Source organism: Thermophilibacter gallinarum (genome assembly GCF_014982725.1).
Taxonomy (GTDB): domain Bacteria; phylum Actinomycetota; class Coriobacteriia; order Coriobacteriales; family Atopobiaceae; genus Thermophilibacter; species Thermophilibacter gallinarum.
In genome coordinates this window covers 1-57,671 of the sequence record NZ_JADCJZ010000002.1, presented here as the reverse complement: position 1 = coordinate 57,671, position 57,671 = coordinate 1, and the positions used below count along the sequence as shown (strand labels likewise).

At 68.1% G+C, this 57,671-nt stretch carries 48 protein-coding genes and 2 tRNA genes (1 of these 50 running past the window's edge); 36 read left to right on the top strand and 14 right to left on the bottom strand.

Features of this window, described 5'->3' with window-relative positions; all coding sequences use genetic code 11:
• The 5 genes from INF26_RS04215 to INF26_RS04195 form a co-directional block, all read right to left on the bottom strand.
• Nucleotides 1-689 carry the beginning of an ABC transporter ATP-binding protein gene (locus INF26_RS04215; protein WP_193529491.1) on the bottom strand. The gene continues 1,246 nt to the left of window position 1, outside the view, so only the first 689 of its 1,935 coding nucleotides appear in the window; its start codon is at nt 687-689; the stop codon falls past the left edge of the window.
• Entirely contained in the window at nt 679-2,472 is a 1,794-nt protein-coding gene (locus tag INF26_RS04210; protein WP_226371915.1) for an ABC transporter ATP-binding protein, read from the bottom strand. Before INF26_RS04210 ends, INF26_RS04215 begins: the two co-directional genes overlap by 11 nt.
• A 35-nt stretch (nt 2,473-2,507) precedes the next feature.
• Nucleotides 2,508-2,975 carry a MarR family winged helix-turn-helix transcriptional regulator gene (locus INF26_RS04205; RefSeq protein ID WP_332307305.1) on the bottom strand — a complete coding sequence of 156 codons (468 nt, stop codon included), beginning with the start codon at nt 2,973-2,975 and terminating at the stop codon, nt 2,508-2,510.
• A gap of 427 nt (nt 2,976-3,402) precedes the next feature.
• The gene (locus INF26_RS04200) at nt 3,403-5,427 is read right to left on the bottom strand and encodes an ABC transporter ATP-binding protein (protein ID WP_193529488.1); all 2,025 of its coding nucleotides are present in this window, start codon (nt 5,425-5,427) and stop codon (nt 3,403-3,405) included.
• Nucleotides 5,417-7,258 carry an ABC transporter ATP-binding protein gene (locus tag INF26_RS04195; RefSeq protein WP_226371888.1) on the bottom strand — a complete coding sequence of 614 codons (1,842 nt, stop codon included), beginning with the start codon at nt 7,256-7,258 and terminating at the stop codon, nt 5,417-5,419. Before INF26_RS04195 ends, INF26_RS04200 begins: the two co-directional genes overlap by 11 nt.
• 324 nt (nt 7,259-7,582) lie before the next feature.
• Between INF26_RS04195 and INF26_RS04190 the strand changes: the two genes are divergently transcribed.
• The 8 genes from INF26_RS04190 to INF26_RS08615 all read left to right on the top strand — a co-directional run bounded on the left by INF26_RS04190 (nt 7,583) and on the right by INF26_RS08615 (nt 14,890).
• Nucleotides 7,583-8,539, top strand: coding sequence for a phosphate ABC transporter substrate-binding protein (locus INF26_RS04190; RefSeq protein WP_193529487.1), 957 nt, complete (start codon nt 7,583-7,585; stop codon nt 8,537-8,539).
• Nucleotides 8,540-8,617: 78 nt separating this feature from the next.
• Nucleotides 8,618-9,517, top strand: a complete 900-nt coding sequence (pstC, locus tag INF26_RS04185; RefSeq protein ID WP_193529486.1) for a phosphate ABC transporter permease subunit PstC — start codon at nt 8,618-8,620, stop codon at nt 9,515-9,517.
• On the top strand, nt 9,510-10,445 hold the full coding sequence (pstA, locus tag INF26_RS04180; protein WP_193529485.1) for a phosphate ABC transporter permease PstA: 936 nt from the start codon (nt 9,510-9,512) through the stop codon (nt 10,443-10,445). The genes pstC and pstA overlap by 8 nt, the downstream gene beginning before the upstream one ends.
• Complete coding sequence (locus INF26_RS04175; protein ID WP_193529484.1) at nt 10,442-11,251, top strand: phosphate ABC transporter ATP-binding protein; 810 nt, start codon at nt 10,442-10,444, stop codon at nt 11,249-11,251. The genes pstA and INF26_RS04175 overlap by 4 nt, the downstream gene beginning before the upstream one ends.
• Before the next feature lie 9 nt (nt 11,252-11,260).
• Nucleotides 11,261-12,055 (top strand): phosphate ABC transporter ATP-binding protein PstB, encoded by a 795-nt coding sequence (gene pstB / locus INF26_RS04170; RefSeq protein WP_193529483.1) that lies wholly within the window; start codon nt 11,261-11,263, stop codon nt 12,053-12,055.
• Entirely contained in the window at nt 12,055-12,750 is a 696-nt protein-coding gene (locus tag INF26_RS04165; RefSeq protein WP_193529482.1) for a phosphate signaling complex PhoU family protein, read from the top strand. Before pstB ends, INF26_RS04165 begins: the two co-directional genes overlap by 1 nt.
• Nucleotides 12,751-12,793: 43 nt before the next feature.
• A complete protein-coding gene (locus tag INF26_RS04160) occupies nt 12,794-13,474 on the top strand; it encodes a response regulator transcription factor (protein ID WP_193529481.1) in 681 nt (226 codons plus the stop codon).
• A 12-nt stretch (nt 13,475-13,486) separates the two neighbouring features.
• Nucleotides 13,487-14,890: a sensor histidine kinase gene (locus INF26_RS08615; RefSeq protein ID WP_193529480.1), complete on the top strand. Its 1,404-nt coding sequence runs from the start codon at nt 13,487-13,489 to the stop codon at nt 14,888-14,890.
• Between the two features lie 86 nt (nt 14,891-14,976).
• On the opposite strand, the gene INF26_RS04150 is transcribed toward INF26_RS08615, so the two are convergent.
• Together INF26_RS04150 and INF26_RS04145 are read right to left on the bottom strand one after the other, a co-directional pair.
• Nucleotides 14,977-16,470, bottom strand: a complete 1,494-nt coding sequence (locus INF26_RS04150; protein ID WP_193529479.1) for a bifunctional alpha/beta hydrolase/GNAT family N-acetyltransferase — start codon at nt 16,468-16,470, stop codon at nt 14,977-14,979.
• 129 nt (nt 16,471-16,599) lie between these two features.
• Entirely contained in the window at nt 16,600-18,627 is a 2,028-nt protein-coding gene (locus tag INF26_RS04145; protein WP_193529478.1) for a class I tRNA ligase family protein, read from the bottom strand.
• A 205-nt stretch (nt 18,628-18,832) separates the two neighbouring features.
• Here INF26_RS04145 and INF26_RS04140 point away from each other — a divergent pair, with 205 nt between their 5' ends.
• From INF26_RS04140 to queA, 5 genes are all read left to right on the top strand, one after another.
• Complete coding sequence (locus INF26_RS04140; protein ID WP_193529477.1) at nt 18,833-19,375, top strand: DUF3267 domain-containing protein; 543 nt, start codon at nt 18,833-18,835, stop codon at nt 19,373-19,375.
• On the top strand, nt 19,372-20,112 hold the full coding sequence (locus INF26_RS04135) for a nitroreductase family protein (RefSeq protein WP_193529476.1): 741 nt from the start codon (nt 19,372-19,374) through the stop codon (nt 20,110-20,112). Before INF26_RS04140 ends, INF26_RS04135 begins: the two co-directional genes overlap by 4 nt.
• Nucleotides 20,109-20,714, top strand: a complete 606-nt coding sequence (locus INF26_RS04130) for an epoxyqueuosine reductase QueH (protein ID WP_193529475.1) — start codon at nt 20,109-20,111, stop codon at nt 20,712-20,714. Before INF26_RS04135 ends, INF26_RS04130 begins: the two co-directional genes overlap by 4 nt.
• 95 nt (nt 20,715-20,809) lie before the next feature.
• On the top strand, nt 20,810-21,784 hold the full coding sequence (locus INF26_RS04125) for a magnesium transporter CorA family protein (RefSeq protein WP_193529474.1): 975 nt from the start codon (nt 20,810-20,812) through the stop codon (nt 21,782-21,784).
• Nucleotides 21,785-21,966: 182 nt separating this feature from the next.
• Nucleotides 21,967-23,133, top strand: a complete 1,167-nt coding sequence (gene queA / locus INF26_RS04120) for a tRNA preQ1(34) S-adenosylmethionine ribosyltransferase-isomerase QueA (protein WP_193529473.1) — start codon at nt 21,967-21,969, stop codon at nt 23,131-23,133.
• 23 nt (nt 23,134-23,156) lie between these two features.
• Here the strand turns inward: queA and INF26_RS04115 are convergent, their stop codons facing one another.
• Nucleotides 23,157-24,386: a coiled-coil domain-containing protein gene (locus INF26_RS04115; RefSeq protein ID WP_193529472.1), complete on the bottom strand. Its 1,230-nt coding sequence runs from the start codon at nt 24,384-24,386 to the stop codon at nt 23,157-23,159.
• 203 nt (nt 24,387-24,589) lie between these two features.
• Between INF26_RS04115 and INF26_RS04110 the strand changes: the two genes are divergently transcribed.
• The 16 genes from INF26_RS04110 to INF26_RS04040 all read left to right on the top strand — a co-directional run bounded on the left by INF26_RS04110 (nt 24,590) and on the right by INF26_RS04040 (nt 42,715).
• Entirely contained in the window at nt 24,590-24,862 is a 273-nt protein-coding gene (locus INF26_RS04110) for an HPr family phosphocarrier protein (protein WP_193529471.1), read from the top strand.
• A gap of 122 nt (nt 24,863-24,984) precedes the next feature.
• Nucleotides 24,985-26,124, top strand: coding sequence for a tRNA guanosine(34) transglycosylase Tgt (gene tgt, locus INF26_RS04105; protein WP_193529470.1), 1,140 nt, complete (start codon nt 24,985-24,987; stop codon nt 26,122-26,124).
• Between the two features lie 190 nt (nt 26,125-26,314).
• Entirely contained in the window at nt 26,315-29,638 is a 3,324-nt protein-coding gene (gene recJ, locus INF26_RS04100) for a single-stranded-DNA-specific exonuclease RecJ (protein WP_193529469.1), read from the top strand.
• A gap of 7 nt (nt 29,639-29,645) precedes the next feature.
• The gene (locus INF26_RS04095) at nt 29,646-32,054 is read left to right on the top strand and encodes a RelA/SpoT family protein (RefSeq protein WP_408647518.1); all 2,409 of its coding nucleotides are present in this window, start codon (nt 29,646-29,648) and stop codon (nt 32,052-32,054) included.
• Between the two features lie 44 nt (nt 32,055-32,098).
• Nucleotides 32,099-32,734, top strand: coding sequence for an MBL fold metallo-hydrolase (locus INF26_RS04090; protein WP_193529468.1), 636 nt, complete (start codon nt 32,099-32,101; stop codon nt 32,732-32,734).
• A gap of 312 nt (nt 32,735-33,046) precedes the next feature.
• Nucleotides 33,047-33,130 (top strand) — tRNA-Leu (locus INF26_RS04085).
• 62 nt (nt 33,131-33,192) lie between these two features.
• On the top strand, nt 33,193-33,711 hold the full coding sequence (locus INF26_RS04080; RefSeq protein ID WP_193529467.1) for a ferritin: 519 nt from the start codon (nt 33,193-33,195) through the stop codon (nt 33,709-33,711).
• A gap of 284 nt (nt 33,712-33,995) precedes the next feature.
• On the top strand, nt 33,996-34,568 hold the full coding sequence (infC, locus tag INF26_RS04075) for a translation initiation factor IF-3 (protein ID WP_193530089.1): 573 nt from the start codon (nt 33,996-33,998) through the stop codon (nt 34,566-34,568).
• Nucleotide 34,569: 1 nt separating this feature from the next.
• The gene (gene rpmI, locus INF26_RS04070; RefSeq protein WP_087350845.1) at nt 34,570-34,767 is read left to right on the top strand and encodes a 50S ribosomal protein L35; all 198 of its coding nucleotides are present in this window, start codon (nt 34,570-34,572) and stop codon (nt 34,765-34,767) included.
• A gap of 49 nt (nt 34,768-34,816) precedes the next feature.
• Nucleotides 34,817-35,182 carry a 50S ribosomal protein L20 gene (gene rplT / locus INF26_RS04065; protein WP_193529466.1) on the top strand — a complete coding sequence of 122 codons (366 nt, stop codon included), beginning with the start codon at nt 34,817-34,819 and terminating at the stop codon, nt 35,180-35,182.
• A gap of 668 nt (nt 35,183-35,850) precedes the next feature.
• Nucleotides 35,851-37,191: an ABC transporter substrate-binding protein gene (locus INF26_RS04060; RefSeq protein ID WP_332307324.1), complete on the top strand. Its 1,341-nt coding sequence runs from the start codon at nt 35,851-35,853 to the stop codon at nt 37,189-37,191.
• 82 nt (nt 37,192-37,273) lie between these two features.
• Nucleotides 37,274-38,116 carry a carbohydrate ABC transporter permease gene (locus INF26_RS04055; protein ID WP_193529465.1) on the top strand — a complete coding sequence of 281 codons (843 nt, stop codon included), beginning with the start codon at nt 37,274-37,276 and terminating at the stop codon, nt 38,114-38,116.
• Nucleotides 38,116-38,961: a carbohydrate ABC transporter permease gene (locus INF26_RS04050; RefSeq protein WP_193529464.1), complete on the top strand. Its 846-nt coding sequence runs from the start codon at nt 38,116-38,118 to the stop codon at nt 38,959-38,961. The genes INF26_RS04055 and INF26_RS04050 overlap by 1 nt, the downstream gene beginning before the upstream one ends.
• A gap of 16 nt (nt 38,962-38,977) precedes the next feature.
• The gene (locus INF26_RS08470; protein WP_332307304.1) at nt 38,978-40,027 is read left to right on the top strand and encodes a LacI family DNA-binding transcriptional regulator; all 1,050 of its coding nucleotides are present in this window, start codon (nt 38,978-38,980) and stop codon (nt 40,025-40,027) included.
• Complete coding sequence (gene malQ, locus INF26_RS04045; RefSeq protein WP_226371885.1) at nt 40,024-41,523, top strand: 4-alpha-glucanotransferase; 1,500 nt, start codon at nt 40,024-40,026, stop codon at nt 41,521-41,523. Before INF26_RS08470 ends, malQ begins: the two co-directional genes overlap by 4 nt.
• Nucleotides 41,524-41,536: 13 nt before the next feature.
• The gene (locus INF26_RS04040; RefSeq protein ID WP_193529462.1) at nt 41,537-42,715 is read left to right on the top strand and encodes an ABC transporter ATP-binding protein; all 1,179 of its coding nucleotides are present in this window, start codon (nt 41,537-41,539) and stop codon (nt 42,713-42,715) included.
• Between the two features lie 81 nt (nt 42,716-42,796).
• On the opposite strand, the gene ilvC is transcribed toward INF26_RS04040, so the two are convergent.
• The 5 genes from ilvC to ilvA form a co-directional block, all read right to left on the bottom strand.
• Entirely contained in the window at nt 42,797-43,795 is a 999-nt protein-coding gene (gene ilvC / locus INF26_RS04035; RefSeq protein WP_193529461.1) for a ketol-acid reductoisomerase, read from the bottom strand.
• A 124-nt stretch (nt 43,796-43,919) separates the two neighbouring features.
• Nucleotides 43,920-44,399, bottom strand: coding sequence for an acetolactate synthase small subunit (ilvN, locus tag INF26_RS04030; protein ID WP_087224979.1), 480 nt, complete (start codon nt 44,397-44,399; stop codon nt 43,920-43,922).
• Nucleotides 44,399-46,279, bottom strand: coding sequence for a biosynthetic-type acetolactate synthase large subunit (gene ilvB / locus INF26_RS04025; protein ID WP_193529460.1), 1,881 nt, complete (start codon nt 46,277-46,279; stop codon nt 44,399-44,401). Before ilvB ends, ilvN begins: the two co-directional genes overlap by 1 nt.
• Nucleotides 46,276-47,940, bottom strand: a complete 1,665-nt coding sequence (ilvD, locus tag INF26_RS04020; RefSeq protein ID WP_332307303.1) for a dihydroxy-acid dehydratase — start codon at nt 47,938-47,940, stop codon at nt 46,276-46,278. The genes ilvB and ilvD overlap by 4 nt, the downstream gene beginning before the upstream one ends.
• A gap of 596 nt (nt 47,941-48,536) precedes the next feature.
• Nucleotides 48,537-49,757, bottom strand: coding sequence for a threonine ammonia-lyase (gene ilvA, locus INF26_RS04015; RefSeq protein ID WP_226371884.1), 1,221 nt, complete (start codon nt 49,755-49,757; stop codon nt 48,537-48,539).
• A gap of 97 nt (nt 49,758-49,854) precedes the next feature.
• Between ilvA and INF26_RS04010 the strand changes: the two genes are divergently transcribed.
• Complete coding sequence (locus INF26_RS04010; protein WP_193529459.1) at nt 49,855-50,661, top strand: ABC transporter ATP-binding protein; 807 nt, start codon at nt 49,855-49,857, stop codon at nt 50,659-50,661.
• Nucleotides 50,662-50,741: 80 nt separating this feature from the next.
• Here the strand turns inward: INF26_RS04010 and INF26_RS04005 are convergent.
• Nucleotides 50,742-50,817, bottom strand: a tRNA-Ala gene (locus INF26_RS04005).
• 352 nt (nt 50,818-51,169) lie between these two features.
• Between INF26_RS04005 and INF26_RS04000 the strand changes: the two genes are divergently transcribed.
• The 6 genes from INF26_RS04000 to INF26_RS03975 form a co-directional block, all read left to right on the top strand.
• Nucleotides 51,170-52,408, top strand: coding sequence for a glycosyltransferase family 4 protein (locus tag INF26_RS04000; RefSeq protein WP_193529458.1), 1,239 nt, complete (start codon nt 51,170-51,172; stop codon nt 52,406-52,408).
• Nucleotides 52,405-53,388, top strand: a complete 984-nt coding sequence (locus INF26_RS03995; RefSeq protein ID WP_193529457.1) for a radical SAM protein — start codon at nt 52,405-52,407, stop codon at nt 53,386-53,388. The genes INF26_RS04000 and INF26_RS03995 overlap by 4 nt, the downstream gene beginning before the upstream one ends.
• A 35-nt stretch (nt 53,389-53,423) precedes the next feature.
• Nucleotides 53,424-53,732 (top strand): hypothetical protein, encoded by a 309-nt coding sequence (locus tag INF26_RS03990; RefSeq protein WP_193529456.1) that lies wholly within the window; start codon nt 53,424-53,426, stop codon nt 53,730-53,732.
• An 8-nt stretch (nt 53,733-53,740) separates the two neighbouring features.
• Complete coding sequence (locus INF26_RS03985; RefSeq protein WP_193529455.1) at nt 53,741-55,231, top strand: nicotinate phosphoribosyltransferase; 1,491 nt, start codon at nt 53,741-53,743, stop codon at nt 55,229-55,231.
• 73 nt (nt 55,232-55,304) lie between these two features.
• A complete protein-coding gene (argS, locus tag INF26_RS03980) occupies nt 55,305-57,149 on the top strand; it encodes an arginine--tRNA ligase (protein WP_193529454.1) in 1,845 nt (614 codons plus the stop codon).
• Nucleotides 57,150-57,335: 186 nt separating this feature from the next.
• A partial coding sequence (locus INF26_RS03975) for a MarR family winged helix-turn-helix transcriptional regulator (RefSeq protein WP_193529453.1) occupies nt 57,336-57,671 on the top strand: 336 nt, incomplete at its 3' end.

Here is a 57,671-nt window from a genome sequence, read left to right as displayed (position 1 = left end):
TTCTCGCCGTTCATGACCTCCTCGACGTGACCCTCGACCGTGGCCACCGCGCGCTGCGTGCGCAGGAAGTTCTTCGCGGAGCGCCCGGCGAGCGTCTTGGCGAGAAGCGCCATGATCGCGGCGCCTCCCACCACGACGAGCGTGAGCGGCAGGCTGTAGTAGATCATGATGGCGCTCACGGAGATAAGCATGAGCGTCGTGAGGAACAGCTGCGGCAGCGACTGCGCGATCATCTGGCGCAGCGCGTCGACGTCGTTGGTGTAGTAGCTCATGACGTCGCCGTGCGGGTGCGTGTCGAAGTAGCGGATCGGCAGGTCCTGCATGTGGTCGAACATGAGGCAGCGGAACTTCTTGAGCGCGCCCTGGGTGAGGATCGCCATGAGCTGCTGCCACACGGCGTTGCAGATCAGGCTCAGGAAGTACATGACGGCGAGGATCGCGGCGTTCTTGAAGACCAGCGGCTGCGCGGTCGCCCAGTCGCCGCTCTCCCAGAACTCACCCACGATGGTGAGGCAGCGCTCCATGAAGATGTTGGGCGTCGCCTGGACGACGCACTGGACGAGGATGCAGACGGCGACGGTCGGCAGCATGACGGGGTAGAACGTACGCAGCATCTTGATGACGCGCAGCGCCGTGCGCCCGATCGACTTGGGCGCACGTCCGCGCGCGGCGGCGGGCTTATCGGCCATTCTCGGTCACCTCCAGCTCGTCGAGGTTCTTCTCGTCGTGGCTCTGCTTGTTCTGCGAGAGGTAGACCTCGCGGTAGATCGCGTTGCGGCGCAGCAGCTCCTCGTGGGTGCCCACGTCGTTGATGCGGCCCGAGTCCATGACCACGATGCGGTCCGCGTCCTCCACGCTCGAGGTGCGCTGGGCGATGATGATCTTGGTCGTCTCGGGCAGGTAGCTCTTGAAGCCCTCGCGGATGAGCTTGTCGGTCTTGGTGTCGACGGCGCTCGTCGAGTCGTCCAGGATGAGGATCTTCGGGCTCTTGAGCAGGGCGCGCGCGATGCACAGGCGCTGCTTCTGGCCGCCGGAGACGTTGGTGCCGCCCTGCTCGATGTGGGTGTCGTACTTGTCGGGGAAGGTCTGGACGAACTCGTCCGCCTGGGCGAGCCTGGCCGCCTCGACGATCTCCTCGTCCGTGGCGTCCTGCTTGCCCCAGCGTAGGTTGTCCTTGATCGTGCCCGAGAAGAGCACGTTCTTCTGCAGCACCATGGCCACGGCGTTGCGCAGCGTGTCGAGGTCGTAGTCGCGCACGTCGACGCCGCCCACGCGCACGGTGCCCTCGGTGACGTCGTAGAGGCGCGGGATGAGCTGGACGAGCGTGGACTTTGCCGAGCCCGTGGAGCCGATCACGCCGATGACCTCGCCGCTCCTGATGTGCAGGTCGATCTCGCGCAGGGCCTCGTGGTTCTTGTCGCCCTTGTAGGAGAAGCCCACGTGGTCGAAGTCTATCGAGCCGTCCGCAACCTCCATGACGGGGTTCTCGGGCTGCTCGATCGTGGTCTTGGCGTCGAGCACCTCGAAGATGCGGCGCGCGTTCTCCTCGCTCATGACGACCATGGCGAAGATCATGGAGAGCATCATGAGGCTCATGAGCATCATGAAGCCGTAGGTGATGAGCGACGAGAACTGGCCCACGTCCAGAAGCTCGCCGCGCGTGGAGACGATCGCGTAGGAGCCCACGTAGATCACGAACACCATGACGGTGTAGACGCAGAAGTTCATGATCGGGGCGTTGAGGGCGAGGATGCGCTCGGCGTGCGTGAAGTCGCGCTGGACCTCGCTGGCGGCGGCGTCGTACTTCTGCTTCTCGTAGTCCTCGCGGACGTAGGACTTGACCACGCGGATGCCGGAGAGGTTCTCCTCGGCGCGCTCGTTCAGGGCGTCGTACTTGCGGAAGATGCGGCGGAAGATCGGCGTGACCTTGCGCACCACGGCGAGAAGCGCCACGGCGAGCACCGGGATGACCACCACGAAGACGACGGCCAGCCAGCCCGCCATCGTGTGGGCGGCGATGAAGGCGCCGACGAGCATGAACGGCGAGCGGATGGCGGTGCGGATGAGCATCATGTAGGCCATCTGCACGTTCATGACGTCGGTGGTGAGGCGCGTCACGAGCGAGGAGCTCGAGAAGCGGTCGATCACCGCGAAGGAGAAGGTCTGGATGTTGTAGAACATGTCCTTGCGGAGGTTCTTGGCAAAGCCGACGGAGGCCTTCGCGCAGGTGAGGCCCGCCGCCGCGCCAAAGGCGAGTGAGACGAGCGCCATGAGGGCGAGAAGCCCGCCGGTGGAGAGGATCTCGGAGAGGTCCGCGCCCGCCTTGATCGCGTCGATGAGGTCAGCGGTGAGCAGCGGGATCAGCACCTCGAAGACGACCTCGCCGAGCACCAGCAGGGGAGTGGCGATGGCGGCGCCCCTGTACTGGCGGATGCTCCCCATGAGGCGGCGCATGATCTGGGGGTAGGTCATATGCGCCGCGGTCTTCTCGAACTGCTGCTCAGCGGCTAGTTCCTGCTGCATGCGGCCTCCTCTCGCCCCTTGGCCTCGATCTTCTCCCAGTGCGCGGACAGGCGGTCGAGAAGGTCGAGCAGACCCTCGGTCTCGTCGGCGTCCAGGCAGCCGAACGCCTCCTTCTCGAACTCCATCCTGCTCTCCACGAAGGCACGGGCACGACGGGTGCCCTCGTCGGTGAGGGTGAGCGTGAGCTGGCGCCGGTCGGTCTCGGAGCGCTCGCGGGAGAGCAGGCCCTCCGCCTCGAGCTTGGTCACGACCTCGGAGAGCGAGGCGGACGTGATGCACGACGCCTCCTGGAGCTCGCGCTGCGTCATGCACCCGTCATGCGCGAGCAGCTCCACGAGTATGTGCTGCTTGCCGTTCCGTCCGCCCCAATGCTGGTGCAGGTAGTAGCCAAAGTACCCGAGCTTGCGAAGAATCCGCAGCTCGATGCTCTGCTGTGTGTCCGCTTCGCACACGGTTCGTCCCTTCCTCGTCCGATTGGCCCCCACAACTCTGCGACGGCCACCCATAGATGTCAAGGTACCTAGCGATATTTCCATGGTACCTAGCTAGCTGCGTCGCACCCGTCCCAGAATCTCCGGGTTTCTCGCCCGCCGGTCGGGCGCCGTCCCGGAATCGGCGACCTTCCGCGTCCCGGCGCCTCCCCCATCCGGGAATCCGGGACCTTCCCCGCGAACCCCGCCGATTCCGGGACGCGTCCCCCTCGCTGGGCGAGAAGGTCGGTGATTCCGGGACGGTTCCTCGCCACGGGCGCGGAAGGCCGCCGATTCCGGGACGGGTGCTCGGCTGAAAAACGAGGCCCGCCCCGGCGTCCCGGAGGGAAGTTCCGCGCAGCGCACTTCCCGGAGGGACGTCGGGGCGGGCCCCAGGTGTCGACGGCCCCTACTCGAGCTCGAAGGCCCCCGTGTAGAGCTGGTAGTACGTGCCCCTCTTGGCGATCAGCTCATCGTGGGTGCCGCGCTCGATGATGCGGCCGTGGTCGAGCACGATGATCGCGTCGGAGTTGCGCACGGTGGAGAGGCGGTGCGCGATGACGAACGTGGTGCGCCCGGTCATGAGCGCGTCCATGCCGCGCTGGACGATCTCCTCGGTGTGGGTGTCGATCGAGGACGTGGCCTCATCGAGGATCATCACCGGCGGGTCCGCGACGGCGCAGCGCGCGATCGAGAGCAGCTGGCGCTGGCCCTGCGACAGGTTGGAGCCGTTGTCCGTGAGCATGGTGTTGTAGCCCTCGGGCAGGCGCTTGATGAAGCCGTCGGCACCCACCAGGCGTGCCGCCGCCATGCACTCCTCGTCGGAGGCGTCGAGGCGTCCGAAGCGGATGTTGTCCATGACGGTGCCCGTGAACAGGTTCACGTCCTGGAGCACCACGCCGAGCGAGCGACGGAGGTCCGGCTTCTTGATCTTGTTGATGTTGATGCCGTCGTAGCGGATCTTGCCGTCGGCGATGTCGTAGAAGCGGTTGATGAGGTTGGTGATCGTGGTCTTGCCCGCGCCGGTGGCGCCCACGAAGGCGACCTTCTGGCCCGGCTTGGCCCAGACGCTCACGTCGTGCAGGACGGTATGGCCCGGGCGGTAGGCAAAGTCGACGTCGAAGAGGCGCACGTCGCCGGCGAGCGGGGTGTAGGTGAGCGAGCCGTCGCCGTGCGGGTGGCGCCACGCCCACTGGCCGGCCCAGTCGCCGGAGCGGCGGTCGCACTCGCGGACGTTGCCGTCGCGGTCGATCGTGCAGGCCACGAGCTCGACGTAGCCCTCGTCGTGCTCGACCGGCTCGTCCATGAGCTCGAAGATGCGCTCGGCGCCCGCGAGGCCCATGACGACGGAGTTGATCTGCTGGGAGATCTGGCCGATCTGGCCGGCGAACTGCTTGGTCATGTTGAGGAACGGCACCGTGACGGCGATCGAGAAGGGCAGGCCCGAGATGGAGAGGTTGGGCAGACCGGTCTCGATGAACACGCCGCCCACGAGCGCCACGATGACGTAGATCAGGTTGCCGAGGTTCATGAGGATCGGGCCGAGCGTGTTGGTGTACATGTTCGCGGCGCGGCTCGCCTCGAAGAGGCGGCGGTTGCGCACGTCGAAGTCCTCCTGGGCGGCCTCCTCGTGGCAGAAGACCTTGACCACGCGCTGGCCGTTCATGACCTCCTCGACGTGGCCCTCGACGATGCCGATCTCCTTCTGCTGCACGACGAAGTTGCGCGCGGAGCGGCCGCCGAGCTGCTTGGTCATGTAGGCCATGAAGAGCACGCCCGCCACGACGACGAGGCACATCCACACGCTGTAGTAGACCATGACGGAGATGACCGAGACGCAGGTGACGAACGTCAGCGTGATGTTGGGCAGCGACTGGCCGATCATCTGGCGCAGGGCGTCGATGTCGTTGGTGTAGTGGCTCATGATGTCGCCGCGCTGGTGCTGGTCGAAGTAGCTGATCGGCAGGTCCTGCATGTGGCCGAAAAGCTGCTCGCGGAACTTCTCGAGCGAGCCCTGCGTGATGATCGCCATCGCGCGGGTCCAGGTGAAGTTGAGGACGAGCGAGACCACGTAGATGCCGACGAGCGTGAGCACGAGCGAGCCCACCTGGCCGGCGACGGACTCCCAGTCGCCGCTCTCCCAGTTGGCGGTCACGATCTCGAGCGTGCGCTGCATGAACGTGGCGGGAAGGGCCGAGAGCACGGCGGAGACCACGATGCAGAGGATGACGAGGGGCAGCATCTTGGGATAGAACGAGAAGAGCGTCCTGATGAGGCGCGAGAGCGTCTTGCCGCGCCCGCCGCGACGCCTCGGCGTCGCGACCTGGCGGCCGGCGACGTTCTGGCGCTCCGGCTCGCGCTCGGGCTCGGTCGGCTGGTTGGAGCCGGTGACGTTCTTGAGGATGCTCTCGGCGGAGTTGTTCCTAGCGGCCATCGGCCTCACCTCCCTCCGCGGACGAGGTGTCCGCGGGCGCGTCATCCTTCTCGGCCCCCTGGCTCGTGCGGCTCTGCGCGAGGTAGGTGTCGCGGTAGAACGGGCAGCTCTCGAGGAGCTCCTCGTGGGTGCCGAGCCCGGCGATGTGGCCGTTGTCGAGCACGAGGATGCGGTCGGCGTCCTGCACCGAGCTCACGCGCTGGGCGATGATGATCTTGGTGGCCTCGGGCAGGTAGGTCTTGAGGCCCTCGCGGATGAGCGCGTCGGTCTTGGTGTCGACGGCGGAGGTCGAGTCGTCCAGGATCAGGACCTTGGGGTGCTTGAGCAGGGCTCGCGCGATGCACAGGCGCTGCTTCTGGCCTCCGGAGACGTTGGTGCCGCCCTGCTCGATGTAGTAGTCGTACTGCTTGGGCAGGCCCTGGATGAACTCGTCGGCCTGGGCGAGCTTGCAGACCTCCACGAGCTCGTCGTAGGTGGCGTCAGGGTTGCCCCAGCGCAGGTTCTCCTTGATGGTGCCCGAGAAGAGCACGTTCTTCTGGAGCACCACGGCGACGTTGTTGCGCAGGAACTCGAGGTCGTAGTCGCGCACGTCCACGCCGCCGACCTTGACGGATCCCTCGGTGACGTCGTAGAGGCGGCTGATGAGGTTCACGAGCGAGGTCTTGGCGGAACCCGTGCCGCCCATGATGCCGATCGTCTCGCCGCTCTTGATGTGCAAGTCGATTTCGGCGAGCGCGCGGTGCTCGGCCTTCTCGGAGTACTTGAACGTGACGTTGTCGAAGTCGATCGAGCCGTCGCGCATCTCGGTCTCGGGGTGGGCGGGGTTCTTGATCGTGGGCTCGGTCGTGAGGACCTCGCAGATGCGCTCGGCACTCTCCTGCGCCATCGTGATCATGGCGAAGACCATCGAGACCATCATGAGCGCCATGAGGATCATGAAGCCGTAGGTGGTGAGTGCCGAGAGCTGGCCCACGTTGAGCAGCGTGCCCTGGCTGGAGATGATGAGGTAGCTGCCGAACTGCAGGGTCACGGCGAAGACCGTGTAGACCGCGAAGTTCATCATCGGGGTGTTGAGCGCGAGGATCTTCTCGGCGCGGGTGAAGTCGGCGCAGACGTCCTGGGCGGCGCGGCCGAACTTCTCCTTCTCGTAGTCCTGGCGCACGTAGCTCTTGACGTCGCGCATGCCGGTGACGTTCTCCTCGATGGACTCGTTGAGGGCGTCGTACTTGTGGAAGACCGAGCGGAAGATCGGGTGCACGGTGCGCACGACCTTGTAGAGGCCAAAGCCCAGGATCGGCACGATGATCACGAAGACCAGCGCCAGCGGGCCGGCCATGATGAATGCCATGACGATGCCCGCGAGCAGAAGGAACGGGCAGCGGATGGCGGTGCGGATGATCATCATGTAGGCGAGCTGCACGTTGGTGATGTCCGTGGTGAGGCGCGTCACGAGCGAGCTCGACGAGAACTGGTCGATGTTGGCGAAGCTGAAGCGCTGCACCGCGGCGAAGACGTCGTGGCGCAGGTTCATGGCCAGGCCGCAGCTCGCCTGGCTGCAGGTCACGCCGGCGCCGATGCCGAAGGCGAGCGACGCGAGCGCCATGAGCACGAGCTGCAGCGCGTAGGGGAGCATGTCGGCGAGCGTGGCACCCGCCTGGATGGCATTGATCAGCTGTGCGGTGACGAAGGGGATCGCAACCTCCATGACCACCTCGCCCGAGACGATGATCGGCGTGGCGATCGAGGCCGCCTTGAACTCGCGGACGCTGGCGCCGATGGTCCGGATCACCTCGCGGCCCGTGAGCCCCTTCTCCTCTTCTCTCTTCTTCATGTGGCTCCTTTCGACAAGGGGCCATTTTGAAACGGGACGAGGGAGATTTCAAGGTACCTAGCGATATTTCCCATGGTACCTGACAAAGCGTCCACAAACCGGCGCGGTCGCGGCGACTGTAAGCCGAAGGCCGAGCATCGCTACCTGCGACCTTACAAAACCGCCGCCTTTTGTAAGGCGCTCTGTAAACCGATTGTAAGGCGCTGTCAGGCTCCCGTAATGCATCGCGGGCGAGCCCCGGGCGGGCGTTCGGGGCGCCCTAGGATTCGTCTCGAGAGCCGGGCCCCGCGGGGCGTCGGCCACATCCACGGGAAAGGATTGTTCATGTCCAAGCTTGATCTCACGCGTCGTCAGTTCATGGGCGTCTTTGGCGCCACCGCCGCCGTCGCCGGCCTCGGCCTCGTCGGCTGCGGCGGCAACAACGCCGCCGACACCACCGAGGAGGGTGGCGACGCCGCCGACGCCGCGCTCGTCGGCTCCATCTCCTGCTCTGGCGCCACCTCCTTCCAGCCGCTCGTCGAGAAGGCCCGCGACGCCTTCCAGGACGCCAACCCCGACGTCTCCGTCGCCATCTCCGGCGGCGGCTCCGGCCAGGGCCTCTCGCAGGTCGCCGAGGGCTCCGTCCAGATCGGCCGCTCCGACGTCTTCGCCGAGGAGAAGCTCGAAGCCGACCAGCTCGAGGGCCTCGTCGACAACCAGGTCTGCATCGTCGGCATGGGCCCGATCGTGAACGCCAACGTCGACGTCACCGACATCACCACCGACCAGCTCAAGGGCATCTTCCTCGGCCAGATCACCGACTGGTCCGAGGTCGGCGGCACCGCCGGTGCCATCCAGGTCATCCAGCGCGAGGCCGGCTCCGGCACCCGCGCCACCTTCGAGGCCGCCGTCCTCGCCGGCGAGACCGCCCCGGACAGCTTCCGCCCGGTCGCCGAGGTCGACTCCTCGGGCACCGTCGTCGAGCAGGTCGCCGCGACCGAGGGCTCCATCTCCTACGTCGCCTTCAACTACATGACCAACGAGGGCATCAAGGCCCTCTCCGTCGACGGCGTCGAGCCCACCCAGGAGAACGTCGAGAACGGCGACTTCCTGATCTGGGCGTACGAGCACATGTACACCCGCTCCGACGAGGACGCCGCCACCGCGCCCGTCACCAAGGCCTTCATCGAGTTCATCATGTCCGAGGACTTCGCCTCCACCGTCGTGGAGGAGGGCTTCATCCCCATGGGCGACATGAAGGTCCAGAAGGACGCCGAGGGCAACATCTCCCAGATCGCCTAGCTTCCGAACGGCTTCCCATCGGCGGCGCCCCCCTCCTCCGGGGGCGCCGCCCCCTCTTGACGAGAAAGGCTCTCCCACATGGCACAACTCATGCCCAAGCGGAGGCTCGAGAACATCGGACTGGGCATCACGGGCTTCTGCGTCGCCCTCGTCGCCCTCGTCGTCGTGACGCTGATCTTCATGGTGGCCCAGCAGGGACTCTCCACCTTCTTCGTCGACGGCATGGATCCGATCGCGTTCTTCACCGGCCAGAACTGGATTCCCGAGCAGGAGCGCTACGGCGCGCTGCCCATGATCGTGGGCTCCTTCGCCGTGACGCTGCTCTCGACGCTCTTCGCCCTGCCCGTCGCCATCGGCTCGGCGATCTTCGTCGTCGAGGTCGCCCCCGGCTTCGGGCGCCGCGTCTTCCAGCCGGTGATCGAGCTTCTGGTGGGCATCCCCTCGGTCGTCTACGGCGTCCTCGGCCTCTACGTGATCAACGCGCTCGTGAAGGCCGTCTTCGGCGACGCTGCCCCCACCGGCGCCGGCATCCTCTCCGGCGCGCTCGTGCTCGCCATCATGATCCTCCCGACGATCACGACGCTCTCGATGGACGCCCTGCGCGCGGTGCCCAACCAGTATCGCGAGGGCTCCTACGCCCTAGGCTGCACCCGCTGGCAGACCACCTGGCACGTGGTGCTCAAGAGCGCCACGCCCTCCCTCATGACCGCGGTCATCCTCGGCATGACGCGCGCCTTCGGCGAGACGCTGGCCGTCCAGATGGTCATCGGCGGCGTCGAGCGCTCCATGCCCACCGGTCTTCTCGACCCCGCCTCCACGCTCACGGCTGCGCTCACGGCCGGCCTCTCCAACGCGGTCTCCGGGTCCGAGTACTACCACGCGCTGTGGACCCTCGGCCTGCTCCTTCTCGTCATGTCGCTGATCTTCATCCTGATCATCCACCTCATCGGCAGGAAGGGGGCGAAGGCCAATGGCTAGCGAGAACACCGCGTCCTCCCGCAACTCCGTCCTCGACGCCCACGTCGCGCGCATCGACCGCCAGGACAAGATCGCCACGGGCGTGCTCACCGTGATCGTGGGACTGGTCATCCTGCTCGTCGTGGCGATCATCGCCTACATCATCGCGCGCGGCGCCGGTCGCGCGCTCACGCCGGGCTTCCTCACCAACGCCTACAACGACGAGGTCCTCCCGGGCATCATCTACCAGCTGTGGGACTCGTTCTACCTGCTTCTGGTGACGCTCGTCATCTCCGTGCCCATCTCGCTCGGCGCGGCAATCTTCCTCGTGGAGTACGCGCCCGACAACTGGGTCACCTCCGCCGCCAAGACGGCCATCGAGACCCTCTCGAGCCTCCCGTCGATCGTCGTCGGCATGTTCGGCTCGCTCTTCTTCGTGGTCACGCTCGGCTGGGGCATCTCGATCATCGCCGGCGCCTGCGCCCTCACGATGTTCAACATCCCCATCCTCGTCCGCACGATCCAGCAGGCGCTCGAGGACGTGCCGCGCAGCCAGCGCGACGCCGCGCTCGCGATGGGCCTCACGCGCTGGGAGACCACGCTCAACGTGCTGCTCCCCGCCGCCATGCCCGCCATCGTCACGGGCGTCGTGCTCTCCGCGGGCCGCGTCTTCGGCGAGGCTGCGGCGCTGATCTTCACCTCGGGGTCCGCCCCGGCGCGCCTGAACTTCGCGTCGCTCAACTTCCTGAGCCCGACCAACCCCTTCAACATCTTCCGCCCGGCCTGCTCGCTCGCCGTCTACATCTGGCGCCTCACCTCCGAGCCCACGGCCGGCTCCACGGAGATCGTCTGGGGCACGGCCACGATCCTGCTCGTCTGCGTGCTCCTGTTCAACGTCCTTGCCCGCCTGCTCGGCAAGTTCCTCTCGAGGAGGCTGACCGCCGAATGACCGATACCACCACCATCCAGGACCAGGCCGCGGGCGAGAAGGCCTCCCCGCTGCTGCGCACCAAGGACGTGACGGTCACCTACGACCTCACGCACGAGGCCCTGCACGGCACCTCGCTCGACTTCGAGGCCGGCCAGGTCACCGCCCTCATCGGACCGTCCGGCTGCGGCAAGTCCACGTTCCTGCGCTGCCTGAACCTCATGAACCGCGAGATCCCGCGGTGCTCCGTGGGAGGCCAGATCCTCTACCACGGCCATGACATCAACACGCCCAAGGAGAATCTCTTTGAGCTGCGCAAGTCGATCGGCATGGTCTTCCAGCAGCCGACGCCGTTCCGCAAGTCCATCCGCGAGAACATCCTCTTCGCCCCCAAGAAGCACGGGCGCGTGAGGACCAAGGACGAGGAGGACGAGCTCGTGGAGACGTCGCTTCGCCAGGCGGCGCTCTGGGACGAGGTCAAGGACAAGCTGCGCCAGTCGGCGCACGCGCTCTCCGGCGGCCAGCAGCAGCGCCTGTGCATCGCACGCACGCTCGCCATGAAGCCGGACGTGGTGCTCTTCGACGAGCCGTGCTCGGCGCTCGACCCGATCTCCACGTTCGCCATCGAGGAGACCATCCGCGACATCGCCTCGAGCGGCATCTGCGAGATCATCGTCACCCACAACATGGAGCAGGCAACGCGCGTCTCCGACCGCACCGCGTTCTTCTACGTCGGTGACATGGTCGAGACGGGCACGACGCAGCAGATCTTCTCGGACCCGCACGACCAGCGCCTCGTCGACTACCTGACGGGCCGCTTCGGCTAGGGGAGGAACATGGACACAGAGCTTAACGAGAGCGTCTACCGTACCCTGGACGGGGCTGAGACCGCCATCAGCGTGCGCGACTTCGACCTGTGGTACGGCGACTTCCAGGCGCTCAAGGGCATCAACCTCGAGATCCCGCGCAACCGCGCCACGGCCTTCATCGGCCCGTCCGGCTGCGGCAAGTCCACGCTGCTGCGCACGTTCAATCGTATGTGCGACTTCGTGGAGAGCGTGCGCACCGAGGGGACGATCGAGTTCGACGGCCGCGACATCTTCTCGATGGACGCCAACGCACTGCGCGTCTACGTCGGGATGGTCTTCCAGCACCCCAACCCGTTCCCGATGAGCATCCGCGAGAACATCCTCTACGGCCCCCGGCGCATGAAGCGCCTGTCCAAGGCGGAGGGCGACGAGATCTGCGAGCGCTGCCTCACGCGCGCCGCGCTCTGGGACGAGGTCAAGGACGACCTGGACAAGAGCGGGCTCGGCCTCTCCGGCGGCCAGCAGCAGCGCCTCTGCATCGCCCGCGCCCTCGCCACCGACCCCGAGATCCTGCTCATGGACGAGCCCACCTCGGCGCTCGACCCCATCTCCACGAGCATGGTCGAGGAGCTCATGTGCGAGCTCTCGGAGGACCACACCGTGGTCGTCGTGACCCACAACATGCAGCAGGCCGCGCGCGTGGCCGACAAGACCGTCTTCTTCTACCTCGGTGAGCTCATCGAGGAGGCGCCGACCCGCGAGTTCTTCGCCAACCCGCGCCAGCAGCGCACGCAGGAATACCTATCAGGGAGGTTCAGCTAATGTCCGCAGCAGCAACCCGTTCGAAGTTCACCAAGCAGCTCGACGACATCGAGGAGTTCCTCAACCGCCTGACCGAGAAGTGTGCCTCCGACGTGCGCGCCGCCGGTCTCGCCGCCACGGGCGACAAGGGCGCCGCCGAGGGCGTCATGGCCGGCCGCAAGAACGAGGACCGCCTCCGCAACGCAATCGAGGAGAACTGCCTCGACGTGATGCTGCTCCAGCAGCCGCTTATCGGTGAGGACCTGCGCTTCGTCTCGGGCGCCTTTCGCATCGTCTCGGACCTCACGCACATCGACGGCATGACGCGCGACATCGCCTTCCTCGTGGAGGAGATCCCCGCCAAGGCGTCAAAGAAGCTCGTCGCCGAGTTCACCGAGATGTCGGAGTGCGCCGCGGCCATGGTCGAGCAGGCCGGCGCCGCCTTCGCGGCCTCCGACGTCGAGGGCGCGCAGCGGGTGGTCGAGGAGGACAACCGCGTCAACGCGCTTTATGATGATGTGGAGAAGAAGCTCGTGGGGCTCATCCGCGACGGGAAGTCCTCCGCTCGCTACCTCCCCGAGCTCCTCATGGTCGCCAAGTACTTCGAGCGCATCGGCGACCTCGCCAAGCGCGTGGCCGCCTGGGCCATCTTCCGCGTCACCGGCGAGCACGTGGTGGCCGAGAAGGCGAGCCAGCAGCGCGCTGGGGAGCAGTAGGGTACGCTTAGGGTCGAGACCGCGGCGAGACGGGAGAGAAGCGTTGGTCTACTACGTCGAGGACGACAAGAACATTCGTGAGCTCACGGTCTACGCGCTCAACCAGGGCGGCATCGATGCCCGGGGCTGCGCCGACGACGCCGAGTTCCGCCGCGCCTGCGCGGAGCGCACGCCCGACGCCGTCCTTCTCGACATCATGCTTCCCGACGCGGACGGCCTGGAGATCCTCGCCCGCCTGCGTCGCACCCCCGGCCTCAAGAACGTGCCCGTCATGATGCTCACCGCCAAGGACACCGAGCTCGACACCGTGCGCGCCCTCGACGGCGGCGCCGACGACTACCTCTCCAAGCCCTTCGGCATGATGGAGGTCGTGAGCCGCACGCGCGCGCTGCTGCGCCGCGCCGGCCGGGAGGCGGCGGTCGCCGAGAAGCCCGCGTCGCTCTCGTGCGGCGACGTCACGCTCTGGCCCGACCGGCGCGAGGTGCAGGTCGCCGGGCGCGAGGTCCAGCTCACCATGCGCGAGTTCGACCTGCTCGAGTTCCTCATGCGCTCGCCGGGCGTGGTCTTCTCGCGCGAGACGCTGCTCCAGCGCGTGTGGGGCTGGGACTTCGACGGCGGCTCGCGCACGGTCGACGTGCACGTGCAGCAGGTCCGGGCCAAGCTCGGAGACTCGTCGGACCTGATCGAGACCGTGCGCGGCGTGGGGTATCGCGTCCGCGGCTAGGGAAGGGGCAGCGTGGTCAGACAGCCCGGGGGCAAGGGCTCCCTCTCGCACCGCATGTTCGTGGCGCTCGTCGTGGCGTGCACGAGCGTCGCCGTGGTCGTGACCGTCGCCGCCTCCCTCATCTACCAGAGCGCCTTTCTCGCCGACGAGCACGAGCAGCTCGCCGGCGAGTGCCGTACGCTCTCCTCGCTGCTCAACGTCTCCGACGACGACGCGGAGGTCCTCGCCGGCCTCGAGCTCGGCGACATCCGCGCCACCCTCATCGACCCGGACGGCACCGTCACCTACGACAGCCTGGCGCCGGCCGACGAGCTTCCCAACCACGGGGACCGCCCCGAGGTGATCGCGGCGTTCGCCGAGGGCTCCGGCTCCTCGGAGCGTGCGAGCGACACCGCAGGCTACATGAGCCTCTACGAGGCGGAGCGGCTGGACTCCGGCCAGGTCGTGCGCCTGTCGGTGGACCGCGCCGGGGTCGTGGCGCTGCTCTTCCAGGACCTCGTCCTTCTCGCCCTGCTGGCGGTGCTCCTGGTGGGGGCGAGCTGGATCGTCTCGCGTCGGCTGTCGTGCCGCTTCGTCCAGCCCATCCTGGAGATCGACCCGTCGTCGGGCGACGGCGTGGCCCCCTACGAGGAGCTCGACCCGCTCGTGAACCGCCTGAACGAGCAGCACGGGCAGCTCATGCACCGCATGTCGCAGATCCAGGACATCGCGGACCTGCGTCGTGAGTTCACCGCCAACGTGACTCACGAGCTCAAGACGCCGATCGCCTCGATCTCGGGCGCCGCCGAGCTCATTCGCGACGGCATCGCGAAGCCCGAGGACGTCCCCGGCTTCGCCGGGCGCATCTACGACGACGCTCGACGGCTCTCGAGCCTGGTGAGCGACATCCTGACCCTCTCCAAGCTGGACGAGGCCGAGCGCGCCGGCGAGGGCGAGGGCTCGCAGGAGCTCTTCGGGCCATCGGAGAGCGTGAACCTGCTCGCCGTGGCGCGCGACGTGGCCGACCGGCTGGCGCCCAAGGCGCGCGAGGCGGGCGTGGACGTCTCGGTCGAGGGCGTCACGATGGTGGTGCGCGGCAACGCGCGCCTGCTCGACGAGCTCGTGAGCAACCTCTGCGACAACGCGATCCGCTACAACCGGCCGGGGGGCAGGGTCTTCGTGTGGGTGCTGCCCGGGGAGGCCGGCGGCGCGCGCCTGCGCGTGTCCGACACCGGCATCGGCATCCCCGAGGCCTCGCGGGACAAGGTCTTCGAGCGCTTCTATCGCGTGGACAAGGGGCGCAGCCGCGACATGGGAGGCACCGGCCTGGGGCTCGCGATCGTCAAGCACGCGGCCGCCTACCACGGCGCGCAGATCTCGCTGGAGAGCCAGGTCGACAAGGGGACCACGATCACCGTGACGTTCCCGCGCGCCTAGCGGGCGCGCCCCGGATACTGACAGGTTTTACTGCTCCCGGCGCTTGTGACGGCCCCGGGCGCGGTAAAAGCTGTCAGCGTCGAGGGCTAGACGTCGAGCCGGAGCTCCCAGAGGTTGGTCCAGCCGGGCATTGGCAGCGTGGGGTAGGGCAGCCAGATCGGGCGGTGGCGGGTGAAGTCGCAGCGCGTGTACATCGCGTTGGCCTCCACGCCCTGGACCGAGGTGTTGAGGCGCACCACGCGTGCGCCCTCGGCGCGCGCCTCGCGGGCCACGGCGTCGAGAAGGGCGACGGATGCGTGGCGCCCGCGCGCGTCGGGGTCGACGGCGAGCAGATGGAGGCCGCGCACCTCACGGGCGGGAAGACCCTCCCAGCCGGGGCCTCCCGTGCCGGAGCCGTGGCCGGGGGCGGTGCCGTCGCCCATGTCGGCGTCGAGGTCCATCGCCACGGCGCCGAGAAGGACGGCGTCCTCGCGGGGCGTGCCGTCGTGGACGGCCGCGGCGTCGAAGGCACCCCAGTAGGAGCCGGCGGCGAGCAGGCCGCGGGCCATGCCGGCCGGCGGCCAGACGCCCGGGACCCAGCCGCAGGTGCCACCGGTGGCGCTCACGTGGGCGTACAGCGCGTCCAGCCTCTCCGCCCAGAGGCCCGAGACGGGCAGGCGCACGACGGCTATGTCGGCCGGTATGCTCGCGCGACCCTCGTGGCGCACGTCGTTTCGGGCGACCGTTGCGAGAAGCTCGCGCGAGACGGCGTCGGGCGCCATCTTGGGGAGGTTGTGGTCGATGCCAGGCTCCACGACCTTGGTCGCGCCGGGGATGGCGGCGACGATGCGGTCGGTCTCCTCGGGAAGGATCTCGTCGAACTCGCCGACCATGACGGTCACGGGACAGGTGATGCGCACCAGCGAGGCGGCGTCGATCTGAGGCTGCTCGACCATGAGCTGCAGGAGCTCGGCGATCCTCGCCGACTCGGCGGGGGAGGGCACCGGCGTTCCGTCCTCCAGCGTGACGCCCTCCTCGCCCTCCTCGGCCCAGCGGCGGTTCTCGGCGGCGGCGTAGGCCATCCAGTCGGTGTCCTCCCTGGGGAGGCCGTCAGGCGTGAGGTTCGCCCCGAGCGCGGTCACGGAGAGGACGTGCTCGCCCCAGTCGCGGGCGAGGAGCAGCCCCAGGATGCCGCCGTCGGAGAAGCCGAGCACGTGGACCTGCGGAACGCCGAGGCGCGAGCAGACCTCGCGGGCGTCGGCGGCCATGAGCTCGTAGGAGAGCGGCGCGGTGCCGCGCGTGCTCTGGCCCTGCGCGCGGGAGTCAACGGCGACGACGGCGCGCCCGCTCGCGCAGACGGCGTCGATGACCGGCCCGAAGATGCCGTGCTCCTCGCCGTTGCCGTGCAGCATGAGGACCGGCGGCACGGCGAGGCCGAGGCCGAAGGGCGTCCCCGGCTCGTCGACGACGCCGGCGGGCGCGTACGTCCAGGCCACGATCGTCGCGCCGTCGGCCGTCGGCACCTCCACGCGCGCCGCGAGCGGAACGGTCGGCAGCGCGTACGGGCGCGGAACGTGCACCGGCGGCGGCGTGACCTTCATGTGAGTCCCTTCGGTAAGATAGGCCGATCAAGTGCGGGCGGGGCGAGAAGGTCCGCCGCGAGTTCCGCAGCCGCGTCCTTTGCGGCGAGGACTGTCTGAGCGCCGGACCTTCTCGCCCCGCCCTTCTCGCTACTTGGAGCGAACCTGCGACGGGTGCTTCTCGAAGAAGTCATAGCGCGGGGGCAGGGGGACGATCCTGTGCTCCGCGGGCGTCTCGCCGCAGGCGGCGGCCAGCTCGGCGGGGCCGTCGAAGGCGTGGTCCCAGGAGAAGAACAGCTCGGGCGAGAAGCCCATGTGCTCGCAGATCTTCTCGCAGCCGAAGGGCACGGCCGGGTGCATGAGCAGGGCCGTCGTGCGCAGCGCGACGAAGGCGTCGGCGAGGGCGGCCTCGTAGGCGGCGTCGTCGCCCTTGGCGGCCTTGGAGGCGTCGTCCCAGCGCTTGTTGGCCGCGCGGGCGAACTCCTCCGCCACGCCGAGCGCACCGTGGGCGTCGAACTCGTAGGCGCGGCGCTCGAAGGCCAGCGTGGCCTCGCGCGCGGCGGCGACGGCCTCCTCGCTCGGGGCAACGGCGGGTAGGTGCGCGTCGCAGACGTTGGCGGCGCCGTAGAAGCAGCTGCGGGCCAGGCGGTTGAAGATGTTGGTGAGGAAGGCGCTCTCCTTGAGGGCGGGGTCGACCACGCGCGGGTCGTCGCGGACGAGCACGTCCTCGCCCGTGGCCTTGTCCTTGTGGGAGACGGAGGTGTCGAAGGCCTTGGGGTTGAAGGAGACAGCCTTCTGGTCCAGGCCAAGGGACAGCCAGTGCGCGCGCAGCTGCTCGGGCGTGTAGGCGTCCAGCAGCTCCGCCGCCATCGGCGGGACGATCTTGCCGGAGCTCGAGGCCTTCTTGTTCATGAACAGGATGTGGTAGTTGGCCACGGGGATGTCCTGCGTGAGGCCCCAGTCGAGCGCCTCCCACATGGCGGGCTGCGCCACGCAGTAGAAGTAGATGTTGTCCTGGCCGATGAACTGGTAGACGCGGGCGTCCTCGCTGCACCACCAGTCGTGCCAGTCGCGGCTGGAGTAGCGGCCCTCCTCGGCGAGCTCCAGCGTCGTCTGCGTGAACGAGATCGGCGCCCACAGGCTCTCGGGCCAGCACCAGACCGTGAGGCCGCTCGTGCCCTCGAGCTCGGGTGCGGCCACGCCCCAGTCGATGTTGCCGGTGATGCGGAACGGGAGCAGGCACTTGCCGGTGCGGAAGCGCACGCCCGCGGCGTCGAGCTTCTCGCGCGCCTCGTCGCGCTCCTCCCAGCCGGCGAAGGTGAGCGAGAAGGACTGCTGGCCCTTCTCGGCCTCCGCGAGCGTATGGGCGGGGAGCTGGTCGGCGACGGCGTCGTAGGCCTCGCGGAACTTGGTCTGGACGTAGATCACCGGGTCGACGAGGCTCTCGCGCACGGTCTTGGTGACGATGGCGCGGACCTGCGGGTCCATGTCCCACTCGTCCATGAGGCGCTCGAGCTCGTCGCGGAAGGCGGGCAGGTCAAAGTACCAGTTGTCAACCGGCCGCAGCTCGGGCGTGGTGCCGGTGACCTGCGAGAGGGGGGCGATCAGCTCCTCGGGGTCAAACTGGTGGCCGAGGTCGCACTCGTCGGCGTAGGCCTTCTCGGACTTGCAGCCGCGCACGGGGCAGCGGCCCTGGACCTGGCGGCCGTTGAGGAAGGTGCCGGCCTCAACGTCAAAGAACTGGCGCGTGGAGCGCTTCTTGAGGTAGCCGCGCTCGTGGAGGCGACGGATGAGCTCGTCGGTCACGCGGGCATGGACGTCGCGCGCGGGGGCGAGGCCGGAGCCGGCGAAGAGGTCGAGCGAGATGCCGTAGGCGTCGAGGGCGGCCTTCTGGCTCTCGTGGTTGGCGCGGACGTAGTCCTCGATCGTGCCCGTGTATCCCTCGTTCTCCACCTTCTTGCGGTAGCCCTCGGCGATGGGCGATCCGTAGCAGTCCGTGCCTGAGACGAAGATCACGTTCTCGGCGCCGATGCGGTCGCGCAGGAAGCGCGCGAAGAAGTCGGCCGGAACGAAGACGCCGCCGATATGGCCGAAGTGCAGGTTCTTGTTGCCGTAGGGCATGCCGCCGGTGATGACCGCGCGGCGCGGGAAGCTCGGGCGAGAGGAGGTCTCGGGCATGGGTGCTCCTTCGTGATTGGGTGCAGCCCTCCCATTCTCGCACTTCTCGGCTGCGCGCGTCTCGCTTTTCCGGGTGTGTACGAAGTTGCAAAATTAATAAGGTACCGAGCAATTACAAACCAGCAGGTAGAACGCTTGGAGAGAAGAACATCAACCTTGTAACTTCGTACACACCCGGAAAGCGGAGGCGCGCTAAGATGGGCGCATGCGCACGATCGCCGACATAGACGTCCTGGGGGACGAGGCCCTGCAGCGGGGGATCGCGCGGCTGTCGCTCGCGCTTCTCGCGGTCACGGCTCTTCTCGCCGCGCTCCTCGCCCTCGCCCTGGGCGGCGAGAGGCTCGACGTGTGGTGGTGGGTCACGCTGGCTGCGGGCACGGTGGTCGCTCTGCCCGTCCACGAGCTCGTGCATGCCGCGGCGTTCAAGCTGCTGTGCCCCGGCTGCCGCGTGTCCTTCGGCTTCAAGGACGCCTTCCTCTACACCAAGACGGACGGGGCCGTGCTGCGTCGCGGCCGCATGGTGGCCGTGCTGCTGGCACCCTCGGTGCTGGTGACGGCCGTGCTGGCCGTCCTGGCGCTCGGCGCGGGCCTCCCCGTGCTCGCGGTCCTTCTCGCTGGCGTCCATCTTTCCGGGTGCGCCGGTGATATCCTCATGGCGGCCGCCACCCTTCGCGAGGGCGCCTGCACCCATGTTCGCGACACCGAGACCGGCATCACCCTGCTCTGCGACCGCGAGGAGGACGCATGAACGAGACCATCGCCCAGCTCCACGAGCGCCGCTCCGCGCGCGCCTACACCGACGAGCCCGTGAGCGCCGCGGACGAGCGCGCCATCCTCGAGGCCGCGTGCCAGGCGCCCACGGCGGGAAACCAGCAGCTCTACTCCATCGTCGTGGTGCGCGACCAGGCCGAGAAGGACGAGCTTGCCGTCACCTGCGACAACCAGCCGTTCATTGCGACGGCTCCGCTCGTGCTGGTGTTCTGCGTCGACGTCCGCCGCTGGCACCAGGCCTTTCTCGCCGCCGACGCCGTGCCGCGCGAGCCGGGCGTGGGCGACTTTCTCCTTGCGCTCGAGGACACCGCCATCGCGGCGCAGAACGCCGTGGTCGCCGCGCACAGCCTGGGGCTCGGCTCGTGCTACATCGGCGATATCCTCGAGCGCCGCGAGGAGCAGGCGAGAATCCTGGGGTGTCCGCGCTACGTGGTGCCCGCGGTGATGCTCGTGATCGGCCATCCCACGGAGGGGCAGCTCAGGCGCGTGAAGCCGGTGCGCCTGCCGCTCGAGGACATCGTCTTCGAGAATCGCTACGAGACGCGCGACGCCGACCGCCTGCTCGAGGACCTGCGTCCCAAGGCGCCGGCCAGCCGCGACCTCGCCGACTGGGCGTGCGCGTTCTGCGAGCGCAAGTGGAACTCGGACTTCTCGCGCGAGATGACGCGCTCCGCCGCCGCGATCCTCGCGGACTTCGCGACGGAGGCCTCATGACGCCGCTTCTGCTCCATGCCTGTTGCGGCCCGTGCTCGCTCGAGCCGGTGAGGCTGCTGCGCGCCGAGGGCTTCGAGCCCACGATCTGCTGGACCAACCCCAACATCCAGCCCGTCTCCGAGTGGCAACGTCGCCTGGACACGCTGCGCGCGTGGGCCGACGAGGTGGCGCACGTCGACGTGATCGTCGCCGGAGACGACCGGGACGCCTGGGAGGCAGCCGCCGCCCCTGCGGGCTTCGACCGCGAGCGGCGCTGCCGGGCGTGCTACGCGCTGCGCCTTGCCGAGGCGTGTCGCGTGGGGCGCGAGCGGGGCTTCGAGTTCGTGTCCACGACGCTCGTGGTCTCGCCGTACCAGCTCTTCGACGCCTGCGGCGAGATCCTCTCCGCGGTCGCGCCCCGCTTTGGCCTCACGCCCGTCTGGCGCGACTTCCGCCCGTTCTACCCCGAGGCCACGCGCGAGTCCCGCGAGCTGGGAATGTATCGCCAGAACTACTGCGGGTGCCGCTTCTCGGCCGCGGAGGCGGCCATCGAGCGCCACGAGGCCCGCGACGCGCGCAAGGCCGCGAAGGCCGCGGCGCGCTCGGCCGCCCCCCAGGTGTAAGGGTTTTGGCAAGACCGCCGATCCCTCGCCCGCCCGCGCGGCGCGTGCTCTATCGTGGTGAACGGTCTGTCTGAGACGAGAAGGACGGTGAGAACATGATCCAGTGCCTGCTGACCGGCGAGAACGGAACCATGGAGAAGGTCGCCCAGCCCTGTCCCGGGTGCTGGGTCAACGTCGTCGCGCCCACGGACGAGGAGCGCGCCTGGCTCGAGGGCGAGCTCGGCGTGCTCCCGGAGTTCGTGAGCTCGGCCCTCGACGACGAGGAGACCTCGCGCGTCGACTACGACGAGGACGCGCGCCAGATCTTCGTGATCGTGGACTATCCCGTCGTGGGCGAGGACGGCGCGGGGGTGCGCCCTCAGAGCCCGCTCCAGTACGACACCATGCCCCTCTCGATGGTCTTCTTGCCCGAGCGCGGGCTCTTCGTCACCATCAGCATCCTCCAGAACGAGGTCGTCGACGACCTGGCCTGCGGTCGCGTCCGCAACGTGGATACGCGCTACCGCACGCGCTTCCTGCTGCAGATGCTCTTGCATATCTCGCAGCTCTACCTCGTCTACCTGCGGCGCATTGACCGCCTGTCCTCCAACACCGAGGCACGCCTGCACGCGTCCGTGCGCAACGAGGAGCTCATCCAGATGCTCAACCTGGAGAAGTCGCTCGTGTACTTCTCCACCTCGCTCAAGTCGGACGAGGTGACGCTCAACAAGATCGCGCAGGGCCGCATCATCCCGCTCTACGAGGACGACCAGGACCTGCTCGAGGACGTGCTCGTCGAGGTGCACCAGGCCATCGAGATGGCCAACATCTACTCCGGGACGCTCTCCGGCACGATGGACGCCTTCGCGAGCATCATCTCCAACAACCTCAACATCGTGATGAAGGTCCTCTCCGTCATCACGATCGTCATGGCGATCCCCAACATCGTCTTCGGCTTCTACGGCATGAACGTCGGCCTGCCCTTCGAGGGCGTCCCCCTGCTCGACAACTGGGCGTTCCCGCTGCTGCTCGCCGTTGCGGGCTGCCTCGTCGCCGCCTGGATCTTCAAGCGCAAGGGCCTCTGGCACTAGCGAGAAAACCCTGCCCTCCTGGCTCTACCGACACCGATGGGGCGCGCGAGGCGGCCGGCGTGTGAATCCGCCGCGAGTTCTGCAGCGCGCGCTCTGTGCGCGCAAAGCTGTCCGAGCGCCGGATTCACACGTCGGCCGTCTCGCGCGTGCTATCGTAGTGCGCTGGACCAAGGAGGAACCCCATGCGCACCGACGACTTCGACTATCCGCTGCCCGACGAGCTCATCGCCCAGGCCCCCGCCGAGCCGCGCGACTCCTGCCGCCTGCTCGTGCTCCACCGCGAGGACGGCTCCGTCGAGCACCGGCGCTTCTCGGACATCATCGACTACCTCGAGCCCGGCGACCTGCTCGTGGCCAACCAGACGCGCGTCATGCCGGCGCGCCTCGTGGGCCGCAAGCGCGGGACCGGCGGCGTCTGCGAGACGCTGCTGCTCAAGCGCCGCGAGGACGTGGACCCGCTCGGCGGCGTCTGGGAGTGCCTGGTCAACCCCGGCAAGAGGCTGCGCCAGCCGGGCATCGTGATCGAGTACCGCGCCGGCGGCCTGCACGCCCCGGAGTCCGCGCCGGTGGTGCTCACCGGCGAGATCGTCGACTTCGTCGAGGGCAGCAGGGGCGGCCGCCTCGTGCGCTTCTCGCCGGTGGGCGAGAAGGACGACGGCACCCCGCGCACCCTGGACGAGGCCATACACGCCGCCGGCCACGTGCCGCTGCCGCCCTACATCACCAGCTACGAGGGCGACCCCGAGAAGTACCAGACCGTCTACGCCATGACGGAGGAGCACTCCGCCGCCGCGCCCACTGCCGGCCTCCACTTCACGCCCGAGCTCATCGAGCGCATTCGCGAGAAGGGCGTGGGCTGGGCGACCGTCGAGCTCGAGGTGGGCATCGACACCTTCCGCCTGGTCACCGAGGACGACCCGACCCAGCACTTCATGCACACCGAGCGCTACCACGTGCCCCAGGAGGTCGTCGACGCCGTGCACGCCACCAAGGCCGCCGGCCACCGCGTGATTGCCGTGGGCACCACCTCGGTGCGCTCGCTCGAGAGCGCCTGGGAGGAGGACGCCGCCCCGAGTGATCCGCCCGTCGCCGCGCGTCGCTTCGAGGGCGCCGCCGGCACCGGTGACATCGTGGCGCGCGAGAACGCCACCACCAACCTCTACCTCATGCCGGGGTCGAGCTTCCACGTGGTGGACGCCATGGTCACGAACTTCCACGTGCCGCGATCGACGCTCATGATGCTCGTCTCGGCCTTCGCCACGCGCGACCAGATCATGGCCGCCTACGCCGCCGCGATAGAGGAGCGCTACCGCTTCCTCTCGTTCGGCGACGCGATGTTCATCGAGTAGGGGATCGAGTAGGGGAGGCCGCCCTATCGGCCCGCGGTGACGACCAGCACCACCACGAGGACGACCAGCGCCACCACGACGAGCGCCGCGGCGAGAAGCGCGAGGCGGACGCCGCGCGTGCTGCTGCGCAGGCTGCGCTCGCCCTCGGCCAGCTGGTCGACCACGCCCTGCTGGTCGGCGACGGCCCTGCGCTGCTGCTCGACGCTCTGGCGAAGCCGGACGGTCTCCTCGGGCGTGGCGTGGACGCCCTGTGCCTCGTCGTAGAGCGCGAGCGCCTCGTCGTGGCGCTCGGCGGCCTCGTCGTGGGCGACCTTGGCCTCGTCGGAGCGCCTGTGGAGGTCCTCCATGCGGTCCTCGAGGTCCTTCTCGGCGGCCTGCGCCTCGGCGAGGCGCTCGTCATACTCGTTCTTGCGCGCGTCGTACTCCTGCTTGGCGGCGTCGGCCTCGCGCTGGGCCTCCTCGAGGGACTTCTTCTGCGTCCAGAGGTGGGTCTGGGCCGCGTCGACGGAGGCCTGCGCGTCGCGGGTGATTGCCGAGACGTCGCCGCGCGAGGCCTCCACCTGCGCCGCCTCCGTCGCGAGCTCGCCCTGGAGCCGCTGGAGCGCGCCTGCGTCGGCCTGGGACTCCTGCGCGCGCCTCAGCTCGTCCTGCACCTTGAGGAGGCGCGCCTGCGACGCGTCCACGGAGCGGTTGGCGGAGGCGATGGACTGCTCGCGCTGTTCGGTTGCCTCCTTGACCTGGGCCTCGGCCGTTCGTACCGCGCGCTTTGCCTCGCCGACCGCCCGGCTGGCCTCCTCGGAGCGCCCGCGGGCCGTCTCCGCGATCTTCTTGTAGGGCCTGAGCTCCCGCTCGTGCTCCTCGCGCATGCGGTCGAGCTCCTCCGAGAGCGTCCTCGCCTCGGCGTCGAGCGACCCGACGAGCTCGTCCTGGCGTGCGATGACCTCGGCGGTCTCGGACACGATGGCCCCCTGCTCGCTCACGATCCGCTCGTAGTCCGCCTCGACCTCCTCGCGGCGGGCGAGCGTGGCCTCGTCGGCTGCGAGCGACTCCTCGAGGTCGCGCAGGCGCTCCCGGGCGGAGGCGTGCCGCCTCGAGGCGGCGTGGACGTCGCGCACGGCGAACATGCCGCTCCTCAGCGTCCTCGCCGCACCCGTTGCCACGCCGCGCGCCGCCTCGAGGACCTCGCCCCCGCGATCGGCGGGCCTCTCGGCTCGATCCCTCTCGGCGCCCTCCTGGTGCTCCCGGTCCGTCATCAGCGCCTCCTCGCGTCGTCTCGTACCCGTTCATTTTGCAGCAAGACGCCGCCGGGCCGCCCGTCAATTCCGCTCATCCCCCCACTTTGCATCCTCGGCGGACGTCACGAGCATGGTTCCTTGCATGTTTGCTACGATATGTCCCGTTTTTGGGAGGCGCGTTTCTCTCCCGCCGTTGGGAATTCTGGAAAGGAAGTCTTCGCATGGTTTCTAAGCAGACGAGCATCATCAACGCCACCGGCCTTCACGCCCGTCCCGCGTCCGTCTTCGTGACCGAGGCCAAGAAGTACCAGTGCAACGTCACCATCAAGAACGTCGACAAGGACTCCGCTCCCGTCAACGCCAAGTCCATCATGATGATCCTGGCCGCCGGCCTCGGCACCGGCACCAAGGTCGAGATCGCGTGCGACGGCGAGGACGAGCAGGCCGCCCTCGACGCCCTCGTCGCCCTCATCGACTCCGGCTTCGGCGAGTAGCCATACCCCAAAACCAGAATGGTTCGGCCCGGCGCCCCCGCGGTGCCGGGCCGTTTTGTGTACGATGGGATGCCGGTTGTGATCTCCCGGCCCCTGTCGCCGGCCACGCATGAGGGGAACCTATGGACCAGAGCCTCTTCACTTACGACATCGTCGCCGAGGACCCCGGCACCCACGCGCGCGCGGGCGTCCTTCACACCCCCCACGGCGACGTCCCCACGCCGATCTTCATGCCCGTGGGGACCAAGGCGACGGTCAAGGGGCTCATGCCCTCCACCCTGCGCGAGCTGGGCACCAAGATCCTGCTGGCCAACACCTATCACCTCTCCATGCGGCCCGGGGCGGACCTCGTGGCGGAGATGGGCGGTATTCACGACTTCATGCGCTGGGACGGGCCCATCCTCACCGACTCCGGCGGCTTCCAGGTCTTCTCGCACGAGGAGTTCTGCAAGCTCTCGGACGACGGCGTGCGCTTCCGCGCCGTCGACTACGACGGCAAGTGGGTCTCCTGGACACCCGAGGACAACATGGACATCGCCCAGAAGCTGGGCGCCGACATCGTGATGCAGCTCGACCAGTGCGTGGGCTACCCCGCCCCGCGCCGCAAGGTCGAGCGGTCGGTCGAGCTCTCGAGCCGCTGGGCGGAGCGCTGCTACGCCGCCCATACCCGACCTGACCAGGCGCTCTTTGGCATCGTTCAGGGAGGGATGCACCTAGACCTGCGTCTGAGGAGCCTGAGCCACCTCGAGCAGGTCGGCGACTTCCCCGGCTACGGCATCGGCGGATACTCCGTCGGCGAGGACCACGAGACCATGTTCGAGTCGCTCGAGCCGCTGGTCAGCGAGCACATGCCGCGCTCCAAGCCCCGCTATCTCATGGGCGTCGGCAACCCCACCACGCTCGTGCGCGCCGTCGCCTGCGGCGTGGACATGTTCGACTGCGTGCTCCCCACGCGCACCGCCCGCACCGGCTCGGCGTTCACGAGCGAGGGCAGGCTCAACTTCCGTCACGCGCGCTTCATCCACGACCGGCGCCCCATCGACGAGGCATGCGACTGCCCGGTCTGCCGCCAGGGCTTCTCGCGCGCCTACCTCCACCACCTCGTCCGCCAGAAGGAGATGCTCGCCGGCATCCTCATCTCCCAGCACAACATCCACTTCCTGCTCGACCTCATGCGCCGCGCCCGCGAGGCCGTGCTCGCGGGGACCTACGCTGCCTTCCTCGCGGACTGGATGGCCTCGCCGGCCGCACGGGACTGGTAGCGAGGGCGCGGGACGGCGGCCGGGCGCGGCTTTTGTCCGGGGTCTCTGCTACAATCTGAGGCGATCAACAGCCGGGCGCCGGGCGCCCACACCTCAGAGAGACCTGTCATGACAAGCGAGAAGTACCCCGAGCTCGCGGCTGGCGCCGCGCGCGCGTCCATACCCATTCTTACCCCGGAGGGCCGCTAGCATGGGCGGCCTCGCACAGAGCCGCCGCTGGTCGGTGCTGCCCGACGACCCCGTTCGCGAGCGTGCCCTTGCGGAGGAGCTCGCCATCCCGCCCCTGGTGGCGCGCGTCCTGGTGGCGCGTGGTCATGCCGACGCGTCCGACGCGCGCGCGTTCCTCGACGCCTCCCTCGAAAAGTCCTGGGAGGACCCCCTCTGCATCCCCGGCATGGGGGAGGTGGTGTCGCGCCTGGAGCGGGCGCTGGACGCGCGCGAGACGGTCGCGGTCTTTGGCGACTTCGACGTGGACGGCATGACCTCTACCTGCCTGCTTACGCTCGCGCTGCGTGAGCTGGGGGCGACGGTCCACCCGTTCATACCCCATCGCTTCGGGGAGGGATACGGGCTCTCGCGTGAGGCCCTCGAGCGCGTCAGGTCCGTGTGCTCGCCCGACCTCGTGGTGACCGTCGACAACGGGATCGCCTCCGCTCGCGAGGTCGAGTGGCTGGTCGGCGAGGGCGTCGACGTCGTCGTGACCGACCACCACGAGCCGGCCGACCTCGTTCCCGAGGACGTCCCGGTGACCGACCCCAAGCTCTCGCCCGACTGCCCCTCGCGCGAGCTCGCCGGCGCGGGGGTCGCCCTGAAGCTCGTCTGCGAGCTCGGGCGTCGTCGCGGGAAGTCGGAGCTGTGGCGCCGCTACACCGACGTCGCCGCACTCGGCACGCTCTCGGACATGATGCTGCTCGCGGGGGAGAACCGCGCGCTGGTCAGGGTCGGCGTCGAGCGCATGCGCCGCGCCACGCGCCCGGGCCTCGTCGCGCTGGCGGCCACCGCGGGCTGCGACCTGGCAACGGTGCGCCCCGACGACCTGCCCTTCTCACTCATACCGCGCCTCAACGCGGCTGGCCGCATGGGGTCCACCGACGTGGCGCTTGAGCTGCTGCTCACCGAGGACCCGGCCGAGGCCGCCGTCCTCGCCGCGCGTCTCGACGCGGTCAACACCGAGCGCCGCGAGGTCGAGTCGGCCCTCGCGGAGGCCGCCCTCGCCGAGGCGGCGCTCACCTACGACGGCGGCCGTGCGGTGGTCGTCGGCGGGGAGGGCTGGCACGAGGGCGTGAAGGGCATCGTGGCCTCGCGTCTCGTGAACCGCTACCACGTGCCCGCGATCGTCTTCTCCATCGCGGATGGCATCGCCCGCGGCTCCGGCCGCTCGGTGGGCTCCGTCGACCTCTTCCATGCCGTCGAGCAGTGCTCCGACCTGCTGGTGCGCTTCGGGGGCCACGCCGGCGCGGTGGGCGTCACCTGCGAGGCGTCCCGCCTGGGCGAGTTCCGCGAGCGCCTCTCGGCGGTCCTCGCGGGGCTCCCCGAGGAACAGTTCGAGGACGTCGGCGAGGTCACGGCGATGGTTTCCCTCTCCGAGCTCACCGTCGAGACCATAGACTCCCTCGAGCGCCTCCAGCCCTTCGGCCAGGGCAACAAGCGGCCGATGCTCGCGGTCTGCGGCGTCACCACGCGCAACCGCGCCCTGGTGGGCGCCGACGGTGCCCACCTGCGCTTCGTTGCGACCGACGGCGGGTGCTCCGTCCCCGCCATCTACTTCCGCGCGCCTGACGCCGAGCGCGCCTGCGCCTGGGACGGCGTGGTCGACATCGTCTTCGAGGCCGTGAACGAGACCTGGCAGGGTCGCACCAAGCCCAAGCTCATGGTGAAGGACCTCCTGCTCAGGGACGGCGGTCAGGACGCGGTGGGGGCGGACGCGGCCGAGAAGGGCCTCGGGCTCGAGGGGGTGACGGGGGAGGACGCCGCGTCCGACGAGCCCCTTGCCCCGGACGCCGCCGCCCGTGCCGCCCTCGCGGGCCTGGGCGCCGCCGCGCTCACCGACGAGCTGCGCCGCCGCCTGATAGGGGAGCGCCCGCTGCTTCCCGCGCAGGAGCGCGCGCTGGACCTCCTCGCCGCAGGGCGCTCGTGCCTTGCGGTCATGGCCACCGGGCGCGGCAAGTCCCTCGTCTTCCACCTCCACGCGGCCCGCGAGGCGCTTGCGCGCGGCAGGGCGAGCGTGTTCGTCTACCCGCTGCGCGCCCTTGTCGCGGACCAGGCCTTCCACCTGCGCGAGCAGCTCGCCGGCGCGGGCCTCTCGGTCGAGGTGCTGACGGGCGAGACGCCCCAGCACGACCGTGACCGCGTCTACGCAGGCCTCTCCTCGGGCGCGACCGACGTCGTCCTCACGACGCCCGAGTACCTCGCGATCCACCGTGCCGACCTCGCGCAGTCCGGCCGGGTCGGCTTCCTCGTCATCGACGAGGCCCACCACGCCGGCCTTGCCGCCCCCGGCAGCCGCGAGGCCTACCTCGAGCTCCCCGCCATCCGTGCCGACCTGGGCGACCCGGTGACGCTCGCCGTCACGGCGACCGCCGCCCCGGACGTCGCCGAGCGGATCTGCGCCCTTGCCGGCATAGCGCGCGACGACGTGGTGCTCGACCTCTCCGTTCGCGATAACCTCCTGGTCGACGACGAGCGCGAGCTGCGCGACCGCGAGGCTGCCCTCGTGAGCGTGGTGGCGCGCGGCGAGAAGAGCGTGGTCTACGTCCCCTCGCGCGACCAGGCCGTGTCGCTCGTGCGCATGCTGCGTCACCGCGTCCCCGAGCTCGCAGCACGCACCGCCTTCTATCACGCCGGGCTCCCGCGCGCCACGCGCGCACGCGTCGAGCGGGCCTTCCGCGGCGACGAGCTCAGCTGCATCGTCTCGACGAGCGCCTTCGGCGAGGGCGTGAACCTCCCCGGCATCCGGCACGTCGCCCTCTACGGCCTGCCCCTCGGGCGCGTCGAGTTCAACCAGATGAGCGGCCGTGCGGGGCGCGACGGCGCCGACGCGACGGTCCACCTGCTCTTCGGGTCGCGCGACGTCGCGCTCGGGCGCCGCATCCTCGCCTCCGCCGCCCCGTCCCGCGACGATCTCGTCCTCGTCTACCGCACCCTCGCGTGGCTCTACCGCGCCGACGGGCCCATCGCGCTCGACGACGCCGCCATCGCCGCGGTCGCCAGCGAGCGGGCCTCGCTCTCGCCCATAGACGAGCACGAGGTCGCGACCGCGCTGACGATCTTCTCCGAGCTGGGCTTCTGCTCGGTGTCAGGGTGGGGCGAGAGCCGTCGCGTGAGCATGGCCCCGTCTCCCGCGCGCATGGAGCTCACCCAGTCCGCCTGCTTCCTGGAGGGCGCCCGCGCCCGCGACGCCTTCGAGGAGTTCTGCGCCTGGGCCCTCCATTCCCCCGCCGACGACCTTCTCGCCTGCGTGAGGAGGCCCATCTCGCCGGACTTCGGTATCATCGTTGAGGGGAAGGAGGGGTGACATGAGCATGAGTGACGACGATGCCCGGATGCCGCAGCCTGCCAGCGCGCAGGGCCCTGCCGCTCCGGTGAGCGTCTCGACTGCGGACGCCGCCAAGGCAAAGAAGCCCGCACCCGATGCCGCCAACTTCCGCCTCCTGCAGTCCGCCTGCGCAGCCTACCTCGACGAGGAGGGATGCGAGAAGGTCGACCGCGCGTACCGCTTCGCCGCGGAGTTCCACCGCGACCAGCGCCGTCGCTCCGGCGAGCCCTACATCAACCACCCCGTCGAGGTCGCCCTGATCCTGGCGCACGACCTGCGCATGGACGAGGACACCATCTGCGCCGCGCTTCTCCACGACACGGTGGAGGACACCCCCGCGACCAAGGACCAGATCGCCGAGCTCTTCGGCCCCACGGTCGCCGACCTCGTGGACGGCGTGACCAAGCTCACCTCCATCCAGGTGAGCTCGATGGATGCAAAGCAGGCATGGAACCTGCGCAAGATGTTCCTGGCCATGAGCCGCGACATCCGCGTCGTCATCATCAAGCTCGCCGACCGCCTGCACAACATGCGCACGCTCGCCGCCCTGCCGGCCGACCGCCGCCAGTTCAAGGCGCGCGAGACGATGGACGTCTACGCGCCGCTCGCCGACCGCCTGGGCATCTCCTCGGTCAAGTGGGAGCTCGAGGACCTCGCGTTCTTCTGGCTCGAGCCCGAGGAGTACCAGCGCGTCGCCCGCATGGTCCAGGACTCCCGCGCCCAGCGCGAGGAGGACACCGACTCCGCCATCAAGACGCTCGACGACGAGCTCAAGGCCGCCGGCCTCACGGGCTATCAGATCACGGGCCGCCCCAAGCACCTCTGGAGCATCTACCAGAAGATGACGCGCAAGGGGCGCGAGTTCGCGGACATCTACGACCTTATCGCCCTGCGCGTGATCACCCAGAGCGTCGGTGACTGCTACTCCGCGCTCGGCGCCGTCCACTCCCTGTGGAACCCGCTGCCCGGCCGCTTCAAGGACTACATCGCCACGCCCAAGGCCAACCTCTACCAGAGCCTGCACACCACCGTCGTGGGCCCGGACGGCAAGCCCATAGAGATCCAGATCCGCACGGCCGAGATGCACGAGGCCTCCGAGTACGGCATCGCCGCCCACTGGCTCTACAAGAAGGAGGGCAACTCGCGCGGCCGCATGAGCGCCGAGGATCGCGCCATCGACTCCACGATCAACTGGATCCGCAAGACGCTCGACTGGGCGACCGAGGACGACATCGACGACCCGCACGAGTTCCTCGACAACCTGCGCGTCGACCTCTTCGAGCACGAGATCTTCGTCTTCACCCCCAAGGGCGAGGTCATGAGCCTGAGGCGCGACGCCACACCGCTCGACTTTGCCTACGCGGTCCACACCGAGGTGGGAAACCACTGCGTGGGCGCCAAGGTCAATGGCGCGGTGGTGCCGCTCTCCTACAAGCTCCAGATGGGCGACCGCGTCGAGGTGCTCACCAACAAGAACGCCAAGCCCAGCCGCGACTGGATGGCGCTCGTCGCCATGCCCTCGAGCCGCGCCAAGATCCGCAAGTACTTCTCGACGCAGACCAAGAACGACGACGCCGAGCAGGGGAGGACCGAGCTGGCGCACGAGTTGCGCAAGCGCGGCTACGGGATCTCCACCCGCCGCACCGTCAAGGCGATCGACCGCGTCTGCGAGCAGTTCGAGCTGCGCAGCCCCGAGGACCTCTTCGCGAACGTCCACAACGGCAAGATCTCGGCCAAGCAGGCGGCCAACCGCATCGAGGAGATTCTCGAGGAGGGCTCGCCCGAGCAGCTGGCCGCCCAGGCCGCCGAGGCGGAGCGCCAGGCGGCGCACGAGCGCGCCATGAGCTCGGGCGCCCCCGTCATGCAGTCCTACGCGCTCACCCAGGCGGCAAAGGGACGGCGCAAGCGCAGCAACTGCGGCGTGGTCGTCAAGGGAGACCCGGACCTTCTCGTCCACCTGGCGCACTGCTGCAACCCGGTGGCCGGGGACGAGATCGTGGGCTTCGTCACGCGCGGCCGCGGCGTCTCGGTGCACCGCGCCAACTGCCCCAACGTCGCGGACCTCATGCGCAACCCCGACCGTATGATCGAGGTCGCCTGGGACACCTCGGGCGCCACGGAGTTCCGCGTGGAGATCGTCGTGGAGGCCACGGACCGCATGGGCCTGCTCAAGGACATCACCGTCGCCATCGGCGACGCCGGCGCGAACATCCTCTCCGCCGCCACGCAGACCTCGGCCCAGGGCGTCGCCCGCCTGCGCTTCCTCGTGGCGATCTCCGACGCGAGCCTGCTCGACGTGCTGCTGTCCGCCGTGAGCCGCGTGCCCTCGGTCTTCGACGCGCGCCGCATCATGCCCGGCGAGGGCGCCAACCAGATGAAGCAGCGCGTGAGGTGAGCCAAGAGGGACCGTCCCTTTGACTCGTTGCTGAGGAGGGTTTGATGGCCGAGAAGGACGACGAGCTGCGGCAGTTCGTGGTGACGCCGCTGCAGACCAACTGCTACGCCTACGTGAGCGCGGGGGAGTGCCTGGTGGTTGACCCCGGCGGGTCCGGCGCGCAGCTCGCGACCGTCCTCGACGACGTGCGCGTGAGGTGGGTGGTCGCGACGCACGGACACGGCGACCACGTCGGCGGCGTCGCCGCCCTCGTGCGGGAGACGGGCGCCTCATACGCGATCCACGCAGCCGACGCCGAGCTCGCCCGCCATGCGGGCGAGACGAGCGAGGTCGGCCGCAGCTACGACGAGAACGCCCCCGACCCCGACCGCACGCTCGCCGAGGGCGATGTGCTTCCCGTGGGTACCGCCACCTTCACCGTCATGGAGACCCCGGGTCACACGCCGGGCGGCATCGTGCTCGTGGGCGGGGGCAGCGCCGAGGGCGTCGCGTTCGTGGGTGACACGCTCTTCCCCGGCAGCCACGGCCGCACCGACCTCAGGGGAGGCGACGAGGCCACGATCATGGCGTCGCTCGCGCGCATGGCGGCGGAGATCGCCCCCGACACCATGCTGCTCTGCGGCCACGGCCCTGCGACCTCGATGGGCCGCGAGCTCGCCACCAACCCCTTCCTGCGCTAGCGTCCGTCGTCGACGCTTTCGAGGGTTTGGGTTCGAATGCGCGACGAATCAGGGCCCATCGTCAGCAAAACCGCAGGTAATCGATTGAGATAATGATATCGGCCGCATTTCTCGCCGTTTTTCGAACCCAAACCCGTTTTGGGTTTGGGTTCGAGTTTCTCCGAGTCGGTTCGAGTATCTATGTGCCATCAGGCATTTTGCCGTCCAGTTGCGCCCGCGCGCGCCGTCGTCGAACCCAAACCCTCGTGAGGGCGTCAGGACGCCCGGTCTGACGAGCTCTGGTATAGTCTTTCTGCCGGCGCAAGCCGCCGTGCCCGAGTGGCGGAATGGCAGACGCGGCGGTCTCAAAAACCGCTGAGGCAACTCGTGTGGGTTCGAGTCCCACCTCGGGCACCAGCTCCTTCTGGGTATATAGTCAACGTGTCCGGACATAGAGACCCAAGGAGAAGGGAAGCGCCATGGCACTCTCGAGCGAGGTTACCACCGTCCTCAACGAGCAGATCAACAAGGAGATGTACTCCGCCTACCTCTACCTCACCTTCGCGGACTACTACGACGACCGCGGCCTCAAGGGCTTTGCCAACTGGTACGAGATCCAGGCCAAGGAGGAGATGGACCACGCCCTGGCCATCCGCCGCTACCTCCTGGACAACGACTTCAAGCCCACGATGGAGGCCATCGCCAAGCCCGACAAGACCTTCGAGAACGACCTCGCCCCGCTCGAGGCGGGCCTCGCGCACGAGGAGTACGTCACGAGCCTCATCCATCACTGCTACGAGGTCGCCCACGAGCTGCACGACGTGCGCACGATGAAGTTCCTCGACTGGTTCGTGGAGGAGCAGGGCGAGGAGGAGACCAACGCACGCGACATGATCACCAACATGAAGCTCTTCGGCTGCGACCCCAAGGGCCTCTACGACCTGGACCGCGAGTACCAGGCCCGCACCTACGTCCAGTCCGCGTCGCTCAACCTCTAGGGCGCGGCCGCCCATCCCGGCCTGTGAAGAGTTTCTGAACTGCCCGCGCGCCGGGCGCCGGCGAGAAAAACCTCTTGCCCGCGCCCGGCGCGCATGCTATTGTTCTCCAGTGTGCGTTTTGCGAAGCGGGGCAAACGGCCCCCACCTACACGGCGCCTCTCGGCAGCTGTCTGGTCAGACAAGCACCTCCGCCCCCGGGGCGGGTTCATGTCTCCTGGACGGCCGCTTGGCGCCAGGGGATTTTTTTATGCGGCGAGAGTCGCAGCGAGAGGAAGGTGTGAACGATAGCCAGAAACGATGGTCCTCGCATCAATGAGGAGATCACATCGCGCACGTGCCGCCTGATTGGCGTCGACGGCTCCCAGATGGGCCTCTTCGGCGTCCGCGACGCCCTGCGCATCGCGCTCGATCAGGGCCTCGACCTGGTGGAGATCGCGCCCAACGCAGATCCCCCCGTCTGCAAGATGCTCGACTACAAGAAGTTCAAGTACGAGCAGGACCGCAAGGCCAAGGCCGCCCGCAAGAACCAGTCCAAGGTCGAGATCAAGGAGATGAAGTTCCGTCCCAAGATCGACGTGGGCGACTACGAGACCAAGAAGGGCCACGTGCTGCGCTTCCTCAAGAAGGGTGCGCGCGTCAAGATCACGATCATGTTCCGCGGTCGTGAGATGGCCCACCCGGAGCAGGGCCGCCTCGTCCTGGACCGTCTGGCCGAGGACCTCAAGGACGTCGCCTCCGTCGAGCAGAAGCCGCTCATGGAGGGTCGCAACATGCACATGACCATCGTCCCGATCAAGGGCGCCTTCGACAAGAAGGACGAGAAGGACGAGAACGTCACCACGGAGAAGGAGAACTAGCATGCCCAAGATGAAGACCCACAAGGGTACGGCCAAGCGCTTCCGCCGCACCGGCTCTGGCAAGATCATGCGCGCCAAGGCGTTCAAGAGCCACATCCTCACCAAGAAGTCCCCGAAGCGCATCCGCGGCTTCCGCCAGGAGACCGTCATCTCCGACGCCGACGTCAAGACCGTTTCCCAGCGCATGGGTTCCAAGTAGGCGCTTCTCGCGTCCCGATTTGCAGTTCTCACCAAGGAGTTGATCAGACATGGCACGAGTCAAGCGCGCCGTCGCCGGCCGTAAGAAGCGCAACACGCTCGCCGAGCGCACCAAGGGCTACTACGGAGTCCGTTCCCGCACGTTCCGCGGCATGAAGGAGCAGGCGCAGCACTCCGGTCAGTACGCCTACCGCGACCGCCGCAACAAGAAGCGCGACTTCCGCGCTCTGTGGATCCAGCGCATCAACGCCGCCGCCCGCATGAACGGCCTCTCCTACAGCAAGCTCATGCACGGCCTCAAGCTCGCCGGCGTCGAGCTCGACCGCAAGGTCCTCGCCGAGATCGCCTACAGCGACGAGCAGACCTTCGCCGACATCGCCGAGGTCGCCAAGAAGGCCCTCGCCGACGCCGAGTAGCGTCGCGCACATAACGCGAAACGAGCGCCCTGGGTTTCTCGCCCAGGGCGCTTTCTTGTAGAGAGATACCGTCTGCCGGACGATTAGGACCGTTCGCGGAGCGTTTTGAGACGAGCGTGTAAACCCTGCTTGCGCGGGAACAAGGAGAGTAAGCGAGGGTACCGTCGCTACAGCTCAGCGACCGTCAGAAGGAGGCGAGTCCAATGAACACAGAAGAGAACGTGCTGTTTGGGCCCGCCGACCGTGCGACCGAGGTCCTATAACATCTGGGGCGAGCGCACTCGCCAACGTTCTCCGAAACGTATTTCGGAACGGACTGATGACAGGAACACTCGAAGCGGGCCCAAGTTGAATACCCAGTTGTCCAGTATCGATTCGCAGAGACACGGGTGATTCCAAAGTACAGACGAGGCGGGGCGGCGCAATGGGGCGCCGCCCCTTTTTTGTGCGCATGTCGCGCCCGTGCGTCCGATCTCGCTTGGAACCCTTTCCAAATTCTGCCGGTATAACGCGAACGGTACCAAATCGGCGCCAGCCGGTTCCTTAAAGAAATACCAGTTGTAAGTAGCCTTATCGCGTGCTCTAATGCAACCAACGGAAAATGAAACGTTTCCAATATCTCGCATCGGAGAGGAACGTTTCGAAGAAGTAGGAGGGAGCACGTCATGTTGATGAAGAGGCGTCAGTTCGTGCAGGCAGGTCTCGGCCTCATGGCAGGTGCGGGTGCGGTCGCACTCGCCGGCTGCGGCGGCGAGCAGAGCAGCGGCGGCGGAGACAAGCAGGCCGCCGGCAAGGTCTACTACCTCAACTTCAAGCCCGAGCAGGATGCGCAGTGGCAGGAGCTCGCCGAGCTCTACACCGAGGAGACGGGCGTGCCCGTGACGGTCATGACGGCCGCCTCCGGCCAGTACGAGACCACGCTCAAGTCCGAGATGGCCAAGACGGACGCCCCCACGCTCTTCCAGGTCAACGGCCCGGTGGGCCTCGCCTCCTGGAAGGACTACTGCTATGACCTCGACGACACCGAGATCATGGGTCAGCTGACCAACGACGCCTATGCCCTCAAGGGCGACGACGACAAGACCAAGGGCATCGCCTACGTCATCGAGTCCTACGGCATCATCTGCAACAAGTCCCTGCTCGAGAAGGCCGGCTACAGCACCGACGACATAACCAACTTCGACAGCCTCAAGTCCGTCGCGGAGGATATCACCGCCCGCAAGGACGAGCTCGGCTTCTCCGCCTTCGGCTCGGCCGGCATGGACGGCTCCTCCGACTGGCGCTTCAAGACCCACCTCGCCAACCTGCCGATCTACTACGAGTACCAGGCTGACGGCATCGACAACACCGACGCCATCAAGGGCACCTACCTGGACAACTACCGCCAGATCTGGGACCTCTACATCAACAACGCCACCTGCGACCCCACCCAGCTCTCCACCAAGACTGCCGATGACGCCACGGCCGAGTTCGTGACCGGTCAGTGTGTCTTCTATCAGAACGGAACGTGGGAGTACGCCAACGTCGCCGAGGTGGGCGACGAGAACCTCGCCCTGATCCCGATCTACATCGGCGTGGACGGCGAGGAGAACCAGGGCATCTGCACCGGCTCCGAGAACTACTGGTGCGTGAACAAGAACGCCGCTGAGGAGGACATCCAGGCCACGCTCGACTTCATCAACTGGTGCGTCACCTCCGAGACCGGCGTCAAGGCCATGTGCGGCTCCGAGGGCGCCATGCCCTCCGGCGAGGCCGGCATGGGCTTCGTGATCCCGTTCGAGGCCAACCTCGAGTCCACGAACGTCCTCAACAACCTCGCGGATGAGATCAACGCCGAGAAGACCCCGGTCTCCTGGAACTTCTCGACCATGCCCTCCGAGGAGTGGAAGAACGGCGTGGGCTCCGCCCTCACCACCTATGCGGCCGACCAGACCGACGGCAACTGGGACGGCGTCGTGACCGCCTTCGTCGACGGCTGGGCCACCGAGGCTGCCGCCTCCAAGGCATAGGGCAACTCAAAGTAATCTCGTCCGACCCGGGCGGTGGGTGCCTTCCCTCACCCACCGCCCCATCCATAGGGAAGGAGGTCTCATGGAGAAGGCGATCAAGAAGTACCTCCCCATCTTCGTCCTGCCCACGTTCCTGGCGTTCCTCATCGGCTTCGTGGCCCCGTTCCTCCTGGGCCTGTGGCTGTCGCTGTGCGACTTCACCACGGTCACCGATGCGACGTTCGTGGGCTTCTCGAACTTCGTCCTGGCGGTGCAGGACACCGTCTTCCAGCACTCGTTCTGGTACACGGCCCTGTTCACCGTCGTGTCCGTCCTCGTCATCAACGTCATCGCGTTCGCGATAGCGCTCGCCCTCACCAGGAAGCTGCGCGGCACCAACCTGTTCCGCACGGTCTTCTTCATGCCCAACCTCATCGGCGGCATCGTCCTGGGCTACATCTGGCAGCTCATCTTCAACGGCATCCTCGCCCAGTACTCGCAGGCGCTGAACCTCAACGAGTGGTACGGCTTCGTCGGCCTCGTCATCCTGGTCGCCTGGCAGCAGATCGGCTACATGATGATCATCTACATCGCCGGCCTGCAGTCGATCCCCGGCGATGTGCTCGAGGCGGCCGCCATCGACGGTGCGAGCGCCTGGCGCAGGCTCGTGGACGTCACGATCCCGATGATGATGTCGTCGATCACGATCTGCATGTTCCTCTCGCTCACCAACGGCTTCAAGCTCTTCGACCAGAACCTGTCGCTCACCGCCGGCGAGCCGTCCAAGATGTCGGAGATGCTCGCGCTCAACATCTACAACACGTTCTACGGCCGCGTCGGCTGGGAGGGCGTCGGCCAGGCGAAGGCGGTCATCTTCTGCCTGATCGTCGTTGCCATCGGCCTCATCCAGCTGCGTGCCACGCGCTCCAAGGAGGTGCAGCAGTGATGTCGACCAAGAAGGAGCGCAGCGCCCTCAACTGGGCCGGCACGGGCCTCATGGCGTTTCTCTGCGTCGTGTGGCTGCTGCCCGTCGTCGTGGTGCTGTTCAACTCGTTCAAGAACAAGATGTTCATCAACCTCGAGCCCTTCGAGCTGCCCACCGAGCAGACCTTGATCGGGCTCGAGAACTACCAGACGGCGATCGACAAGTACGGGTTCCTCGATTCCGTCGGCTGGACCGTCTTCATCACAGTGGGCTCGGTCGCGGTCATCCTGATCTGCACCTCCATGTGCGCCTGGTACATCACGCGCGTGCAGAACCGCTTCACCAAGGCCGTCTACTACCTGTGCGTCTTCTCCATGGTCGTGCCGTTCCAGATGGTCATGTTCACGCTGTCGCTCATCGCCGACCGCCTGGGCCTCGGCACGCCCTGGGGCATCATCGTCATCTACCTTGGGTTCGGCGCGGGGCTGGCGGTGTTCATGTTCTGCGGCTTCGTGAAGACCATACCCATCGAGATCGAGGAGGCCGCGCTCATCGACGGCGCGGGGCCGATAAGGACGTTCTTCACGGTGGTCATCCCCATCATGAAGCCCACGTTCATCTCCGTCGGCATCCTTCAGACGATGTGGATCTGGAACGACTTCCTGCTGCCGTACCTGGTGCTCGACACCACGGAGTACAAGACGATCTCCATCGTGATCCAGTTCATGAAGGGGTCCTACGGGCGCGTCGACATGGGCGCCATCATGGCGGCGCTCATCATGGCCGTCATCCCGGTCGTCGTGTTCTACCTGTCGTGCCAGAAGTACATCATCAAGGGCGTCGCCGCGGGCGCGGTCAAGGGCTAGGACGAGAGGGGGCGTCGTGGACATCAGGGACATCGCTCGACTCTCCGGATACAGCCTGGGCACCGTCTCCCGCGTGCTCAACGACCACCCCGGCGTCAGCGACCGCGCGCGCGAGCGCGTTCTTGAGGTGGTCCGCGAGGTGGGCTACGAGCCCAACACCAACGCGCGCCACCTCAAGACGAGGAACAGGGCCTCGTTTGCCATCATGGTCAAGGGCATGCAGAACCTGCTCTTCAACGACATCATCGAGAAGGCCGAGGGCCTCTTCGCGGAGGCTGACGAGGAGGCGCGCGTCCACTTCGTCGACGAGGACGCCGACGAGGTGGCGCGCGCCGTCCATCTCGACAGGATCAGGCACCCCAAGGGGTTCCTCTTCCTGGGCGGGGACCCCAGCAACTTCAAGGAGGGCTTCGGCCAGATCGGCGCCCCGTGCGTGCTCCTCACCAACACCGCAGAGGACTGGGGGCTCAAGGGCCTCTCGTCCTTCTCGACCGACGACGAGGAGGCGGCGGCAAGCGTCATCGACTACCTGTGGGAGTGCGGCCATCGGCGCATCGGCGTGCTCGGCGGCAACCGCAAGGTCAGCGAGGTGTCCGAGCACCGCCTGGCCGGCGTCGCCCGGGCCTTCTCGGCCCATGGAGCGAGCTTCGACTCCGAGCGTTGCTACGAGCCGTGCCGCTTCTCGATGCGCGCGGGCTACGAGGCGGCGATGCGCCTGCTCGAGCGCGCGGACGACCTCACCGCCATCTTCGCCTTCGGCGACGTGATCGCCCTCGGCGCGCTCCGCGCGGTCACCGACCGCGGCTTCCGCGTCCCCCTCGACATCTCGATCGTGGGCTTCGACGGCGTGGACGTCTCGCAGTACAGCGTCCCGCGCCTCACGACGGTGCGCCAGGACACGGGGCTTCTCGCCCGCAGGGGCGTGGAGGCGCTGCTCGCGGCCACCCGTGGGGAGAAGGGGCGTGTCGTGCACGAGTCCGTGCCGTTCCGACTCCTGCGCAGGGAGAGCGTGCTCTCGCTGCTCCCCGCGACGCCCGTGGAACCCGAAGAGGGGAGGAGGTCATGAGGCGCTCGGGTGTTCTCATGGCGATCACGTCGCTGCCCTCCGCGTGGGGCGTCGGCACGATGGGTGCCGCCGCGCGCGAGTTCGTAGACTTCCTCGCCGCCGCGGGCCAGACGGTCTGGCAGATCCTCCCGATCGGCCCGACGGGCTTCGGCGACTCACCCTACCAGGTCTTCTCCACCTACGCGGGCAATCCGTACCTGATCGACCTCGACGACCTGGCCGAGGAGGGGCTTCTCGAGCGCTCGGAGTACGAGGGCCGTCCGTGGGGCGACGACCCGCTCTCCGTGGACTACGGCGCGCTCTTCCGCGGTCGTCTCGAGGTGCTGGGCCGGGCGGTGTCTCGGCTGCGCGAGACGCGCGGCGCCGAGCTCGCGTCGTTCTGCGCCCGCGAGTCCGCCTGGCTCGAGGACTACGCGCTCTTCATGGCAATCAAGGACGCGTGCCAGGGCGCGCCCTGGGGTGCGTGGCCGGAGCCCCTGCGCCGTCGCGACGAGGAAGCCCTCGCCGCCGCCCGGCACGACCTCGCCGAGCGCATCGACTACTGGCAGGGCGTCCAGTGCCTCTTCTTCCGGCAGTGGGACCGCCTCAGGGAGCATGCGGCGCGCTCCGGCGTCCTGCTCATGGGCGACATCCCGATCTACGTGGCGCCCGACAGCGCCGACGTGTGGGCGAACCCCGGGCAGTTCCAGCTCGACGAGCGGCTCGTCCCCACGGAGGTCGCGGGCTGCCCGCCGGACGGGTTCGCCGCGGGCGGTCAGCTCTGGGGCAACCCGCTCTACGACTGGGAGCGCATGGCCGGGGACGGTTACGCGTGGTGGGTCGAGCGCGTCTCGTACCAGCTGCGCCTCTACGACATCTTGCGGATCGACCACTTCCGCGGCTTCGACTCGTACTACGCGATCCCCTTCGGCGCACCGGACGCGCGCGAGGGGCGCTGGCGGGAGGGGCCGGGCGCCGCGCTCTTCGAGCGGCTGCGCGAGACCTGCGGCACGGAGCGCCTCGTGGCGGAGGACCTGGGCTACCTCACGGACTCCGTCGCGCGCCTTCGCGAGGAGACGGGACTGCCGGGGATGCGGGTCCTCGAGTTCGCGTTCGACAGCGTGGACGGCTCCGGCAGCGTCTACCTGCCGCATGCCTATCCCCGCAACTGCGTCGCCTACGTGGGGACGCACGACAACGACACGGCGCTCGGCTGGCTCGCGGGCGCCTGCCCCGAGGACGCGGAGCGCGCGCGTGACTACCTCGGCCTCAACGAGCGCGAGGGCGAGGGCTGGGGCATGATGCGCGGCATCTGGTCCTCGGTCGCCGATACGGCGATAGTCCAGATGCAGGACGTCCTCTGCCTGGGCGGGGAGACCCGCATGAACGTCCCCTCCACGGTGGGGACCAACTGGAAGTGGCGGGCGCCGGCGCACTACGCGACGCCGGAGCTCGTGAGAAGGCTGAGACGGCAGGCGGAGCTCTTCGACAGGGTTCCGACGGTCGGGAATCGATAGGGAGGGAGCGCTCATGGCGCAGGTATCCATCAAGCACGTCGAGAAGGTCTATCCCGCCTCCACGGGCAGGAGGCACAAGCCCAAGAAGGGCAACGCCAACCTCAAGGTGACCGAGGAGGGCGTGCTCGCGGTCGAGGACTTCAACCTGGAGATTGCCGACGGCGAGTTCATCGTCCTCGTTGGCCCGTCCGGCTGCGGCAAGTCGACGATGCTGCGCATGGTTGCGGGCCTCGAGGAGATTTCGCGCGGCGAGATCTACATCGACGACAGGCTTGTCAATGACGTGCAGCCGCGTGACCGCGACATCGCCATGGTCTTCCAGAACTACGCCCTCTACCCGCACAAGACGGTGCGCGGGAACATGGAGTACCCGCTCAAGCTCCGCAAGGTCCCCAAGGACGAGATGAACCGTCGGGTCGAGGAGGCGGCGCAGATCCTGGGAATCACCGCCCTTCTCGACCGCAAGCCCAAGGCCCTCTCCGGCGGCCAGCGCCAGCGCGTGGCCATCGGCCGCGCCATCGTGCGCGAGCCCAAGGTGCTGCTCATGGACGAGCCGCTCTCCAACCTCGACGCCAAGCTGCGCAACCAGATGCGCTCGGAGATCATCAAGCTGCGCCAGCGCATCAACACCACCTTCATCTACGTCACGCACGACCAGACCGAGGCCATGACTCTCGGCGACCGCATCGTCGTCATGAAGGATGGCATGGTGCAACAGATCGGGACGCCCCAGGAGGTCTACGACTCGCCGGCCAACGTCTTCGTCGCCGGGTTCATCGGCGTGCCGCAGATGAACTTCTACGACGCGCGCCTCGTGCGCGACGGCGACGCCTACCGCGTGGAGCTCGACGGCATCTCCGTGCCCGTGTCCGCCGAGAAGTGCGCCCGCCTTGCGGCGCGTGGCGTCGACACCCAGGACGTCACCCTCGGCGTGCGCCCGGAGAACATCGAGCTCGCGGAGGCGGGGGAGACCTCGCTCACCGGCTCGGTGGAGACGACCGAGATGATGGGCAGCTCCGTCTACCTGCACGTGAGCGTGGACGGCAAGGACAGCATCATCATCCTCCAGAACGTCGAGGAGGACGGGCGCCGCCCCTCCGACATCCAGGTCGGAAGCAGCCTCTCGTTCACGTTCGCCGGCAGCGCCGTGCACCTCTTCGACAAGGAGACGGCGGTCAACCTCGAGCTCTAGGGGCTGGACGGAGACGGGAAGGGGCTCGGCGTCATCTAGCGCCGAGCCCCTTTTGCGTGGCGAGAAGAACGCTCTTCTCGCTTAGTCCTTCTTGATCCAGGAGAACATGGAGCGGATCTTCTCGCCGGTCTCCTCGATCGGGTGGGTGTTGATCTCCTCGCGCTTCTCGAGCAGCCACTTGTGACCGTTGTTGCAGTCGTCGACGAACTCCTGGGCGAAGCTGCCGTCCTGGATGCGGCCGAGGATGCGCTTCATGGCGGCGCGGGACTCGGCGTTGATGACCTGCGGGCCGGCGTAGTACTCGCCGTACTCGGCGGTGTTGGAGATTGAGTAGTTCATGAAGTGGATGCCGGACTCGTACATGAGGTCGACAATCATCTTCATCTCGTGGTAGACCTCGAAGTAGGCGAGCTCCTCGGGGTAACCCGCCTCGGTCAGGGTCTCAAAGCCGGCCTTCACGAGCTCGACGAGACCGCCGCAGAGGACGGCCTGCTCGCCGAAGAGGTCCTCCTCGGTCTCCTCCTTGAAGGTGGCCTTGATGATGCCGGAGCGGGCACCGCCGACGCCCCAGCAGTAGGAGAGGACGATGTCCCAGGCGTCGCCGGTGGCGTCCTGGTAGACGCAGGCGAGGTCAGGCACGCCGGAGCCCTCGGTGTACTGACGGCGCACGATGTGGCCCGGGCCCTTGGGGGCGCACATGATGACGTTGACGTCCTCGGGGGCCTTGATGTAGCCGTAGTGGATGTTGAAGCCGTGGGCGAAGGCGAGGGTGTCGCCGGCCTTGAGGTGCGGCGCGACGTGCTCCTCGTAGACCTTGGGCTGGGTCTCGTCGGGGACGAGCATCATGATGACGTCGGCCTCCTCCGCCGCATCGTCCATGCTCATGACCTTGAGGCCGGCCTCCTGCGCCGCCTGGGCGGACTTGGAGCCCTCGCGCAGGCCAACGCGGACGTCGACGCCGGAGTCCAGGAGGTTCAGCGCGTGGGCGTGGCCCTGGGAGCCGTAGCCGATGATGGCGACCTTCTTGCCCTGGATGACGCTCGGGTCCACGTCCTTCTCGTAATAGATGTCGACGGCCATGTTCTTCTCCTTTGCTTGAGCCGTTGATGCCGTTTTGATCCAATTGGGGACAGACCCCTTTTGAATCATTATTGCGATGATTCAAAAGGGGTCTGTCCCCAATTGGATCACCTGTTACCTTGACTTACTGCGCGCCGCGCGACATCGCAATCTTGCCGGTGCGCGTGAGCTGCTTGATGCCGTAGCTGCGGAAGAGGTCCTCCATTGCGTCGAGCTTGCTCGCGGTGCCGGTGGCCTCGATCGTGAGCGTGTTCTTTCCCACGTCGACGACCTTGGCGCGGAAGACGTTGGCGATCTCGATGACCTCGTGGCGGCGCTCCGGCGAGGACTGAACCTTGAAGAGCACGAGCTCGCGCTCGACGGCCTCCTCGTAAGTGAGGTCGGAGATCTTGTAGACCGAGACGAGCTTGTGCAGCTGCTTGGTGATCTGCTCGAAGCCGACCTCGTCGGCCTCGACGATGATCGTCATGCGGGAGAGCGTCTCGTCCTCGGTGGGGGCGACGGTGAGCGACTCGATGTTGAAGCCGCGGCGGCTGATGAGACCCGTGACGCGGGAGAGCACGCCCGGCTTGTTCTCGACGAGAACCGAGAGCAGGTAGTTCATCACTCATCAACTCCTTCGTGCGACGGCTTCACGCGCGGGCGGCCGCCCTCGCCGAAGCCCTTCTCGGTGACGCGGACGCCGCCGAGCGTGACGTCGAGGGCGCCGATGATGTCGTCGATCGGGGCGCCGGGGGCGACCATCGGGTAGACGGTCTGGGCGGCCGGGATCATGACGTCGAGCAGGTACGGCTCGTCAGAGGCGAGCATCTCGTCGAGTGCGGCGTCGATCTCCTCGGGCTTGGTGATGCGCCTCGAGCGCCAGCCGTAGGCGTCGGCGAGCTTCACGAAGTCGGGGTTGTCGGCGAGCTCGGTGAACGAGAAGCGGTCGTTGTAGAAGAGGTGCTGCCACTGGTGGACCATGCCGAGCGCGCGGTTGTCGACGATGAGGACCTTGACCGGCACGTCGTTGATCTTGGCGGTGGCCATCTCCTGGCTGTTCATCTGGAACGACCCGTCGCCGGCGATGCAGACGACCTGCTCGTCGGGGCAGCCGATCTTGGCGCCGATGGCGGCAGGGAAGCCGAAGCCCATGGTTCCGAGGCCGCCGGACGAGATGAAGGTGCGCGCGTGCTCGCGGTGGATGTTCTGCAGGGCCCACATCTGGTGCTGGCCGACCTCGGTGGTGACGATCGAGGCGTGCGGGTCGAGCTTGTCGGAGAGGTGCTCGAGCACGACCTCCGGGGCGATCTTGCCCTCGTAGTCGGCGAAGTCGGAGGTGTAGAACGGCCAGCGCTCGCGCCACTCGAAGACCTCGTCGCGCCAGGCCTCGCAGTTGGCGTGCGCGTCCATCTTCTCCAGCCGCTCGTTCAGGGCGGCGAGAATGACCTTGGCGTCGCCGACGATCGGCACGTCCGGGTTGATGATCTTGCCGATCTCGGCCGGGTCGATGTCGATGTGGATGATCTTGGCGTGCGGGGCGAATTCGTCGACCTTGCCGGTGACGCGGTCGGAGAAGCGCGCGCCTACGGCGATGATGAGGTCGGACTCGGTGACCGCCATGTTGGCGTACTTGGAGCCGTGCATGCCCACGGGGCCGAGGTTGAGTGGGTTGGAGCAGGGGATGGCGGCCTTGCCCATGAGGGTCGTGACCACGGGGATCTGCATGCGCTCGGCGAGCTCCACGAGCTCGGGGCAGGCGTGGGACGCCACGATGCCGCCGCCGGCCATGATGAGCGGACGCTTTGCCTCGCAGATGAGCTGGGCGGCCTGCTTGACCTGCTTCGCGTTGCCGCGATAGGTGGGTCGGTAGCTTGGGACGTTCACGCTGTCTGGGTAGTGGAAGACCATCTCGGAGCCGGAGAGGTCGCTCGGGATGTCGATGAGGACGGGGCCCGGTCGACCGGTCGAGGCGATGTAGAAGGCCTCACGGAAGGTCCTGGTGAGGTCGTCGGTCGACTGCAGGAGGAAGCTGTGCTTGACGATGGGCATCGTGATGCCCACGATGTCGGACTCCTGGAAGGCGTCGGTGCCGATGACGCCGCGCGTGACCTGGCCCGTGATGACGACGAGGGGCACGGAGTCCATGTAGGCGGTGGCGATGCCGGTGACGGTGTTGGTGGCGCCGGGGCCGGAGGTGACGAGCACGACGCCCACCTTGCCCGTGGCGCGGGCGTAGCCGTCCGCCATGTGCGTGGCGCCCTGCTCGTGGCGGGCGAGCACGTGGTGAATCTTCTTGGAGTCGTAGAGGGCGTCGTAGATCTTGATGGCCTGGCCGCCGGGGTAGCCGAAGATGGTGTCCACGCCCTCGGCCTCGAGGCTGGCGATGATGGCCTGCGCCCCGGTCATGGTCTTGCCCTCGTGCTCGGTGTGGCTGCCCGGGCCGAACGGGCGCCCCTCGATGGCGCGCTGTCGCCGGGCGATCTTCTCCTCGACGGTGATCATGAGAGATAGGCCCCCTTGTCTGCGCTCGTGACCAGCTTTGCGTAGCGGGAGAGGACTCCCGTGGTGTACTTGGGCGCGGGCGGCTCCCACGCGGCTCGCCGCTCGGCGAGGACCTCGTCGGAGACGCGCAGCTCGAGCGTTCCCGCCTGGATGTCGAGGTCGATGACGTCGCCCTCCTCGACGAGCGCGATCGGACCGCCGGCGGCCGCCTCGGGGGAGACGTGGCCGATGCACGGGCCCTTGGAGGCGCCGGAGAAGCGCCCGTCGGTGATGAGGGCCACCGAGCTCGCGAGACCCATGCCGCAGATGGCGGAGGTGGGGGTGAGCATCTCGCGCATGCCCGGGCCGCCCGCCGGGCCCTCGTAGCGGATGACCACCACGTCGCCCGGGTTTATCGCCCCGCCGAAGATGGCCTTGCAGGCCTCCTCCTCGGAGTCGAAGACGCGCGCGGGGCCGCTGTGCCGCCACATGCCCGGGTCGACGGCGCTCTTCTTGACGACGCCGCAGTCCGGCGCGAGGCTGCCGCGCATGACCTTGAGGCCGCCGTCGGGGGAGTAGGCGTCGTCCACGCTGCGGACGACCTCGCCGTCCACGGGCGGGCAGGCCGCGACCCACTCGGCCATGGTGCCGTGGCAGGTGAGGGCGCTCATGTCGAGGTGCCCGGTGCGGCCGAGCTCGCCGATGATGGCGGAGACGCCGCCCGCGTCGTTGAGGTCCTGGATGTGGAGCGGGCCCGCCGGCGCGATGCGCACGATGTTGGGCGTCTCGGCGGAGGCGCGGTCCCAGTCGTCCATCGTGACGGGGCAGCCGGCGGCCTGCGCGATGGCCGTGAGGTGGAGCATCGTGTTGGTGGAGCCGCCGAAGGCCATGTCGAGCACCATGCCGTTGTGGATGGCCGCGGAGGTGAGGATCTGTCGGGCCGTGACGTTCTTCTCGACCAGCTCCATGACCTTCATGCCGGCCTGCTTGGCCAGACGGATGCGCTCCGAGTAGACGGCGGGCACGGTGCCGTTGCCAGGAAGGGCGATGCCCAGCGCCTCGGCGAGGCAGCAGATGGAGTTGGCGGTGAACATGCCGGAGCAGCTGCCGCAGGTGGGGCAGGCGGTCTTCTCGAGCCAGGAGCACTCCTCCTCGGTCATGGTGCCGGCGGTGACCTGGCCCACGGCGTCGAAGAGGGAGTTGAGGTCGGTCTGGCTGCCGTCGCGGCCGCGGCCGGCGAGCATGGGGCCGCCGGAGACGAGCACGGTCGGGATGTCCAGACGGGCCGCAGCGATGAGCATGCCGGGGACGATCTTGTCGCAGGAGGGAATGAGGACCATGGCGTCGAACTGGTGGCCCTGGACGGCGCACTCCACGCTGTCGGCGATGACCTCGCGGGAGGTGAGGCTGTAGTGCATGCCCTCGTGGTTCATCGCGATGCCGTCGCACACGCCGATGGTGTTGACCTGCAGGGGCGTGCCGCCCGCCATGCGGATGCCGGCCTTCACGGCGTCGGCGATCTGCTGGAGGTGGAGGTGACCGGGGATGACCTCGTTCTGGGCGGAGACCACGGCAACGAGCGGGCGGTCGAGCTCCTCGTCGGTGAGACCGTCGGCCGCAAGCAGGCTCCGGTGCGGCGCGCGTGCCAGGCCCCGCTTGATCATGTCGCTTCTCAGTTCCACGTCCTCCCTCGCTTTCTCTTGTCGCTGGCGAGAAATGCGAGGCGGAACCTCGAAGCCGTCACGGTGGCCGCCGGCGCGCGGTACTTCTCGGCACGTCTGCGGGGGTGGCCCGCTTCACGTGCGGAGGTTCTCGCGAGCTGCTCGAGGGAGTCTTCCGGACCGTCCGACGCGGGTTCTCACGCTGCCCGCTCGCTGTGGGACGGATGCGGCCCGTACTGGCCCTGTCATCGCATTTGCTCGGTGGGGACACTCTACGCGGCGCGTGTTTCCGCCCCGTGACCTCCCGCGAACGGTATCGTTTCCACCCCCGAGCGGCAGGTCGCATGGATGGCCTTCCGTGCGTCGTCCCGGAATCGTCGGGCTTCTCGCGCGCGGGCGCGGCGCCGTCCCAGAAATGGCGACCTTCCACACCGGCGGGGGAGCGTCGTCCCGGAATCGGCGACGTTCTGCGCGGGATGTCCGGGAATTCGAGGTGTTCTACCTCGAAGGGCGCTTGTCGGCGGGGAACCTCCCGTATTCCGGGACGTGCCTCGCGCGAAGGCGCGGAAGGTCGCCGATTCCGGGACGCGCTCCGTGCGACGGCGCGGCGCCGGGTCTCACAGCGAGGTCTGGACGAGGGTTGGGGTGAGGCCGGCGGCCTTGAGGGCCTCCACGATCTGGTGCTTGTGCTCGGTGCCAAAGGCCTCGATCGTGACGCGCAGCTCCACGGCGGCGTTGCGGTTGGTCGAGACGAACTGGTTGTGCTCGAGCTTGATGACGTTGCCGTTCTGCTCCGCGATGGTGGAGGCCACGCGCACGAGCATGCCCGGACGGTCGGGGAGCAGCACGCTCACGGTGAAGATGCGGTCGCGCATGATGAGGCCGTGCTGCACCACCGAGCTCATCGTGATGACGTCCATGTTGCCGCCGGAGAGGATCGAGACCACGCGCTTGTTCTCGGCCGGCAGGTGCTTGAGCGCGGCCACCGTGAGCAGGCCCGAGTTCTCCACGATCATCTTGTGGTTCTCGACCATGTCGAGAAACGCGACCACGAGCTCGTCGTCGGGCACGGTCATGACGTCGTCGAGGTTCTGCTGCAGGTACGGGAAGACCTTGTCGCCAACCTCCAGGACGGCGGTGCCGTCGGCGATGGTGTTGGCGCCCGGCAGCTTTACGGGATGTCCCGCCTCGAGCGCGGCCGTGAGCGAGGGCGCGCCCTCGGGCTCCACGCCGATGACGCGGATCTTGGGGTTGTAGAGCTTGGCGAAGGTCGCAACGCCGCAGGCCAGGCCGCCGCCGCCCACCGGCACGAGGATCGTGTCCACGAGCGGCAGCTCCTGGACGACCTCCATGGCGATCGTGCCCTGGCCGGTGGAGACGCACGGGTCGTTGAAGGGGTGGATGAAGGTGTAGCCCTCCTCCTCGGCGAGCCGCATCGCCTCCTCGCACGCCTCGTCGTAGACGTCGCCGCGCAGCACGACCTCGGCGCCGTAGTGCTTGGTGCGCTCGACCTTGATGAGCGGCGTGGTCTCGGGCATGACGACCACGGAGCGCGCCCCGGCGCGCGTGGCGGCGAAGGCCACGCCCTGGGCGTGGTTGCCGGCGCTCGCGGTGACGATGCCGCGGCCCAGCTCCTCGGGCGAGAGGGTCGAGATCTTGTAGTAGGCGCCACGTACCTTGTAGGCGCCCGTGCGCTGCATGTTCTCCGGCTTGAGCCACACGCGGTTGCCCGTGCTCGCCGAGAAGTGCGGGCTCTCCACGAGCTTGGTCTCGAGCGTGACCTCGCGGACCTTCTCGGACGCCTCCTCGAAGGCCTCGAGCGTGAGCATCTCTGCCATGTGAAACTCCTTTGTGACGGCTGGCCGCGCCGCGGCGCGATTTACCTATAGTAATCCTTGCGGCGCGCATCGGGCGCCGTCCGAAGGAGGGAGTCCCATGAGCGACGCAGAGCAGACGACCCCGCTCTTCCAGATCCATGACGCGAGCGTGGTGCGCGGCGGCAAGACCATCCTGCACGTGGGGGACTTCGCCCTCGCCGAGGGCGAGCACGTGGCCCTTCTCGGCCCCAACGGCGCGGGCAAGTCGACCTTCATCCAGCTGCTCACCCGCGAGGTGTTCCCCCTTTGGCGCGAGGAACCGCCGGTTCGCTTCCGTGGCCAGGATCGCCCGCAGCTCGCCGACATCAAGCGCACGCTCGGCATCGTGAGCTCCACGATGCACGACCAGGTGCGCGTGCACCTCCCCGTCATGGACATCGTGGTGGGGGGCCTGTTCGGCACGCTGGGCGTCCCGTTGCGCGGTAACGTGAGCGAGAGGGGCCGCGCGCTCGCCGCCGACGCCCTCGAGCGGCTCGGCATCGCCGAGCTCGCCGGTCGCGACGTCATGACGCTCTCCACCGGCCAGGTGCGCCGCGTCCTCGTGGCGCGCGAGCTCGTGCGCGACCCGCAGGTGCTGATCTTCGACGAGCCGTGCACGGGCCTCGACCCGGAGGGCATGTACCACGTCCGCAGGACCATGGGCACGCTCGCCGCCGAGGGGCGCTCCGTCGTGCTGGTGACCCACTACCCCGAGGACATCATCCCGGAGATCGACCGCGTCCTGCTCATCAAGGACGCCGAGGTCTTCGCCGACGGCGCCAAGGCGGACCTGCTCACGAGCGAGGTCATGAGCGAGCTCTTCGACGTCCCGCTCGTGGTGGGGGAGGCGTGCGGCTGGTACTCCCTGCGCGGCGCCTACGCGTGAGGCTGGCCGCGGCAGTCCGCAAACCGGTCCGCAAACGAGAAGGGCGGGCGCCCGAGAAGGACACCCGCCCGTAAGATACCTGGTGGAGACGAGGGGATTCGAACCCCCGGCCTCTGCCTTGCGAAGGCAGCGCTCTCCCAGCTGAGCTACGTCCCCAGGCGCATCGCGCGTTGGCTATTTTGGCAATCCGGCGCCCGGTTGTCAACGCCGACACAAAAAGTCGCCCCCTGCGGTGCGTTAATGAACCCACCTCTCATAAGGTGGGTGTCCCCATCGCGCGTTCCGGCTTTCCCAGCAACGGGGAATCTCCGTACTGAACACGAGATATCGGACTCCCAAGTAACGCTTGTCGGTTCACCCAGTTTGCCCGCAGGGGAACGACAACCCCACTATAGGCCACCCGTCGGGAGATACCAGTCTTGACTTGCGCGTTCCTCTCGGCAAAAGTGAATGTGTGCGTGCGTTATGGTCGGCGTTTCCGTGCAACGCACGAGCCGTTTCCGCTATCATGGCCGGGATACGGGAGCCAGGTGCGGAAGGGGGTACGGTGGTTCCTGACTGGATACCCTACCTCTGTCTGTTCTGCTCGTCGCTGCTGGTCGCCCTCGTCACGACGCCGCTGGCCCGCCGTCTCGCGGTGTGCGTCGGCGCCGTCGACCGCCCCAGCGCCCGCCGCATCAACAAGAAGCCCATTCCGCGCATGGGCGGCGTCGCCATCTTCGCCGGCATCGTGGCCGCCTTCGTTGTCCAGTACCTGGGGACCACCTTCCTGGGCTGGCCGGTCGTCCTCGTCCCCTCGCCGCACCTGCAGGTCAACTACTGGCTGCTCGTGCTCGCCTTCCTCGCCATCTTCGTCACGGGCGTCCTCGACGACATCTACTCCCTGAAGCCCCGCCAGAAGCTTGCGGGACAGGTGATCGCGGCCGTGCTCGCGGTCGCGGGAGGGCTTGTGATCGGGGTCATCGACAACCCCTTCGCGTACGGCTTCATCAGCCTGGGGTGGATCGCCTATCCCGTGACAGTCGTCTACCTGGTGGCCTACACAAACATCATCAACCTCATCGACGGCCTCGACGGGCTGGCCGCTGGCATCTCCGCCATCGCGAGCCTCACGATGTTCGTGCTCTCGGTCCTGGCCGGCCGCCTCGACGCCGCGGCGCTCGCCATCGCCGTGACGGGCTCGTCGCTGGGTTTCCTCCGCTACAACTTCCACCCCGCCTCCGTCTTCATGGGGGACTCCGGCGCGCTCACGCTCGGGTTCGCGCTCGGCGCCGTCTCCCTGCTCTCGGTGACGCGCGTGGCTGGCCTCACGACGATCATCGTGCCCCTGGTCATCGCCTCGGTGCCCATCATCGACACCTTCTCCGCCATCGTGCGGCGCCTGCGCGGCCACACGAGCATCAGCCGCGCCGACCGCGGCCACATCCACCACCGCCTGCTCGCCGAGGGGTTCGACCAGCGCCAGGCGGCCCTGCTCGTGTACGCGTGGACGGCGCTCCTGTGCGTGGGCTCGCTCGTCATGACGCAGGTGAGTACCGAGCCGCGCATCCTCATCTTCGTCGTGCTGCTGGGCGCCTCCTTCGCCTTCGCCCACCACCTGCACCTCTTCGAGCCGGTGCTCCTTCACCACTACGATCCCAAGACCGGCGAGGACGAGCTGATCACCCCCGCCGACGACGCCTTCGAGGAGGAGGCCGAGAAGATCCACAGATCCGGCCTCCGCCGACGCGGGAGGCGGCGCCCGTGAGCGACGCCCGCCCGGCGGACCCGCTCGCCGCGTCCGCCTACGACGCCTGCGAGCTCTGCCCGCGCCGCTGCCGAGCGCGCCGGTCGCAGGGGCGGGCCGGCCGGTGCGGCATGACCTCGGAGCTCCGCGTGGCGAGAAGCGCGCTGCACCTCTGGGAGGAGCCGCCGATCTCGGGCGAGTCCGGATCGGGCGCCATCTTCTTCTCGGGCTGCCCGCTCGGCTGCGTTTTCTGCCAGAACCACGAGATCTCGAGCGAGGGATTTGGCCTGCCCGTGACGACCGCGCGGCTCGCCGAGATGATGCTCGAGCTGCAGGGGCAGGGGGCGCTCAACATCAACCTCGTGACGCCGCTCCACTTTGCCCCGCACGTCCGTGACGCAGTGGGCATGGCGCGCGAGGCGGGCCTCGCCCTGCCTATCGTCTGCAACACGTCCGGCTACGAGCTCGCCGAGGTCGTGCGCTCCCTCGCGGACGTGGTGGACGTCTGGCTCACCGACTTCAAGTACGCGGACGGGGCGCTCGCGGGCGAGCTCTCCGCCGCGCCCGACTATCCCGAGGTCGCGGCGGAGGCGCTTGCGGCCATGGTTGACTCGGTCCGCGCGGCGGGCGCTCGCTCGCTCGGCGAGGACGGCTCCATGAGGCGCGGCGTCATCGTGCGCCACCTCGTGCTCCCCGGCCACGCCGACGACTCCTGCGCCGTGCTCGACCGCGTGTGGGAGATCGCGGGCAACGAGGCCGACCTCTCGGTCATGAACCAGTACACGCCCAACGAGGCCTGCCGTCGCGCCGGGGGCGCCCTCTCGCACGGCGTCTCGGAGGAGGAGTACGAGATCGTGCTCTGCCACGCCGACGACCTCGGGTTCGAGCGGATCTGGTGGCAGGAGGGGGGCACGGTCTCCGAGAGCTTCGTGCCCGCCTTCGACGCCACGGGCGTCGTCGGGCCCGAGCTCGCGTGCCCTTCTCGCCCACAAGCGCTATAACTATGCAAACTGCCGACCCGAAAGACGGAGGAGACATGGCAGACGACACCGGCCTCACCGACGAGGAGCGCGCCGAGCTGGAGCAGCTGCGCGCCGAGAAGGCCGCGCGCCAGCAGGCCGAGAGGGACGCGGCGGAGCGCGCCGAGCTGGAGCGCCTGCGGGCGCAACGCGCCGCCGACGAGGCCGAGCGCGCCGCACGGGCCCGCGACGAGCAGGCGCTCGCGCGCGCCCGTGCGCTCATGGAGCCCGACGACGACCTCCGGATGCCCCTGGGTCAGAAGATCGTCATTCTCGCAATCGTCGGCGTCGCCGCCGTCTGGCTCGCCATCACCATCCTCGGATAGGAGGGCACATGTCTCTCACCGACCGCACCAAGCCCACCGACGTCTGCCTCAACACCGACCTCTACGAGCTCACCATGGCCCAGGGCTTCTGGGAGGCCGGGCTCACCGACGCCCAGGCCTGCTTCAACGCCTTCTTCCGCGACTGCCCCTTCGACGGCGGCTACGCCGTGTGCTGCGGAACGGGCCAGATCGCCGACCTCGTGGAGAACTTCGTCTTCGAGGACGACGACATCGACTACCTGGCGAGCATCCAGGCGCCGGGCGGCGGCCCCATGTTCAAGCCGGGCTTCCTCGAGTTCCTGCGCGACCATCACCTCGACCTCACGATCCACGCCGTCCCGGAGGGCCAGGTCGTCTTTGGCCGCGAGCCCATGGTGCGCGTCGAGGGCCCCGTCATCGACTGCCAGCTCATCGAGACCGCCCTGCTCAACCTCGTGAACTTCCAGACGCTCGTGGCCACCAAGACCGCGCGCGTGGTGCGCGCCGCCGAGGGTCACCCCGTCTCCGACTTCGGTCTGCGCCGCGCCCAGGGTCCCGACGGCGGCCTCGCCGTCGCGCGCGCCTCCTACATCGCCGGCGCCTCTTCGACCTCCAATGTCCTCGCCGGAAAGATCTACGGCATCCCCGTCTTTGGCACGCACGCCCACTCGTGGGTCATGGCGTTCCCGAGCGAGCTCGAGGCGTTCCGTGCGTTCGCCAAGTCCAGCCCCAGGAACTGCGTGCTGTTGCTCGACACCTACGACGTGCACCAGGGCATCAGAAACGCCATCACCGTCGCCAAGGAGATGGAGGCCGCCGGCGAGCGTCTCTCCGCCGTGCGCCTGGACTCGGGCGACCTCGCACGCCTCTCCAAGGAGGCCCGCGCCGCCTTCGACGAGGCTGGCCTGCCCTACGTGAAGATCTCCGTCTCCAACGACCTCGACGAGTACACGATTCAGTCGCTCTTCGCCCAGGGCGCGCCCATCGACTCGTTCGGCGTGGGCACCAAGCTCGCCACCTGCGACCCGCAGCCGTCGCTCGGCGGCGTCTACAAGCTCTCCGCCGTCCGTCGCGGCGCCGACGAGCCCTGGACTCCCGTCATTAAGCTCTCCGAGCAGTCATACAAGCGCACCATCCCCGGCGTCCAGCACGTCCTGCGCTACTTCGACCAGGCCGGGCGCCCGACGGCGGACATGCTCGTCGTCGACGAGGTCGCCCGCGCCGGGGAGGCCCGCGAGATGGTCGACATCGTGGACCCCTACCTCACGCACCGGCTCTCCGGCGAGCCCGTCGAGCTTCTCGTCAAGATGGTGGAGCACGGGTCGCGCTGCGGGGAGCCCGAGGGCATCGAGGCGGCCCGCGAGCGCTGCCGCGAGGCGCTCATGCGGCTCGACCCCGCCGTGGCGCGCTTCCTCAACCCGCAGACCTATCCCGTGGGCCTCGAGCTCGGCCTCGCCGACCTCCGCAGCCGCCTCGCGCGCGAGGAGCGCGCGGAGTCCGGCCGCCCCACGGCCGAGTAGCGGGAGCTGGCGCCCGATTTCGCGACTCTGGTACACTTGCCCGGTTGCAACGTGCCTTTGAACAGGAGATGAGATGCCCGAGAAGATCGAGGAGCTGCTGCGCGCCGCGCTCGCGGCCGCCCAGGAGGCCGGCGAGCTGCCGGAGTTTGACGTCAACGACCTCGGGCTCGAGCGACCTGCCGACCCGTCCAACGGCGACTGGAGCTCCACGCTGGCGATGCGCTCCGCCAAGCTCGCGCGCCGCGCGCCGCGCCAGATCGCCGACGCCATCGTCGCTCACCTCCCCGCCGACCCCGCCGTCGACCGCGTCGAGGTGGCCGGCCCCGGCTTCATCAACTTCTACCTCGCCATGGCCTCCGCGAACGAGGTCTTCCGCACCGTCTGCAAGCAGGGTCGCGACTACGCGCGCTCCGAGATGGGCGCGGGCGAGAAGGTCCAGGTCGAGTTCGTCTCCGCCAACCCCGTGGGCCCGCTGCACATCGGCCACGGCCGCTGGGCGGCGCTCGGCGACTCCCTCTGCCGCGTGTTCGAGCATGCCGGATTCGACGTGGAGCGCGAGTACTACATCAACGACCACGGCTCGCAGATGGACGTCTTCGGCCACTCGGTCTCCATGCGCTACCGCCAGCTCCTCGAGGTGATGGGGGAGAGGGGCTGCGACCTGCAGGCCGCCCGCGAGGCGCTGCTCGCCGACCGCGAGGCCTTCGTCGCCGACGAGGACGACAGCCGCCCCGAGACGCATCCGCTCACCGACGCCTTCAACGAGGCCCTGGGCGGCAACGCCTACGGCGGCGACTACATCGTCGACATCGCCGCGCGCTTCCTGGAGGAGGACGGCGAGAAGTGGGCCTCCGCCCCCGAGGAGGAGCGCATGGCGGAGTTCCGCGAGCGTGGCTACCTCTGGATGCTCGACTCCATCCGCGGGACTTGTCACGACGCCCGCTGCGACTTCGACGTCTGGTTCTCCGAGCGCAGCCTCTACGTCAAGGACGAGACGGGGACCTCCGCCGTCGACCGTGCGCTCGCGGCCCTCGACGAGCTCGGCCACCTCTACCGCGACGAGGCCGGCGCCCTGTGGTTCCGCTCCACCACCTTCGGCGACGACAAGGACCGCGTGCTGATCAAGACCAACGGCGAGTACACCTACTTCGCCTCCGACGTCGCCTACCACTGGAACAAGTTCCAGCGCGTCGACCATGTGATCGACATCTGGGGCGCCGACCACCACGGCTACATCCAGCGCGTCCAGTCCGCCTGCGAGGCCCTCGGCTATCCCACGCAGTTCGAGGTCCTTCTCGGCCAGCTCGTGAACCTGCTGCGCGACGGCAACCCCGTGCGCATGTCCAAGCGCAAGGGCACGATGGTCACCTTCGACGAGCTGCTCGCCGAGGTGGGGGCCGACGCCACGCGCTACACGCTGATCTCCAAGTCGTCCAACCAGATGATCGACTTCGACATCGAGCGCGTGAAGCGCCAGGACAACACCAACCCGGTCTACTACGTGCAGTACGCGCACGCCCGCATCTGCTCGATCCTGCGCCGCGGCGCGGGCGTCACCGTCGAGGAGGCCGCCGAGCTCGGCATGGACGAGGTCGCGCGTCGCGCGGTGGGGGAGACCTACGACCTCGGCCTGCTCGTCGACCCCGCCGAGGCGGCGCTCGCCCGCAAGATCGCCGAGCTCCCTGGCCTGGTCGAGAGCTGCGCGCGTGATCGAGCGCCGTTCCGCCTCACGCACTACGCCGAGGAGCTCGCGGCGGAGTTCCACTCGTTCTATGCCGCGTGCCAGGTGCTCCCCGGTGCCGGACGTCCGCTCGACGAGGCGCTCTCCCACGCCCGCCTCGTCGCCTGCGACGCCACGCGGCGCGTGCTCGCCCTCACGCTCGAGCTGATCGGCGTCTCCGCCCCCCAGAGCATGTAGGGACCCCGGGCGCGCCGTCGCGTCCGCGCGGCGCGCCCGCTGTGTGCGTCTTTTATAAATCGCCAAAAAGCCCTGATGCGAAAACGATTTCCTCCTGTATACTGCCCGTCATTGAAATGACAATGCAGGCGTGGCCCTTATGCTGCGTCTCGTTTGTCGAAGACCTTTTGAAGACAGGGGCGTGTCGTGGACCTCAAGGAATTCATGTCCGTGCGTCGGGCATACAACATCGTTCGTCAGATGGTCGGTGCCAAGGAGCGCCTCACCTTCGAGGAGTTCGCGATCGTCTGCCACCTGGCGGCCGCCCCCGAGGCCCTGAAGACCTCGGCCATCGCCGAGTACCAGGGCGCCCTTCGCCCCACCATGACGCACCGCACCAACCACCTCGAGGAGCTCGGCCTCATCGAGCGCTCCGAGGGCGAGAAGGACCGTCGCAACGTCGTGTGCTCCGCGTCGGACCTTGGCCGCTCCCGGATCCTCGAGCTCGCCGAGCTCACCCGCGCCCAGATTCCCACCGGTCGC

What these genes read in the sequence shown, in the direction of transcription:
- INF26_RS04175 (WP_193529484.1), top strand. Translation starts at nt 10,442, where the DNA reads ATGACCGATACCACCACCATCCAGGACCAGGCCGCGGGCGAGAAGGCC.
- INF26_RS04130 (WP_193529475.1), top strand. Translation starts at nt 20,109, where the DNA reads ATGACGCCGCTTCTGCTCCATGCCTGTTGCGGCCCGTGCTCGCTCGAG.
- INF26_RS04195 (WP_226371888.1), bottom strand. Translation starts at nt 7,258, where the DNA reads ATGAAGAAGAGAGAAGAGGAGAAGGGGCTCACGGGCCGCGAGGTGATC.
- pstC (WP_193529486.1), top strand. Translation starts at nt 8,618, where the DNA reads ATGGCACAACTCATGCCCAAGCGGAGGCTCGAGAACATCGGACTGGGC.
- INF26_RS04150 (WP_193529479.1), bottom strand. Translation starts at nt 16,470, where the DNA reads ATGAAGGTCACGCCGCCGCCGGTGCACGTTCCGCGCCCGTACGCGCTG.
- INF26_RS04095 (WP_408647518.1), top strand. Translation starts at nt 29,646, where the DNA reads ATGAGTGACGACGATGCCCGGATGCCGCAGCCTGCCAGCGCGCAGGGC.
- ilvA (WP_226371884.1), bottom strand. Translation starts at nt 49,757, where the DNA reads ATGGCAGAGATGCTCACGCTCGAGGCCTTCGAGGAGGCGTCCGAGAAG.
- INF26_RS04080 (WP_193529467.1), top strand. Translation starts at nt 33,193, where the DNA reads ATGGCACTCTCGAGCGAGGTTACCACCGTCCTCAACGAGCAGATCAAC.
- INF26_RS04200 (WP_193529488.1), bottom strand. Translation starts at nt 5,427, where the DNA reads ATGGCCGCTAGGAACAACTCCGCCGAGAGCATCCTCAAGAACGTCACC.
- INF26_RS04125 (WP_193529474.1), top strand. Translation starts at nt 20,810, where the DNA reads ATGATCCAGTGCCTGCTGACCGGCGAGAACGGAACCATGGAGAAGGTC.
- INF26_RS03990 (WP_193529456.1), top strand. Translation starts at nt 53,424, where the DNA reads ATGGCAGACGACACCGGCCTCACCGACGAGGAGCGCGCCGAGCTGGAG.
- INF26_RS04050 (WP_193529464.1), top strand. Translation starts at nt 38,116, where the DNA reads ATGTCGACCAAGAAGGAGCGCAGCGCCCTCAACTGGGCCGGCACGGGC.
- pstB (WP_193529483.1), top strand. Translation starts at nt 11,261, where the DNA reads ATGGACACAGAGCTTAACGAGAGCGTCTACCGTACCCTGGACGGGGCT.
- pstA (WP_193529485.1), top strand. Translation starts at nt 9,510, where the DNA reads ATGGCTAGCGAGAACACCGCGTCCTCCCGCAACTCCGTCCTCGACGCC.
- INF26_RS04010 (WP_193529459.1), top strand. Translation starts at nt 49,855, where the DNA reads ATGAGCGACGCAGAGCAGACGACCCCGCTCTTCCAGATCCATGACGCG.
- ilvN (WP_087224979.1), bottom strand. Translation starts at nt 44,399, where the DNA reads ATGAACTACCTGCTCTCGGTTCTCGTCGAGAACAAGCCGGGCGTGCTC.
- INF26_RS04115 (WP_193529472.1), bottom strand. Translation starts at nt 24,386, where the DNA reads ATGACGGACCGGGAGCACCAGGAGGGCGCCGAGAGGGATCGAGCCGAG.
- INF26_RS04040 (WP_193529462.1), top strand. Translation starts at nt 41,537, where the DNA reads ATGGCGCAGGTATCCATCAAGCACGTCGAGAAGGTCTATCCCGCCTCC.
- ilvC (WP_193529461.1), bottom strand. Translation starts at nt 43,795, where the DNA reads ATGGCCGTCGACATCTATTACGAGAAGGACGTGGACCCGAGCGTCATC.
- rplT (WP_193529466.1), top strand. Translation starts at nt 34,817, where the DNA reads ATGGCACGAGTCAAGCGCGCCGTCGCCGGCCGTAAGAAGCGCAACACG.
- argS (WP_193529454.1), top strand. Translation starts at nt 55,305, where the DNA reads ATGCCCGAGAAGATCGAGGAGCTGCTGCGCGCCGCGCTCGCGGCCGCC.
- INF26_RS04190 (WP_193529487.1), top strand. Translation starts at nt 7,583, where the DNA reads ATGTCCAAGCTTGATCTCACGCGTCGTCAGTTCATGGGCGTCTTTGGC.
- INF26_RS04165 (WP_193529482.1), top strand. Translation starts at nt 12,055, where the DNA reads ATGTCCGCAGCAGCAACCCGTTCGAAGTTCACCAAGCAGCTCGACGAC.
- ilvB (WP_193529460.1), bottom strand. Translation starts at nt 46,279, where the DNA reads ATGATCACCGTCGAGGAGAAGATCGCCCGGCGACAGCGCGCCATCGAG.
- tgt (WP_193529470.1), top strand. Translation starts at nt 24,985, where the DNA reads ATGGACCAGAGCCTCTTCACTTACGACATCGTCGCCGAGGACCCCGGC.
- INF26_RS03985 (WP_193529455.1), top strand. Translation starts at nt 53,741, where the DNA reads ATGTCTCTCACCGACCGCACCAAGCCCACCGACGTCTGCCTCAACACC.
- INF26_RS04090 (WP_193529468.1), top strand. Translation starts at nt 32,099, where the DNA reads ATGGCCGAGAAGGACGACGAGCTGCGGCAGTTCGTGGTGACGCCGCTG.
- INF26_RS04110 (WP_193529471.1), top strand. Translation starts at nt 24,590, where the DNA reads ATGGTTTCTAAGCAGACGAGCATCATCAACGCCACCGGCCTTCACGCC.
- queA (WP_193529473.1), top strand. Translation starts at nt 21,967, where the DNA reads ATGCGCACCGACGACTTCGACTATCCGCTGCCCGACGAGCTCATCGCC.
- INF26_RS04135 (WP_193529476.1), top strand. Translation starts at nt 19,372, where the DNA reads ATGAACGAGACCATCGCCCAGCTCCACGAGCGCCGCTCCGCGCGCGCC.
- malQ (WP_226371885.1), top strand. Translation starts at nt 40,024, where the DNA reads ATGAGGCGCTCGGGTGTTCTCATGGCGATCACGTCGCTGCCCTCCGCG.
- rpmI (WP_087350845.1), top strand. Translation starts at nt 34,570, where the DNA reads ATGCCCAAGATGAAGACCCACAAGGGTACGGCCAAGCGCTTCCGCCGC.
- INF26_RS04055 (WP_193529465.1), top strand. Translation starts at nt 37,274, where the DNA reads ATGGAGAAGGCGATCAAGAAGTACCTCCCCATCTTCGTCCTGCCCACG.
- INF26_RS04210 (WP_226371915.1), bottom strand. Translation starts at nt 2,472, where the DNA reads ATGACCTACCCCCAGATCATGCGCCGCCTCATGGGGAGCATCCGCCAG.
- recJ (WP_193529469.1), top strand. Translation starts at nt 26,315, where the DNA reads ATGGGCGGCCTCGCACAGAGCCGCCGCTGGTCGGTGCTGCCCGACGAC.
- INF26_RS04145 (WP_193529478.1), bottom strand. Translation starts at nt 18,627, where the DNA reads ATGCCCGAGACCTCCTCTCGCCCGAGCTTCCCGCGCCGCGCGGTCATC.
- INF26_RS04000 (WP_193529458.1), top strand. Translation starts at nt 51,170, where the DNA reads ATGGCCGGGATACGGGAGCCAGGTGCGGAAGGGGGTACGGTGGTTCCT.
- INF26_RS04140 (WP_193529477.1), top strand. Translation starts at nt 18,833, where the DNA reads ATGCGCACGATCGCCGACATAGACGTCCTGGGGGACGAGGCCCTGCAG.